Raw genomic sequence first — 55,422 nt, forward strand, 5'->3', positions numbered from 1 at the left:
GGGCGGGGGGGCCCCCCCCCCCCCCCCCCCCCCGCCCGGTCAGTCGGTGCCGCTTCTGGTGTCCCCCAGATCCGGCAGCAGTTCCGGGACGATGGGCGGAATGGTGATCTCCGGTTTGGGGAGCTCGGTGGCCTCGCTCCGGGAGGCGGAGGGTGTGCCGCTCCCGTCACGCCGTGAGCCCGGCCGCTCCCCGTCCCCGGAAGGGCTCCCTTCCCGGGCCTCCCCGGCGCCCCCGGTCTCCCGGGAGCCGGAGGGGGTGGCGGGTTGCCCGGTCGTCTCCCGCGGTCCGCCCCGTGCGCCGTCCGGCGCGGACGGTGTCGGGCCGGACGTGCGGCCGTCGTCCGTACGGCTGTCGCCGGTGCCGCCGCCGGTGGACTCCGCGTCCTGCGGGGTGTCGCTCAGCAGCGACCGCAGCGGGGTGATCTCGTCCTCTATGGCGTCGAGGACGGAGCTGACCTCGTCGCCCACCTCCGTGAGCGGCAGGGGGAGGCGGTCGCGCACCTGGCCCCACACATCGCGGTGGGACCGGGAGAAGGACGACAGCTCGCGCATCGGGCCGAGCGCCCCCTCCCGCTCGTAGGCCCTGCTGAGCAGGCGGTGCCCCTCGGAGGCGTCGTGCCGCATGCGGGAGAGCACCCTGCGGATGTCGGTGAGCGACTCCTCGTCCAGCGGGCCCGACCGGGTGCGCTCCAGCAACCGCCTGGTCTCGTGCAGCCGGGTCGCGGCGTGGTTCAGATGGACCTTGCCGCGGTCGGCGTCGTCGTCCGCCAGGTCGAGTTTGAGGTCCTCCATGCCGAGCTTGAGCCCGTAGAGGGTGTCGCCGGGGAGGGCGTCGGTACTGGCCGCCGCGGCGCCGGTGAAGGCGCCCGCCGCGACGCCGAAGCCCAGGCCGCCCACCGCGAGGCCTCTGCCGAGCCGGCTTCTGGGGCGGAGTCTGCCCAGCGGGCCGACGGGAAGGGCGCGGCGCGCCCCGCCGTGGCCCGTGCGGGCGCCGGCGGCCCGGGAGCCCTCGCCGTCCTCGGCGAAAGCGCTCTCCGCGGCGGCGACGAGGCGCGCCCGCTGCGCGGCCCTGACATCGGCGGCCAGTTCCGGCTTCGGCAGGGACGCCAGCCTGCCGGCCAGTGCCAGCAGGATCTCCTCCCCGCCCGGCTCCTTCGCCGTCCCGGCCGGCCGCGGGGCGTCGGGGTCGGCCGGGACGGCCGGGACGGTGCTCGCGGACCGGTCGGCCGCCGCGGTGTCCCCGGGCTCACGCTCGTCCAGGGCCTGGGCGAAGGCGTTTGCCCGCCGGCTCGGCGATACGGCTCCCATCACGGGCGGCCCTCCTCTCATCAGCACGGTCGACTCCCTGCCCCACCGGAGGGTCGCACGGCCCGCCGGGGGAGCGTCCGCTCGGGTGCTCCCGCCCCGGTGCGGGGCCGTGGGAAGTCTGCAAACCGCACAACGACCGCCGAGCGCGGCGGGTTACGCCCTACGGATGATTCGACGACCCGCGTCACCCCGGGGAAGGGGGCGGTCGCCGTCGGTTACCGGCTGTCCTCCGGGAGGAGCCGGGCCAGGGTCCGCACGGCCCGGTACTGGAGGGTCTTGATCGCTCCCTCGTTCTTCCCCATGACCCGTGCCGTCTCCGCGACCGACAGGCCATGGAGGAACCGGAGGGTCACGCACTCCTGCTGCTGGGGGTTGAGTTTCCGCACCGCCTCGAGCAGGGCGGCGCTGGACAGCGACTCCAGGACCGAGTCCTCGGGGCTGCGCTCCACCTCGTTGGCGTCGAGCATCTCGCCGGTGGTGACCTCCAGGCGGAAACGGCTCGACTTGAAGTGGTCGGCGACGAGGTTGCGCGCGATGGTCACCAGCCATGCGCCGAAGTCCCGGCCCTGCCAGGTGAAGGTGCCGATCCGGCGCAGGGCGCGCAGGAACGTCTCGCTGGTGAGGTCCTCGGCGACGGCCCGGCCGCCGACGCGGTAGTAGATGTAGCGGTAGACGGTGTCGGAGTACCGGTCGTAGAGGCAGCCGAAGGCCTCGGCCTCACCGCCCTGGGCCCGTTCGACGAGCTCCATCATGCGGCGGCTGTCGCCGTCCGCCACCGGGCGGCGTACGGCCCTCGACGTGGCGGACGGCGCGGCGGACGACGAGGACGACGAGGACGACGAGGACGACGAGGACGACGAGGAGGCGCGGGTCCGCCGGCCGAGCGGTGTGGCGCCCGCGGCGGCTCCCTCGGCCAGTGCGTAGGCGGGGGTGGCGGGGACGGGTACGGCGAAGGCGGGGGCGGCGTGCGCGGTGGGGACGAGGGCGCGCAGTCGGTCTGCGACCGTCGTGCGCAGCGCAGCCAGGCCCGAGGCGTCAACCCCGACGTGTGGGTACACGGGACTCCCAGAGGCAGAGCTTCCATCACGTGCAGTGCGGGACCGTCCGCCCGTCACAGGGGCGTGTGGACACCGGATTGCGTCTGAGGAGAATAACGCTTCGTACAGGCTGTGCTACACCTAGTTGCCGAAATCGCCGGTTAGGTTTGCGCTGTTACACGTTTACGGCAGGTCATCAGGCGAAACCGGTATGTGTTCCGACCGGTTCGTGTGCGAAGTTGACCGGGTCGCCGCTCGCTTGTGCTCGGTGACGGGCCGTCCCGCGGTCAATGGGCCGTGATGTCCGCACTGTCCGGCGACCGGGCGCGCCGGACCGGGGGGCCGCCTCACCCGTACGGGCCGTCCGGCGCACGGGAGTGCGAAGCGCTGCCGGCGGCGCGTCCGGCCCGCCCCGCCGCCTACCGCCGCCGGCGCTGGATCGCCAAGGCCGCCGCCGCGCCGCCGGCCACCGCGCCGACCCCGGCCGCGGCCGGGATGCCGACCTTCGCCGCCTTCCGGCCGGTCCGGTAGTCGCGCAGCCGCCAGCCCCGCTCGCGCGCGTGCGCGCGCAGCCTGCTGTCCGGGTTGACGGCGTACGGATGCCCGACGAGGGAGAGCATCGGGATGTCGTTGGCCGAGTCGCTGTAGGCGGCGCACCGCGAGAGGTCCAGGTCCTCGGCGGCGGCCAGCGCGCGCACCGCCTCCGCCTTGGCCGGGCCGTGCAGCGGCTCGCCGACCAGGCGTCCGGTGTAGACGCCGTCGACGGACTCGGCGACGGTGCCCAGCGCGCCGGTCAGCCCGAGCCGGCGGGCGATGATCGTGGCGGTCTCCACCGGCGCGGCGGTGACCAGCCACACCTTCTGGCCCGCGTCCAGGTGCGCCTGGGCCAGGGCGCGGGTGCCCGGCCAGATCCGGCCGGCCATGTACTCGTCGTAGATCTCCTCGCCGATCTCCATGAGCTCGGAGACCCGGTGACCCCGGACGATGGACAGCGCGCTGTCGCGGGCGTCCTCCATGTGCCCGGCGTTCTCCGCGCCGGCCAGCCGGAAGTACGCCTGCTGCCAGGCGAAGCGGAACAGCTCGCGCTTGTGGAAGAACTTCCGTTTGTACAGACCGCGGCCGAAGTGGAACAGGGCCGCGCCCTGCATGATCGTGTTGTCGAGGTCGAAGAAGGCGGCGGCCCGTACGTCACCGCGGACCGGGAACTCCGGTTCCGCCGGTTTCCCGGGCTCTCCCGGGGGGAGCTCGTCGACCGCCCGGGAGGTCTTGCGCGCCGCCTCGGCGGCGGCCTCGCCTGCGAGCACGCTGCGAGCCGTCGCCGAACGCCTGCGGGTGAGGAGTTTCGCGAGAGCGGCCATGCCGCGAGCATAGCCACTGGGACCGGCGGTTCCGTGACGAGCCGGTGACGGCGGGGCGGGTAGCGCGCCAACAGGGGAGCGCGGGGCGCGCGGGGAGTACCGCGCGGGGGCGCGGGGGGTCCCGGGGAGGGGCGCGGCGGCGGCACAATGACGGACATGAGGACCGTCACGCTCATCGGCAAACCCGGATGTCATCTGTGCGACGACGCGCGCGCGGTGGTCAGCGAGGTCTGCGCGCGGCTGGGCGCGCGCTGGGAGGAGAAGGACATCACACAGGACGAGGAGCTGTACCGCAGGTACTGGGAGCAGATTCCGGTGGTGCTGGTGGACGGCGCGCAGCACGACTTCTGGCGGGTGGACCCGCGGCGGCTGAGCGCGGCGCTGGAGGCCTGACCGGAGCCGGTCCGCCGGCCGGCCGGGCCGCGGGCCGCGGCGCGCATCCGAGAGGCGCAACAGGTGGAAGACGCGCCGGGGGTGCTCCGCGCTCCGGCCGCACATGTGGCGCCTGTCACTTTGGCCGGACAAAGCGGACACCATCTTTGTGCACACGTTCACAAAGACATAGCCTGGTCGGGACGGAGCGGTCCGGACATGTGTCCAGCAGATGTCCAGCAGGGCCGCTCACCGTTTCGCGCAGACGGCAGGAGCACCGTGGCAACTGGCCGAACCCACCGACCGGCGACCCGCAGCCGAGGAATCCCCGAGGCCACCGTCGCCCGTCTTCCGCTGTACCTGCGGGCGCTCACCGCGCTCTCCGAGCGCTCGGTGCCCACGGTCTCCTCGGAGGAACTCGCCGCCGCCGCCGGGGTGAACTCCGCCAAGCTGCGCAAGGACTTCTCCTACCTCGGCTCGTACGGCACCCGCGGGGTGGGCTACGACGTGGAGTACCTCGTCTACCAGATCTCCCGCGAGCTCGGGCTGACCCAGGACTGGCCGGTCGTGATCGTCGGCATAGGAAACCTGGGCGCCGCGCTCGCCAACTACGGCGGCTTCGCCTCGCGCGGCTTCCGGGTCGCCGCGCTGATCGACGCGGACCCGTCGATGGCCGGGAAGCCGGTCGCCGGCATCCCGGTGCAGCACACCGACGAACTGGAGGAGATCATCCGGGAGAACGGGGTGTCCATCGGCGTCATCGCCACCCCCGCCGGAGCGGCGCAGCAGGTCTGCGACCGGCTGGTGGCCGCCGGGGTGTCCTCCATCCTCAACTTCGCGCCGACCGTGCTGTCCGTCCCCGAGGGCGTGGACGTGCGGAAGGTGGACCTCTCCATAGAACTGCAGATCCTCGCCTTCCACGAGCAGCGCAAGGCGGGTGAGGAGGCGGCCGGCGAGGGGGCGGACACCACCCCGCCCGCGGCGCCGCCCGCCGCCGCCGTGCGCCGCCGGGCAGGCGAGGGAACCGAGCAGGGACCTGACGGGGACGTGCCCGCCGTGATGCCCGCATGAACGAGTGGACCGTACGGGGCGCGGCGGAGCGCGTCCCGGCCGGGGACCGTCCCGGTCGGAGCGGGGGAGGAGCATGAGTCTGCTGGTCGTCGGGCTCAGTCACCGCAGTGCGCCGGTGAGCGTGCTGGAGCGTGCCTCCCTGGCCCCCGGGACACGGGACAAGCTGCTGCAGGACGCGGTGAGCGTCGAGCCCACCGCGGAGGCCGCGGTGCTCGCCACCTGCAACCGCATCGAGCTGTACGCCGACGTGGACAAGTTCCACGCCGGTGTCGCCGAGCTGTCCGGCCTGCTGGCCCGGCACAGCGGCGTCGGTCTGGAGGAGCTGACCCCGTACCTGTACGTCCACTACGAGGACCGCGCCGTCCACCACCTGTTCTCGGTGGCCTGCGGGCTGGACTCGATGGTCGTCGGCGAGGGGCAGATCCTCGGCCAGATCAAGGACGCGCTGGCCGTCGCGCAGCGCCGGCACACCGCCGGGCGGCTGCTGAACGACCTGTTCCAGAAGGCCCTGCGGGTCGGCAAGCGGGCGCACAGCGAGACCGGCATCGACCGGGCCGGGCAGTCCCTGGTCAGCTTCGGGCTCCAGCAGCTGGCGGGCGGGAGCCCGGCGGCGGAGTGGGTGCGCGGCAGGCGGGCCCTGGTGATCGGGGCCGGTTCGATGTCCTCCCTCGCCGCCACGGTCCTCGCCCGGGCCGGTGCGGCCGAACTGGTGATCGTCAACAGGACGCTGGAGCGTGCCCGGCGGCTGGCGGCCGGACTCGACGGCGACGGTGTCGCCGCGCGCGCGGTGCCCCCCGGGAAGCTGGCCGCCGAGCTTCCGCACGCCGATGTCGTCGTCTCCTGCACCGGTGCCGCCGGACTGGTGCTGACGGCCGCCGAGGTGGCGGCCGCGCTCACCTCGCGCACCGCCGCCCGCGGCCCGGAGCAGGCGCCCGGCGAGCCGCTCGCCCTGCTCGACCTCGCCATGCCGCGCGACATCGACGCCGCCGCGCACCGCCTGGAGGGCGTACGGTTGGTGGACATCGAGTCGCTCGCCGAGGCCGCCGCCGACGCTCCCATGGCCGCGGACGTCGACCGGGTGCGCGGTATCGTCGCCGACGAGGTGGCCGCCTTCGGCGCGGCCCAGCGGGCCGCGACCATCACGCCCACCGTGGTCGCGCTGCGCGCCATGGCCGCCGACGTCGTCGCGGCCGAGCTGGCCCGCCTCGACGGGCGGCTCCCCGAGCTCGACGCGCGTCAGCGGGCCGAGATCAACCAGACCGTACGCCGGGTCGTCGACAAGCTGCTGCACGCCCCGACCGTGCGCGTCAAGCAGCTCGCGGGCGAACCCGGCGGGGCCGGATACGCCGACGCGCTGCGTGAGCTGTTCGACCTGGACCCCCAGACAGTCGCCGCCGTCAGCAACCCCGAACAGGAGCGGCAATGAGCACCGACCCGTCCCGGCCCCTGAGGCTCGGGACCCGCCGCAGCCGACTCGCCATGGCCCAGTCCGGGCAGGTGGCCGAGCGGGTCAGGCAGGTCACCGGGCGACCCGTGGAACTGGTGGAGATCACCACCTACGGTGATGTCTCCCGCGAGCACCTGGCCCGGATCGGCGGTACCGGCGTCTTCGTCTCCGCGCTGCGCGACGCGCTGCTCGCCGGGGAGATCGACTTCGCCGTCCACTCCCTGAAGGACCTCCCCACCGCCCAGCCGGAGCGGCTGGCGCTGGCCGCCGTGCCGGTGCGGGAGGACCCCCGCGACGCGCTGGTCGCCCGGGACGGACTGACCTTCGAGCGGCTGCCCGACGGCGCGCGGGTCGGCACCGGCTCACCGCGCCGCATGGCCCAGCTCAACGCCTGGGCCCGGTCGCTGGGCCGGGACATCGAGACCGTGCCGATCCGCGGGAACGTCGAGACCCGTATCGGGTACGTGCACTCCGGCGAGCTGGACGCGGTCGTCCTCGCCGCCGCCGGCCTGCGGCGCGTCGGCCTGATCGGCGAGGCCACCGAGCTCCTCGACCCCGGCACGGTCCTGCCCGCCCCCGGACAGGGGGCGCTGGCCGTCGAGTGCGCGGCGACGCGCACGGACCTCGCAGCACGGCTCGCCGAGCTCGACGACCCGCGAACCCGGGCCGCCGTGACCGCCGAGCGAACCCTGCTCGCCGCCCTGGAGGCCGGCTGCAGTGCTCCTGTCGGAGCACTGGCCGATCTGCCGGACGACAGGCAGGATGTCACCGAACTGCGCCTGCGCGGTGTCGTCGGCACCACCGACGGCACCACACTGGTGCAGCTGTCCACCACCGGTCACGTACCGGCGTCCGCCGACGGGGCGCTCGCCACGGCTCAGGCCATGGGGCGCGAACTCGCCGACGAGATGCTCGCCAAGGGCGCGGCCGGTCTGATGGGGGAGCGAGCACATTGAGCCCCACCACCAATCACTCGTACGGCGCCCACGGGCACGTCACCTTCCTCGGTGCCGGGCCCGGGGATCCGGGACTGCTGACGCTGCGCGCCGTCGAGGCGCTGGCGCAGGCCGACGTGCTGATCGCCGATCCGCAGGTGCACGACGTCGTGCGGGCGCACGCCCGGCCGGGCGTCGACACCCCGCTCCGGGCAGCAGCGGGTGGCGACACGTCAACCGCCCTCGCGGAGGCCGTCGCCGACGTCGCCGACACGATAAATCTTGTCATGCGGGCCGCGCGCGGCGGCAGGCGGGTGGTCCGTGCGGTGCAGGGCGATCCCGGCCTCGACGCCAACGCGGCCGACGAGATGCTGGCCTGCGCGGCCGAGGGCATCACCTTCGAGGTGGTGCCCGGTATCGCCAACGCCGTCGGCATCCCCGCCTACGCCGGGGTGCCGCTGCGCAACGGCCACGGCGCGGACGTCCGCTTCCTGGACTCGGGGACGGCCGACGCCCGGGCGTGGAACGAGGCCGGGGCCAGCGACGCCACCCTGGTGGTCGCCACCACCCTGGAGTCGGTCGCCGCCACCGCCGCCGAACTGGTCACGGCGGGCCGCAAGCCCGACACCCCGCTGACCGTCACGGTCGACGGCACCACCACCCGGCAGCGCACCTGGACGGCCACGCTCGGCTCCATCGGCCAGCAGCTCAAGGCCGCCAAGGTGCTGCCCTCACCCGGCGGCGCCCGGCCCGCGATAGCCGTGGTCGGGGAGCGCGGTGCCGCAGCGCAGCGCGACCGGCTGGCCTGGTTCGAGTCCAAGCCGCTGTTCGGCTGGCAGGTGCTCGTGCCCCGCACCAAGGAGCAGGCCGCCTCCCTGTCGGACCAGCTCCGCAGCTACGGCGCGGTGCCCAGCGAGGTGCCGACCATCGCCGTGGAGCCGCCGCGCACCCCGCAGCAGATGGAGCGCGCGGTCAAGGGCCTGGTCACCGGCCGCTACGAGTGGATCGCCTTCACCTCGGTCAACGCGGTCCGGGCGGTGCGCGAGAAGTTCGAGGAGTACGGCCTGGACGCCCGCGCCTTCGCCGGGATCAAGGTCGCCGCCGTCGGGGAGCAGACCGCCCGGGCGCTGGTGGACTTCGGCGTCAAGCCGGACCTGGTGCCCAGCGGCGAGCAGTCCGCGGCCGGGCTGCTGGAGGACTGGCCGCCCTACGACCCGGTCTTCGACCCGATCGACCGCGTCTTCCTGCCGCGCGCCGACATCGCCACCGAGACCCTGGTGGCCGGGCTGATCGAGCTGGGCTGGGAGGTCGACGACGTCACCGCCTACCGGACGGTGCGCGCCTCGCCGCCGCCGGCCGCGACCCGGGAGGCGATCAAGGGCGGCGGCTTCGACGCCGTGCTGTTCACCTCCTCCTCCACCGTGCGGAACCTGGTGGGCATCGCCGGCAAGCCGCACAACGTGACGGTGATCGCCTGCATCGGCCCGGCGACCGCCAAGACCGCGGAGGAGCACGGGCTGCGGGTGGACGTCATGGCCCCGGAGCCGTCGGTGCACAGGTTGGCAGAGGCGCTCGCGGAGTTCGGCGCGAAGCGCCGGGCCGCCGCCATCGAGGCGGGCGAGGCGGTGCAGCGGCCGAGTGAGAAGCGCCCGGCGCGCAGGAGGGCGAGGACTTCGTGAAGACCGGCGGTGACGCGTACGGCGGTACGTACGGCGGCGACGGCGGATACGGCGCGGGCCGTCCGGGCGGCGGCTACGGGGACTTCCCCGTGGTCCGTCCCCGGCGGCTGCGCACCACGCCGGCCATGCGCCGGATGGTCGCCGAGCACCGGCTCCACCCGGCCGAGCTGATCCTGCCCGCCTTCGTGCGGGAGGATCTGCGCGAGCCGGTGGAGATCTCCTCCATGCCGGGCGTGTACCAGCACACCCTGGACACCCTGCGCAAGGCGGCGGCCGAGGCCGTGGCGGCGGGCGTCGGCGGCATCATGCTCTTCGGGGTGCCCGAGGAGGCGAAGAAGGACGCCGTCGGCTCCCAGGGCACCGACCCGGACGGCATCCTCCAGCGCGCCCTGCGCGAGGTGCGCGCCGAGGTCGGCGACGACCTGGTGGTGATGTCCGACCTGTGCCTGGACGAGTTCACCGACCACGGGCACTGCGGCGTGCTGGACGAGCGTGGCCGGGTGGACAACGACGCCACCCTGGAGCGGTACGCCGAGATGGCCTGTGTGCAGGCGGAGGCCGGCTCGCACGTGCTGGGGCCCAGCGGGATGATGGACGGCCAGGTCGGCTTCGTCCGCCGCGCGCTGGACGAGGCCGGGCACCAGGACGTGTCGCTGCTGGCGTACACCGCCAAGTACGCCTCCGCGTTCTACGGGCCCTTCCGGGAGGCGGTGAACTCCTCCCTGACCGGCGACCGCCGCAGCTACCAGCAGGACCCGGCCAACGCCCGGGAGTCGCTGCGGGAGCTGGCGCTCGACCTGGCCGAGGGCGCGGACATGGTGATGGTCAAGCCCGCGCTGCCGTATCTGGACGTGCTGCGCCGGGTCGCGGACGCGGTGGACGTGCCCGTCGCCGCGTACCAGATCTCCGGCGAGTACGCGATGGTCGAGGCGGCGGCGCAGCGCGGCTGGATCGACCGGGACGCGGCGATCATGGAGACGCTCACGGGTGTGAAGCGCGCGGGCGCGAACCTGATCCTGACCTACTGGGCGACCGAGGTGGCCCGGCGGCTGTCCTGAGCCGCCGGGAGCGGGCGCGGGCCGGGGTGGTGATCCGTCCGGGCCCGGCCGGTCAGTCCCGGGGGAAGCCGTCCGTGGCCAGGGTGAGCTCGACGGAGATGTCGGTGATCTTCACCCGGCTCGCCGAAGTCCGTGGTCAGCTCGCTGCGGTAGCCGCCGTCCTTGGGGTGGGTGAAGAGCCGGCAGCGGGCGGTGTACGGGTCGACGACGAGGTACGCCGGGACACCGGCGGTGGCGTACGCCGCAGGCTTGGGGCCGTAGTCGTTGGCGGCGGTGGACCGGGAGACGACCTCCACGACCAGCTCGACGTCCTCGGCGGAGAAGCGTCCGTGGGCGCCGGGCTCCGCACCGTCGACGATCTTCGCCAGATCGGGGGCGAAGCCGTTGAGACGGCCGGGGGAGTCGATGCGGACATCGGAGATGATCTCCGTGTCCGGGCCGAACCGGTCCTCCAGCTGTCGCAGGACCTTCCTGATGATGTCCCAGTGCGTCCAGCACTGTGGCGTCATGAAGACGGACCCCTCGACGATCTCGACCTTGTACCCCTCGGGGACGGGCATCCGCTCCAGACGCTCGAAGAGTCCGTCCAAGGTGGTCTCGCCGGACCCGGTCATCTCGATCCTGCCGGCCGGCTCGACGGTCACGGTGACGCTCCTCCCCGCCGCGCCGGGACGCGCGGCCGCGCGGTACAACGACATGCCCGCTGCGGGGGGTCACGCCGGGGCGCAGGAGAGTGCCGGCCGGGGTGAACCCGGCGGCCGCGCCGGGGGTCTTCCCCGAGGGTGCCGGACTCCGGCACCGGGCCGAGCGGATCGAGACGCGGCAGGGAGGCGGACGGGTGATGACGACCGATACCGGGGGAGAGGGCCGGCCGCCGGTGACGCCCGAGGAGTGGCGGGCCTATCTGACCGAGTACAACGACTGGTACCTGAGCGGTCTGAGCGAGGAGGAGCACGAGGAGTTCGTCGAGTACCACCTGGACGAGCGGCAGGCGGAGCAGCGGTGGCTCGGGTACGAGCCCGCCGGTGAGCAGGAGCTGGCCGAGGCCGAGGAACGGCTCGGTGTCCGGCTGCCGCCGAGCCTGCGGGGCTTCCTGAGGGTCAGCAACGGCTGGGGACCCGTCTCCGAGTGGACCGACGGGCTGCTCCCCTGCCAGGAGATCGACTGGTTCCACAAGATGGACGACACGTTCGTCAACGCGGCCGAGGAGCATGAACCGGAGACCGAGGAGGAGCGTGCCGAACACCGCGAGTTCACCGCCTTCCTGCGGCGGTGCCTGACCGTCGCGTACGGCGAGGACGACTTCCTGCTGGACACCGGGAGGGTGTCTGCCGACGGGGAGTACGAGGGGTATCTGCTCGCGGTGAAGTACGGAGAGTTCGAGGGGCCGTACCCGAGCTTCGGCGCGCTCGTCGTGGCGGGCCGCGAGGAGATCGCCGGTCTGCGGTGACGCCGGGTCCGTGCCGCGGACGGCACGGACCCGGCCGGCGCGCCGTCAGCCCTTGACGCAGACCACCTGCCGCAGCTTCGCCACCACCTCGACCAGGTCGCGCTGCTGCTCGACGACCTGCTCGATCGGCTTGTAGGCGCCGGGGATCTCGTCCACCACACCGGAGTCCTTGCGGCACTCCACGCCCCGCGTCTGGTCGGCCAGGTCCCGCGCGGTGAACCGCTTCCGCGCCGCGTTGCGGCTCATCCGCCGGCCCGCGCCGTGGGAGGCGGAGTTGAAGGACGCGGGGTTGCCCAGGCCGCGGACGATGTACGAGCCCGTCCCCATCGAGCCGGGGATGATGCCGTACTCGCCGCCACCCGCGCGGATCGCGCCCTTCCGGGTGACCAGCAGGTCCATGCCGTCGTAGCGCTCCTCGGCCACGTAGTTGTGGTGGCAGGAGATGACGGGCTCGAAGGCGGGCCGCGCCTTCCTGAACTCCTTGCGGACCACGTCCTTCAGCAGGCCCATCATGACCGCCCGGTTGTACCGGGCGTACTCCTGCGCCCAGAACAGGTCGTTGCGGTAGGCGGCCATCTCGGGGGTGCCGGTGGTGAAGACGGCCAGGTCGCGGTCGACCAGGCCCTGGTTGTGCGGCAGTTCCCGGGCCACGCCGATGTGGTGGTCGGCCAGCTCCTTGCCGATGTTGCGGGAGCCGGAGTGCAGCATCAGCCAGACGGCGCCGTCCTGGTCCAGGCAGACCTCGATGAAGTGGTTGCCGCCACCCAGGGTCCCCAGCTGCCGCGCCGCCCGCTCCCGGCGGAAGCGGACCGCCTCGGCGATGCCGTCGAAGCGGGACCAGAAGTCGTCCCAGCCGGCGGCGGGGGAGTCGGGCAGGCGGTCCGGGTCCACCGGCTCGTCGTGCAGGCCGAAGCCGACCGGAATGGCCTGCTCGATGCGCGAGCGCAGCCGGGACAGGTCGCCGGGCAGGTCGTTCGCGGTGAGCGAGGTCCGCACCGCGGACATGCCGCAGCCGATGTCCACGCCGACGGCCGCCGGGCAGACCGCGTCCCGCATGGCGATGACCGAGCCGACCGTGGCGCCCTTGCCGTAGTGGACGTCGGGCATGACGGCCAGCCCCTTGATCCACGGCAGCGTCGAGACGTTGTGGAGCTGCCGCATCGCGGACTCCTCGACGCCGGCCGGGTCGGTCCACATCCGGATCGGCACCCGGGCGCCGGGAACCTCGGTGAACGGCATGCTCGTTCCTTTCCCTGGAAGTGCGTGCGGGCACGCTCCGCCATCCGCGGCGGGTCACATACGGATCACATACGTCCGGGCGTACGGGCACACAAGGCGGACGTACTACTGCATATGCCCCGGCGAACGGAGGTTCCGGGGCGCGTGCGGTGGAGATCGTGCGGTAGACATTGTGTTCTGCCGCCACCGCGTGGCGGCAACGTGTTTTCGAGTGTTCCCGCGGACGAGGGGGTTGGGCAGTGCTGCGGAAGGGGTACGCCGCCGGTGCCGCGCTCGTCGCGCTGCTGGCCGCCGGCTGCACGGGCGGTTCCGGGGCGGGCGGCCCGGCCGCCGACAGCAAGCCCGGTGCCGTCAGCGCCGAGGCCGCCACGGCTCCGCCCGGCACCCACCGCGACCTGCCCGAGCCGTGCGGCACGGTCGGCGTCGGGCTCCTGCGGGAGCTGCTGCCGGGCGCGGAGGGCGACGGGGAGGACGGGGAGGACGGGGAGGACGGCGGCGCGACCCCGGCGGCGTACGAGGGGGAACAGACCGTCACCTACGACAACGACCGCCGCGTCGGCTGCCGCTGGAAGAGCTCCAGCGGGACGGACGGCCGCCGTCTGCTGGTCGACTTCGAGCGGATCGTCTCCTACGACCCGGCCGTCAGCGACGACGCACGGGCGGAGCGCCGCTACGCGGAGATGGTGGCGGAGGCCGGGGCGGCCTCCGCGCCGCCGTCGGGGGGACGGACCACGTCCCCGGTGGAGACGGGTTCGGCGGAGCCGGGCCGGGAGACCGCGGACGGTGGGAACGCCGACGGTGAGACCCCGGAGACGCGGCCCACGCCGGGCGCGGAAACGGCCCCGCGCGCACTGGAGGAGATCGGCGACGCGGCGTACCTCGACGACGAACTGGTCGCCGCGGACTCGGGCGTCCGCCGTGACATCACCCTGGTCTTCCGCACCGGGAACGTCATCGTCACCGTCGAGTACGAGCAGTGGACGACGGACGGGGACCAGCCGTCCGACGGCACCGAACCGCAGGAGAGGGCGAAGAAGCTCGCCGAGCGGCTCGCCGGGCAGTTCGACGACGACTGATCCGGGCCGACCGGCCGGCCGGGCCGGCGGGCCGGTCGGAGGCGACTGAGACGACGGCCACACCCGGCCGCGACGGGGCCCGGGGGCGCCGCGGCCGTCCTAGGCTTCCCCAGGTGTCACCCCTGTGGCGTACCGTGCCCTCCGACAGGGCGGCCCGGGCGCCCCGCACCTCCGGAAGCGAAGGAACCATGCACCGTAACGCCAAGCGCATCGTCGTCCGTACGCTTGCCTGCGCCGCCGTGCCCGTGCTGCTGGTCGCGGGCTGCTCCTCCGGCTCCGGTGGGGAGGACTCCGCCAAGTCCGCCAAGTCCTCGGCCGCCCCCTCCACCAGCGCGCCGCCCAGCCCGGCGCCGGTGAAGTTCACCACGCTGCCCAACCCGTGCGAGACGCTCACGAAGAAGACGGTCAAGGCCGTGGTGCCGGGGGCGAAGACGGGGAAGAACCTCGGCTCCAAGGACGCCGACGGCTACGGCACCTGTCTGTGGAGCGGTCTGGACGACTTCCAGTACCGGGCGCTGACCGTCTCCCTCAAGCGCTTCGACTCGGACGTGACGCTCGGCAGCGGCGGTCAGCGGGCCGCGAAGTACGCCGGGCAGCAGGTGGCCGCCGTCTCGCAGGACACCGCGAACAAGAACGTGAAGGACACCCCGCTGGACGGGGTCGGCGACCAGGCGACGTCCATAGCCTTCGAGACGGAGAAGAAGAGCGGCAAGAAGGCCGAGGAGTACCGCGGGCAGCGGGTGGTGGCCATCACCGACAACGTCGTGGTGACCGTGGACTACGAGGGTGCCGGCTTCGAGACCGGCAAGACGCCGAAGGCCGACGCGATCCGCAAGGACGCGGAGAAGGCGGCGAAGGAGGCCGTGGCGGCGGTCAAGTAGGGGACGAGCGGGGTCCGCGGGCTCCCCTTCCCGTTCCCCTCCCGTCCTCTCCTCCGCCTCTTCCCCCGCCGCTTCTCCCGCTCTTTCCTGCGCCTTTCGCTCTCCTGTGCGGTTCTTCCGTAGTATCGCGACCCACACCCGCCCCACGCGCCGTCCCGGCCGGGAGGCGGGCGGCCGCCGACGACTTCGCGAGGAACCCGCAGTGCAACTGACCCGGACTCACCGCATACTCATCGGCGTGGTCGTGGCCGGCGCGGTGGTGATCGCCGCCATCGGGTTCGCCGGCTCGTACGCCGCCGTCCGCGACCTCGCCGAGAAGAAGGGCTTCGGGGACTTCGCACCGTTCTTCCCCATCGGCATCGATGCCGGGATCGTGGTGCTGCTCGCCCTGGACCTGCTGCTGACCTGGATCCGCATCCCCTTCCCGCTGCTGCGCCAGACCGCCTGGCTGCTGACGGCCGCCACCATCGCCTTCAACGGCGCCGCCGCCTGGCCGGACCCGCTGGGCGTGGGGATGCACGCGGTGATCCCGGTGCTGTTCGTCGTCTCCGTGGAGGCGGCGCGGCACGCGGTGGGCCGGATCGCGGACATCACCGCGGACAAGCACATGGAGGGGGTGCGGATCTCGCGCTGGCTGCTGGCCTTCCCCTCCACCTTCCGGCTGTGGCGCCGGATGAAGCTGTGGGAGCTGCGCTCCTACGACCAGGTCATCCGCATGGAGCAGGACCGGCTGGTGTACGAGGCGCGGCTGCGGGCCCGCTACGGGCGCTCCTGGAAGCGCCGGGCGCCGGTGGAGGCGCTGATGCCGCTGCGGCTGGCGCGGTACGGGGTGCCGCTGGCGGAGACCGGTCCGGCGGGGCTGGCCGCCGCCGGCATCGAACCGCAGCTGCTCCCGGGGAGGAGCACGGGCGAGGGCACGGGTGAGGACACGGGACAGGGCGCGGGCGGCGGTGCGGCCGCCGCGGTGCGGGCGGCCGGGGAGCCCGCCGGAGAGGTGGCCGCCCCGGAGAAGGCCGTACCCGAACTGGCGCCGCCCGCCCGGAACGGGACCCGGGACCGGGCCGGGGACGAGACCCCGGCGGAGCACGGGGTCGTGCCCCGCGAGTGGGAGGCGCCCGTGGAACCGGATCCCGGGCCGGAACAGGAGCCCTCCGAAGCCGCGGTACCGGCCGCACCGGCCCCCGCGTACGCCGCCGAGGCCGCGCCCGCCAGGGCGGAGGTGACCGTGCCGGTCTCCCAGGGCCGCCGCCGTCCGATGGGGCAGCCGGCCCCCGGCGGGACCCGGGCCGCGTACGCGTACTCCGTACTCGCCTCGGACGAGCCGGTGCCACCGCCGCCGGAGCCGGAGGACGCCGGGCCGCTCGGCATCCCGGACGGCGCGCTCTACACGGACGTCTACTACCGGGCCTACCGGGACTTCGTGGCCGAACACGGCGGCCGTCCCAACGCCCGGCAGCTGGCCAGGGTCCTCCACGACGAGCACGGCGTGACCAACGCCGAGGGCGGTCTGCTGAGCGAGAGCCACCTGCGCATGTACCTGCGGGACTTCAAGGACCGCTACAACGACGAGATGGGCCTGGGGGGCTGACCGCCCACCAGACCCGTCGCGTCATCCCGTCACGTACCCGCCGCCGGGGGCCGGCTGTGAGACCCGCCGCCGGGGCCGACTGTGAGACCCGCCGCCGGGGCCGGCGGCGTCAGGCGCCCAGCAGCTTGCGCACCCGGTCCGCGCCCACCGCCAGCAGCAGGGTGGGCAGCCGCGGGCCGGTGTCGCGGCCGACCAGCAGCCGGTAGAGCAGGGCGAAGAACGCGCGCTGGGCGGTCTTCAGCTCCGGGGTCGGCTTCGCCTCCGGCGACAGGCCCGCCCGGACCTTGGGCACGCCGTAGACCAGCGTGGTCAGCCCGTCGAGAGACCAGTGCTCGTCCAGCCCGTCCAGCAGCAGCCGCAGCGCCTCGCGCTCACCCTCGTCCAGCGAGGCCAGCAGCTCGGTGTCCGGCTCCTCGCGCACCCGGGTGCGCTGTTCGGCCGGGACGTGGGTGGTGACCCAGCGCTGTGCGCAGTCCAGCCGCGGGCGCGTCTCGTCCAGGGAGCGGACCGGGTTGTCCGGGTCCAGCTCGCTCAGGATCCGCAGGGTCTGCTCCTCGTCGCCGGTGGTGACGTCCACCACCGAGGCGAGCGTGCGGTACGGCAGCGGGCGCGGCGTCCGGGGCAGTTCGCCGGCCGCCGTGGACGTGGCCCGGCGGTACGCCGCGGCGTCCGCGGGCTGCGCGGTGCCGTCGGCGACCTTGCGCTCCAGGGCGTCCCACTCGTCGTAGAGCCGCTGGATCTCCTGGTCGAAGGCGATCTTGAAGGACTGGTTCGGCCGGCGGCGCGCGTACAGCCAGCGCAGCAGCGGCGCCTCCATGATCTCCAGGGCGTCGAGCGGGACGGGCACCCCGCCCCGGGAGCTGGACATCTTCGCCATGCCACTGATGCCGACGAAGGCGTACATCGGGCCGATCGGCTGCTGCCCGCCGAAGATCTTCACCAGCTGGCCGCCGACGACGAAGGACGAGCCCGGCGACTGGTGGTCCACGCCGGAGGGCTCGAACACCACGCCCTCGTACGTCCAGCGCATCGGCCAGTCGACCTTCCAGACCAGCTTGCCGCGCCGGTGCTCGGACAGCAGGACCGTCTCCTCGTGGCCGCACCGGCACACGCACGTCATGCGCGTGGTGTCGTCGTCGTACGAGGTGATCGTCGTCAGGTCGCGGTCGCAGGCGGAGCAGTACGGCTTGTACGGGAAGTACCCGGCGCCGCCCGAGCCGCCGTCGTCCTCGCCGGCCGCGCCGGAGCCCTCGGCGGCCTCGATCTCGGCGGCCGCCAGCTCGGCGTCCTTGGGCTTCTGCTGCTTCTTCGCGGCGCTCTCCGGCGCGGCCTTGGTGCGGTAGCGGTCCAGGACGGCGTCGATGCGCCCTCGCTCGCGCATGGCGAACAGGATCTGCTCGGTGTACGCGCCGGAGGTGTACATCTCCGTCTGGCTGATGCCGCGCACCTCGATGCCCAGCTGGTCGAGCGCCTCGGCCATGGCGGACCTGAAGTGCCCGGCCCAGCTGGTGTGCTCGCTGCCGGGCGGCGCGGGTACGGAGGTGAGCGGCTTGCCGATGTGCTCGGACCAGGAGGCGTCGACCCCGGCGACTCCGGCCGGGACCTTGCGGAAGCGGTCGTAGTCGTCCCAGGACAGGATGTGCTCGCAGGCCACGCCACGCCGCCTGATCTCGTCGGCGACCAGGTGCGGGACCATCACCTCGCGCAGATTGCCCAGGTGGATGGGGCCGGAGGGGCTCAGACCGGAGGCGCAGACGACCGGTTTGCCCGGGGCACGGCGCTCCGCCTCGGCGATGACCTCGTCGGCGATGCGGGAGACCCAGTCGGCGGTCTCGGTGCTCTGAGCCACGGTCGGCACGTCCCTTTCAGGTCTTTCGGGTCTTTCGTGTGTCGGGATGACGGAACCATTGTTTCAGACGGGCCGGGACACCGGCGCCCGATTGTGGGGCGAGCCCCGGGGACCGCCCGCGTGGGATACTGGACCGGTCCGGAAACCCCACTCAGAGGAACGGCACTCCTACATGGCCTCGGTCCCCTCCCTCGCCGCCACCGTCCACCAGCGCGTCGCGGACGCCCTCTCGGCTGCTCTGCCGGAGGCCGCCTCCGCGGACCCGCTGCTGCGACGCAGCGACCGGGCGGACTTCCAGGCCAACGGGATGCTGGCGCTGGCCAAGAAGCTCAAGGGGAACCCGCGGGAGCTGGCCGCGAAGGTCGTCGGGGCGATGTCCGGGACTGCTGGGAACACCGAGGCCGCCGGGGAGACCGGGGAGGCCGTGATCGCCGGGGTCGAGGTCTCCGGGCCGGGCTTCCTCAACATCACCGTCTCCGACGCGGCGATCACCGCCACCCTGGCGGCGCGGGCCGCCGACGAGCGGCTGGGCGTGCCGTACGCGGAGACCCCGGGCACCACGGTCATCGACTACTCCCAGCCCAACGTGGCCAAGGAGATGCACGTCGGGCACCTGCGGTCCACGGTGATCGGCGACGCGATCGTGAAGATCCTGGAGCACCGCGGCGAGAAGGTGGTCCGGCGGCACCACATCGGCGACTGGGGCACCCAGTTCGGCATGCTCATCCAGTACCTGGAGGAGCACCCGCACGAGCTGGACCACTCCGGCGGCGACGGGTCCGGCGAGTCCGGGGAGGCGGCCATGTCCCGGCTGAACCGGCTCTACAAGGACTCGCGGGCGCTGTTCGACTCCGACGAGGAGTTCAAGGCGCGGGCCCGGGACAGGGTGGTGAAGCTCCAGAGCGGGGACGAGCGCACCCTGGAGACGTGGCGGCGGATCGTCGGCGAGTCGATGATCTACTTCCACGCCGTCTACGACCAGCTCGACGTGGAGATCCACGACGCGGACGTCGTCGGCGAGAGCGCCTACAACGACGACCTCCAGCAGGTCGTGAAGGACCTGGAGGCCGACGGGGTCGCGGTCCGCTCCGAGGGCGCGCTGTGCGTGTTCTTCGACGACGTCAAGGGCCCGGACGGCAAGCCCGTCCCGCTGATCGTGCAGAAGTCCAACGGCGGCTTCGGCTACGCCGCCACCGATCTGGCCGCCATCCGCGACCGGGTCGGGAGGCTGGGCGCCGACACCCTGCTGTACGTGGTGGACGCCAGGCAGGCGCTGCACTTCAAGATGGTCTTCGAGACCGCGCGGCGGGCCGGCTGGCTGCCCGAGGGCGCCGCCCGGCAGCTGGCGTTCGGCACCGTGCTGGGCAAGGACGGCAAGCCGTTCAAGACCCGGGAGGGCGAGACGGTCCGGCTGGTGGACCTGCTGAACGAGGCCGTCGAGCGGGCCACGGCCGTGGTGCGGGAGAAGGCCGAGCAGGGCGGGCTGGAGCTGACGGAGGAGGAGATCGCCGAGCGCGGCGCCCAGGTGGGCATCGGCGCGGTGAAGTACGCGGACCTGTCGACGTCGATGTCCCGCGACTACGTCTTCGACCTGGACCGGATGGTCTCGCTCAACGGCGACACCAGCGTCTACCTGCAGTACGCCTACGCCCGGATCCAGTCGATCCTGCGCAAGGCGGGCGAGGCGCGCCCGGCGGCGCACCCGGAGCTGGCCCTCGCCTCGGCGGAGCGGGCCCTGGGGCTTCATCTGGACGAGTTCGCCGAGACGCTGGCGGGCGTGGCCGAGACGTACGAGCCGCACAGGCTGGCCGCGTACCTGTACCAGCTCGCCTCGCACTACACGACGTTCTACGACCAGTGCCCGGTGCTGAAGGCCGGGGACGAGGCGACGGTGGAGAACCGCCTCTTCCTGTGCGAGCTGACCGCCCGCACCCTGCACCAGGGGATGGCGCTGCTGGGCATCCGCACGCCCGAGCGGCTCTGAACCGGCTCCGAGCCGTACGGCGCGGACGAGGTGGGGCGGGCCCGGCGGCCCGCCCCACCGGCGTTCCCGGCGCGCTCAGCCCTCGCGGTGCACCTTGGTGTTGGACGCCTGGGCGCGGGGGCGGACGATCAGCAGGTCGACGTTGACGTGCGGCGGGCGGGTCACGGCCCAGACGACGGTGTCGGCCACGTCCTCGGCGGTCAGCGGCTCGGCGACGCCCTCGTAGACCTTGGCGGCCTTCTCCTCGTCCCCGCGGAAGCGGGTGAGGGAGAACTCCTCCGTGCGCACCATGCCGGGCGCGATCTCGATGACCCGCACGGGCTGCCCGCACACCTCCAGACGCAGCGTCTCGGCCAGGACATGGGCGCCGTGCTTGGCCGCGACGTAGCCCGCGCCGCCCTCGTAGGTGCCGTGGCCCGCGGTGGAGGACAGCACGAGGACCGTGCCGTCGCCGGAGGCGGTCAGGGCCGGGAGCAGTGCCTGGGTCATGTTCAGCACGCCGAGCACGTTGACCTCGTACATCGACCGCCAGTCGGCCGGGTCGCCGGTGGCGACCGGGTCCAGGCCCAGGGCGCCGCCCGCGTTGTTGACCAGCACGCTGCCGGGGGCGAGGGGGCCGAGCCGCCCGGCGAAGGCGTCCACGGCGGCGCGGTCGGTGACGTCCAGGACGTACGCCTCGGCCCGGTGGCCGGCGCCGGTCAGCTCGGCGGCCAGGGCCTCGACGCGCTCGGCGCGGCGGGCGGTGAGTACCGTCCGGTAGCCCTCGGCGGCCAGCCGCCGCGCGGTCGCGGCTCCGATGCCGCTGCTCGCGCCGGTGACGACGGCGGTGGGCGCGGCGGGCCGTGCTGCGGCGGGTCGCTCGGCGGACTGGGTCATGGGCGGGCCCTCCCGGTGGTGGATGTCGCGGTGCCGCTCGCAGGATAGGTCCGGGGAGTCCGGAGGGCCGGAGCGGGCCGCCTCACCCGCCCCGCGGCGCGTACATGCTGCGGTCTTCCGGGGGACGACCCCCGGACCCCCGGCCGCCTCACCCGCCCCGCGGCGCGTACATGATCAGGGCGACCCCCGCCAGGCAGACGAGCGCCCCCGTCACGTCCCAGCGGTCCGGCCGGAAACCGTCCACCGCCATGCCCCAGAGCAGCGAGCCGGCGACGAAGACCCCGCCGTACGCCGCCAGGATGCGGCCGAAGTGGGCGTCGGGCTGGAAGGTGGCGACGAAGCCGTACGCGCCCAGCGCGAGCACCCCGGCGCCGATCCACACCCAGCCGCGGTGCTCGCGCACCCCCTGCCAGACGAGCCAGGCGCCGCCGATCTCCAGCAGGGCGGCGAGGGCGAAGAGGACGGCCGAGCGGGCGACGAGCATGCCAGGAGGCTACGGGCTGCCGTACGGGCCCTGCCCGCGAGGGGTTCCCGGGGCCGCCGGGGACCGGTTCCCTTCCCGGTGGGGGTCAGGGCCACACCAGGCAGTACGCCTGGTGGCCCGCCTCGTGGAGGCGGTGCGAGAAGTCCTGCCACTCGTGGAGGAGCTGGTAGACGTCGAAGGCGTCGCGCGGACCGCCGCGGTCGGGGACGGTGGACCAGATGAAGGCCGCCGCGCCCACCGACTCCTCGCCGACGCCCCGCAGCGGGTCGGTGACCGTCATGGGCAGCTTGACCACGGCGTAGTCGGAGTGGAGGACCACCAGCTCCAGCGGGGGCACCTTGTGCAGCGGTATGCCCTCGATGCCGGTGAGGACCATCGCGGCCACCGTCTCCGGCTTGATCCGGGTGAACATGCCGTGGCCCAGTTCGTCCCCGCCCAGTTCCTCCGGGCGCATCGAGATGGGCACCCGGGCGGCTGTGGCGCCGTCCGGTGCGCCGAAGTACTTGTAGGTCACCCCCACCCGGCCACCCTTGCCGATCCTCGTCTCCGCCGTCTCCGCCGTGTCGGCGGTCTCCGCCGCCTCGGAAGCCCTGCGCCGGTGCCGGCCCCGTGCGCGCCTGGGACCGATGTCCCCCGTGCCCTCGCCCAGTCCGCCACCGCGCTGCATGTCACCACCCAACCGACCACCCGCGGCTCCGCCGCGCGACCCGATCATCGTCTCAGAGACCTCCCCTTCTGGCGGGCCGTGAAACGCCCGGCCGCACATGTGCGCGAGGCTCTGAGACCATGGCTTGCGTGAACTATCCGTACGATGCACCAGTATCGCAGTCGCTGTACGACCGTGCCGCCGTTGTGACACCTGGAGGAGTGAACTCTCCGGTGCGCGCCTTCGGCGCCGTGGGCGGTACGCCCCGCTTCATGGTGTCCGGTACCGGTCCGTACCTCACCGACGCGGACGGCCGCGAGTATGTCGACCTCGTGTGCTCGTGGGGACCGATGATCCTCGGGCACGCCCACCCCGCGGTGACCGAGGCGGTCCGCGCGGCGGTCTCGCGCGGCACCTCCTTCGGCACCCCGGGACAGGGCGAGGTCGAGCTGGCCGAGGAGATCGTCGCCCGGGTCGCCCCCGTTGACCAGGTACGACTGGTCTCCTCCGGCACCGAGGCCACGATGTCCGCGATCCGGCTGGCGCGCGGTTTCACCGGCCGGAGCAAGGTGGTCAAGTTCGCCGGCTGCTACCACGGCCATGTGGACGCGCTGCTGGCCGCCGCCGGTTCGGGGGTCGCCACCTTCGGTCTGCCGGACACCCCGGGGGTGACCGGCGCACAGGCCGGGGAGACCCTGGTGCTGCCGTACAACGATCTGGACTCGGTCGCCGCCGCCTTCGCCGCGCACCCCGGCGAGATCGCCTGTGTGATCACCGAGGCCTCGCCCGGCAACATGGGCGTGGTGCCGCCGCGCGAGGGCTTCAACGCCGGGCTGAAGCGGCTGTGCGAGGCCGACGGCGCGCTGTACGTCTCCGACGAGGTGATGACCGGCTTCCGGGTCTCGAAGGCCGGCTGGTACGGCCTGGACGGCGTCGTGCCGGACCTGATGACCTTCGGCAAGGTGATGGGCGGCGGCTTCCCGGCCGCGGCCTTCGGCGGCCGGGCCGACGTGATGGCCCGCCTCGCCCCCGCCGGGCCCGTCTACCAGGCGGGCACCCTCTCCGGGAACCCGGTCGCGACGGCGGCCGGACTGGCCCAGCTGCGGCTGCTGGACGACGCGGCGTACGAGCGGCTGGACGCGGTCTCGGCCGAGCTCCGGTCGCTGGTCACCGAGGCGCTGGCCAAGGAGGGCGTGACGCACCGGCTGCAGCGGGCGGGCAGCATGTTCTCGGTCTTCTTCACCGGCGATGACGACGAGGACGTCGTGGACTACGCCGCGGCCGGGCGGCAGGAGACGTTCCGCTACACCGCCTTCTTCCACGAGATGCTCTCCCGGGGCGTCTATCTGCCGCCCTCGGCCTTCGAGGCGTGGTTCGTCTCCACCGCGCTCGACGAGCGGGCCGTGGAGCGGATCGCGGACGCGCTGCCCCACGCCGCCCGCGCCGCGGCGCGGGCCGGCGGGGACGGCTGGGCCGACGAGAAGGGGGAGGCGAGGGCGTGACGGCCACGGCGAGCGGCCCCGGGAACGAACCGGCCGACGGTCCGCTGGACGCCGCCCGGGACCCGGCGGGAGCGACGGACCCGGCGGACGTGACCGTCACCCCCGAGACCGCGGGGGAGCGGGAGCAGCACGCCGGCGGGCAGCGGACCGTGGTGCACCTGATGCGGCACGGCGAGGTGGAGAACCCCAAGGGGATCCTCTACGGCCGCCTCCCCGGCTACCACCTCTCCGAGCTGGGCCGCCGGATGGCCGAGCGGGTCGCCGAGCACCTCGCCCACCGCGACATCGCGTACGTGGTGGCCTCCCCGCTGGAGCGGGCCCAGGAGACCGCCGAGCCGGTCGCCAAGCTCCACGGCCTGGAGGTCGCCTCCGACAAGCGGCTGATCGAGGCGGACAACATCTTCCAGGGGAAGACCTTCGGCGTCGGCGACGGGGCGCTGCGGCGGATCGCGAACTGGCCGCATCTGCGCAACCCGTTCCGGCCGTCCTGGGGCGAGCCGTACAACGACCAGGTGGTGCGGATGATGGCCGCGCTGGAGGCCGCCCGGGACGCCGCCCGCGGCCACGAGGCGCTGTGCGTCAGCCACCAGCTCCCCATCTGGACGGTGCGCAGCTTCGTCGAGCGCCGCCGGCTCTGGCACGACCCGCGCAGACGGCAGTGCACCCTGGCCTCGCTGACGACCTTCACCTTCGTCGGCGACCGGATCGTCTCGGTCGGTTACACCGAGCCGGCCCACGACCTGGTGCCGCCCCATCTGCGGGCGGGGGCGAAGCCGGTGAAGGGGAAGAGCAAGGGGTTCGGGGCCTGACCGGGGAGGGGCGGCGGACGGGTCCGGGAGGCCGCGAAGCGGACAAGGGGGGCGCGGAAGATCGCCCTCGGGCGCATGCGAAACTTTTCACATGAGTCAGAGCCGCGCCTTCCGACGCCGCCCTCCGCGCCCCGGCCGCCGCCTCGCAGCGGTCCTGGCCGGGACCGTCGCCGGTGTTCTCGCGCTGTCCGGATGTGGCGGCGGTGAGAACGCCGGGGCCTCCTCCGGCAACGCGCAGTTCGTCCAGGGCACCGGGCAGATCACGAGAGTCCCCGAGAAGGACCGCGAACCCGCCCCCGACATCTCCGGCGAGACCGTGGACGGCGGCCGGCTGTCCCTGTCGGACCACCGGGGCGAGGTCGTCGTCCTCAACGTCTGGGGATCGTGGTGCGCGCCCTGCCGCGCCGAGGCGCCCAACCTCGCCAAGGTCGCCAAGGACACCGCGGACGAGGGCGTGCGGTTCGTCGGGATCAACACCCGCGACCTGGACAAGGCCAACGCCGAGGCCTTCGACCGCACCTACGGCATCGAGTACCCGAGCCTGTACGACCCCAGCGGCAGGCTGATCCTGAAGTTCAAGGACAACCTCCCGCCGCAGGCCATCCCCTCCACGCTGATCATCGACCGGGAGGGGCGGATCGCCGTACGCGCCCTGAAGGCGCTCAGCGAGAAGGACCTGCGCGCCGCGCTCGAACCGGTGATGGCGGAGAAGTGACGCCGGATGCCTTCTGACCCCGGGCTTCCCGGACTGTCCGAGCTGTCCGGCCTGACGAGCCTCGCCGCCGTCACGGACGGCAACGAGACCGTCGTCTCCGGCGCCCTGCTGCTGGCCGTGCCGATCGCGGTGCTGGGCGGTCTGGTCTCCTTCTTCTCGCCCTGTGTGCTGCCGCTGGTGCCCGGCTACCTCAGCTATGTCACCGGCGTCGGCGGCACCGACCTGGCCGAGGCGCGGCGCGGCCGGATGTTCCTGGGCGCCGTCCTGTTCGTACTGGGCTTCACCGCCGTGTTCGTCTCCGGCGGGGCGCTGTTCGGCGGGTTCGGGGCCACGCTCCAGAACCACCGGGAGACCATCTCGCGGGTGATGGGCGTGCTGATCATCCTGCTGGGGCTCGCCTTCGCGGGAGTGATGTCCCGGTTCGTCCAGCGCGACATCCGCTTCCACACCAGACCGGGCGTCGGCCTGGCGAGCGCTCCGCTGCTGGGGGCGCTGTTCGGCATCGGCTGGACGCCGTGTGTGGGGCCGACGCTGTCGGCCGTGCAGTTCCTGGCGTTCAACGAGGCCAGCGCGGGGCGCGGCGCCCTGCTGACCGTGGCGTACTGTCTGGGGCTCGGGCTGCCGTTCGTGCTGGCCGCGCTCGCCTTCCGGCGGGCGCTGGGCGCCTTCGGCTGGGTCAAGCGGCACTACGTGTGGGTGACGAGGGCCGGCGGTGGCATGCTCGTGGCGGTCGGGCTGCTGCTCGTCACGGGGGGCTGGGACCGGATCGTCTACGAGCTACAGGTGTGGTCCTCCGGCTTCACCGTTTGGATCTGAGCTATGACCGACTCCACCACCACCGACTCCACCACCGCCGGGACCGGCGGGACGGCCACCGACGAGCGGGACGCCGCCGCGCGGCTGTCCACCGCGCCGGTGGACGCCGACCGTCCCTCGGACGGCGGTACCGGGGCGCCGGGGCAGCCCGTGCCCGGCTCGTTCGGCGGGACGCGCCGCCCCGGCGCGGCGGGCGCCGCGGCGTGGTACGCCCGGGAGACCGCCGGCTGGCTGCGCTGGTTCTGGCGGCAGCTCACCTCGATGCGGGTGGCGCTGCTCCTGCTCTTCCTGCTCTCGCTGGCGGCGGTCCCCGGCTCGGTGATCCCGCAGAAGGACGTGGACTCCTTCGCCGTCGAGGAGTTCCGGCAGCGGCACGAGACGCTGGGACCGCTCTACGAGCGGCTCCAGCTCTTCGACGTCTACAGCTCGGTGTGGTTCTCCGCCGTCTACATCCTGCTGTTCGTCTCGCTCATCGGCTGCATCGTGCCGCGCACCTGGCAGTTCGCCGGCCAGCTCCGCGGCCGGCCGCCGCGCGCCCCGCGCCGGCTGACCCGGATGCCCGCCCACACCACCTGGCGCACCGCCGCCGAGCCGGACGAGGTGCTGACGGCGGCCCGGTCGCTGCTGAGCGGCAGGCGCTTCCGCACCGAGCTGTCCCCGGCGTCCGGCGCGTCCGCGTCCGGCGGCTCGGTCGCCGCCGAGAAGGGCTATCTGCGCGAGGCCGGCAACCTGGTCTTCCACATCTCGCTGATCGTGATGCTGTTGGCCTTCGCGGCCGGGCAGCTGTGGAACTCCGAGGGCGGCAAGCTGATCGTGGAGGGCGACGGCTTCTCCAACACCCTCACCCAGTACGACGACTTCACCTCCGGCTCGCTGTACGACACCGCCGACCTGGACGCCTTCGGCTTCCGGCTGGACGAGTTCCACGCCACCTTCGAGCGCACCGGACCGCAGCGCGGCACCGCGCGCACCTTCCGTGCCGACGTGACGTACTGGGAGGGCGCGGACGGCGCCGAGAAGCAGACGTCCATCGAGGTCAACCACCCGCTGAAGGTGGGCGAGTCGAAGGTCTTCCTGGTCGGCCACGGCTACGCGCCGGTCGTCACCGTCACCGACGGGCAGGGCGACGTGGCCTTCCGGGGCCCGGTGCCCTTCCTGCCGCAGGAGAGCCTCGGGCTCACCTCCACGGGCGTGGTCAAGGTCACCGACTACCGGAACAAGGACGGCGAGCGCGAGCAGCTCGGTTTCCAGGGCATCTTCACGCCCACCTACGGGATCGACGCGCAGCGCGGGCCGCACTCGACCTTCCCCGAACTGGACTACCCGGTGCTGTCCATGAACGCCTTCCACGGCGACCTGGGGATCGACTCCGGCATCCCGCAGAACATCTACCAGCTCGACACCGACAAGATGGAGCAGTTCAAGGCCGAGGACGGGGACCTGTTCCGCATCGACCTGCGCCCCGGCGAGTCGGTCGAGCTGCCTGACGGCGCGGGCACGCTGAAGTTCGAGAGCGTCGAGCAGTGGGCCAGCTTCCAGGTCTCCCAGGAGCCGGGTGAGGGCTGGGCGCTGGCCGGGGCGAGCGCCGCCGTGCTGGGCCTGGCCGGTTCGCTGTTCATCCAGCGCCGCCGGGTGTGGGTGCGCGCCGAGCGGGGCGCGGACGGGACCACCGTCGTGGAGATGGCCGCGCTCGGCCGCAGCGAGTCCGCGCGGGTCCCCGAGGAGCTGGGCGAGCTGGCGGCGGCACTGCACGGTGCCGCGCCCTCGGCGCCCGGACGGGCCGGCCCGGAGGAGACCGCCGGGGAGTCCGTACCGCAAGAGACCGCCGCGGCGGAGCCCGCGGACACACCGGACGCCGCCGAGGGCGGCGCCGAACCCTCGTCACGAGGAGAGACCGAGTGAACGCCGCAGTGAACGCCGTGCACCTCGCCGTCGCGGCGAACGAGAACCTGGCCGAGTTCAGCAATCTGCTGATCAGGTCGGCGATGGCCGTCTACGCCCTGGCCTTCGTCGCGCACATCGTCGAGTGGGTGTTCGGCAGCCGCAGCCGGGTGGCCCGGACGGCCGCCGCGCTGCGCGCCGAGGGCGCCCGGAGCGCCGAGCGCACCGGAGCCGCCGAGGGGGTCTCCGTCACCGTGCGGACCTCCGGCGGCACGAGCGTGCTGGACAGGCCGAAGGTCGTCACCCGCTCCGCCGCCGGCCGCCGCGCCGACCTGCCGGACGGGCCCGGCGCGGCCGGCGGGGACGAACGGGGCGACCTGTACGGCCGGATCGCCGTCTCGCTGACCGTCCTGGCCTTCCTGCTGCACTTCGCCGCGGTGCTCACCCGCGCCCTGTCGGTGCAGCGCGCCCCCTGGGGCAACATGTACGAGTTCTCGACGGCCTTCTCGATGGTCGCCGTCGGCGCGTACCTGGGCTTCCTGGTGGCGCGGAAGAACGTCCGCTGGATCGGGCTGCCGCTGGTCACCACGGTGCTGCTCGACCTGGGCCTGGCCATCGTGGTCTTCTACACCGAGAGCGACCAGCTCGTCCCGGCGCTCGACTCGTACTGGCTGTGGATCCACGTCTCACTGGCCATCGTCTGCGGCGCGCTGTTCTACCTGGGCGCGGTCGCCACGCTGCTGTACCTGTTCCGGGACCGCTACGAGGCGAAGCTGGAGGCGGGCGGGAAGCCGGGCGCCTTCGCCTCCTCCGTGCTGGAGCGGCTGCCCAGCGCCGCCTCCCTGGACGGCTTCGCGTACCGGATCAACGCGGCGGTCTTCCCGTTCTGGACCTTCACCATCATCGCGGGCGCGATCTGGGCGGAGAACGCCTGGGGCCGCTACTGGGGCTGGGACCCCAAGGAGGTCTGGTCCTTCATCACCTGGGTCGGCTACGCCTGCTACCTGCACGCCCGCGCCACGGCCGGCTGGAAGGGGCGCCGGGCGGCCTACCTGGCGCTGATCGCCTTCCTGTGCTTCCTGTTCAACTACTACGGCGTCAACGTCTTCTTCGACGGACTGCACTCCTACGCCGGCGTGTAGGCCGGGCGGTACGCGCCGAACACACAGTCGGCCGCGGGCCGGACCGGGAGGTCCGGCCCGCGGCCGGTTCAGGAGGCGGCGGGCGGAGCCTCGTCCGCCCCGCCGCCGTTCTCCGTGTTGTTGTTGTGCTCTTTGTCACGCTTGGCGTCGTGCCTGGCGTCGCGCTTCCTGCCGAGTTCCCCGTCACGCTCCCGGTCGCGGCGGGGCTTCTTGTCCCCGGCCTCCGGCCCCGGCTCCGGCCGGGACTCGGGCTTGGGCTCCGGCCGCCGGTTGCGTTCGGTGATCGACCGCAGGAACTCCGGGTTGTCGTCCGGAGCGACCCAGCGGCGCTCGGCCGGCCGGGTGGCGCCGTAGGGGGTGTTGCGTCGGGGCCGGCCCACCATGAACCAGGCCACGGAGCCCAGCAGCACCATGCCGAAGAACAGGACGATCAGGACCCACGCCCCCTTCGGCAGCTTCCGCACCTCTCTGTCGGGGGTGTTGAGGCAGTCGATGAAGGCGTAGATCCACACCGCCAGGATCAGAACGGTCGGAAGAAGCCTGAGCATTGGGCAACGCCCCCTGAATGCGATAGAGCGGCATGTGGTGGGCCAGCGGGCCCATGGGCCGGAGATGCCGGACGGAGCCGGAACGGGCCCCGTGACACGCCCAGGGTAATGGGTGTCGGATACTTACCCCTATGACGTACGACGATCTCCGCTCGCTGCTGCGGGCCCTGGAGCGCGACGGCGACCTCGTCCGGATCAAGGCCGAGGTCGATCCCCATCTGGAGGTCGGGGAGATCGTCGACCGGGTCCAGAAGGCCGGCGGCCCGGCCCTGCTCTTCGAGAACGTCAGGGGCTCCGGCGTGCCGCTGGCCATGAACGTCTTCGGCACCGACCGCCGGATGCTGAAGTCCCTGGGCCTGACCTCGTACGACGAGATCGGCGAGAAGATCGGCGGACTGCTGCGGCCGGAGCTGCCGCAGGGATTCGTCGGTTTCCGGGAGGCGTTCGGCAAACTCGGCACGATGGCGCACGTCCCGCCGAAGAAGGTCAAGGAGGCGCCCGTCCAGGACGTCGTGCTCACCGGCGACGACGTCGACCTGGAAAGCCTGCCCGCGCTGTTCACCTGGCCCGGGGACGGCGGCTCCTTCTTCAACCTGGGCCTGACCCACACCAAGGACCCCGAGACCGGCATCCGCAACCTGGGGCTCTACCGGCTCCAGCGGCACGACCGGCGCACCATCGGGATGCACTGGCAGATCCACAAGGACAGCCGCAACCACTACCAGGTCGCCGCCCGGCGGGGCGAGCGGCTGCCGGTCGCCATCGCCTTCGGCTGCCCGCCCGCTGTGACATATGCCTCAACCGCGCCGCTGCCCGGCGACATCGACGAGTACCTCCTCGCGGGCTTCCTCCAGGGCAGGCGGGTGGAGATGGTGGACTGCAAGACGGTGCCGCTCCAGGTCCCGGCCCGCGCCGAGGTGGTGCTGGAGGGCTGGCTGGAGCCGGGGAAGACGCTGCCGGAGGGCCCGTTCGGCGACCACACCGGCTTCTACACCCCGCAGGAGGACTTCCCGGCGCTGACGATCGACTGCGTCACCATGCGGAAGCGGCCGGTCTTCCAGTCGATCGTCGTCGGGCGCCCGCCGACGGAGGACGGGCCGCTGGGCCGGGCCACGGAGCGCTTCTTCCTGCCGCTGCTCAAGATCGTCGTTCCGGACATCGTGGACTACCACCTGCCGGAGGCAGGCGGCTTCCACAACTGCGCCATCGTCTCGATCGACAAGAAGTACCCCAAGCACGCGCAGAAGGTGATGTCCGCGATCTGGGGCGCCCACATGATGTCGCTGACCAAGCTGATCGTGGTGGTGGACGCCGACTGCGACGTCCACGACCTGCACGAGGTCGCATGGCGGGCGCTGGGCAACACCGACTACGCCCGCGACCTGCTGCTCACCGAGGGGCCGGTGGACCATCTGGACCACGCCTCCTACCAGCAGTTCTGGGGAGGCAAGGCGGGCATCGACGCCACCGCCAAGTGGCCCGAGGAGGGGTACACGCGGGACGGGGGCTGGCCGGAGATGGTCGTGTCCGATCCGGACACCGCGGCGAAGGTCGACCGCCGCTGGCGGGAGTACGGCCTGTGAGTTCCGTCACCGAGGACACCGGGGACCCCGGAGGGACCGAGGACACCGCCGGGGGCACGGGCACGGGCGGCACCGGGGCGGCGGCGGCCACCCCCGCCGCCGGAACCGTACGGCCGGAGACCGCCCGCCCGGTGGGCCGGATCAGGGCCTTCCTGCGGCTGGTGATGATCGAGCACTCGGTCTTCGCGCTGCCCTTCGCCTATCTGGCCTCGCTCACCGCGATGTTCCTGGCGGACCGGAGCGTCCACTGGTGGGAGCTGTTCCTCGTCACCGTCGCGATGGTGAGCCTGCGCACCTTCGCCATGGCCGCCAACCGGATCATCGACCGGGAGATCGACGCCCGCAATCCGCGCACCGCCACCCGCGAACTGGTCACCGGGGCGGTGTCGGTGCGCACCGCCTGGGCGGGCGCGCTGGTCGCGCTGGCCGTCTTCCTCACCGCCGCGGCGCTGCTCAACCCGCTGTGCCTGGCGCTCGCGCCGGTCGCCGTGGTGCCGATGGTGGTCTATCCGTACGGGAAGCGGTTCACCGACTTCCCGCACGCCATACTCGGGCTCGCCCAGGCCATCGGGCCCGTCGGCGCCTGGCTCGCCGTCACCGGGGCGTGGTCGTGGGAGGCGGTGGTCCTCGGGCTGGCCGTGGGCACCTGGATCGGCTGCTTCGACCTGATCTACGCCTGCCAGGACACCGCCTCGGACCGGGCCAACGGGGTGCGCTCCGTACCGGCGCGCTTCGGCGTGGCCGGCGCGCTGTACGGCGCTCGCGCCGGCCACGCCGTCACGGTGGTGCTGCTGGGCTGGTACGGGGCGCTCACCGGAGCCGGGGTGGCGTACTGGGCGGGACTGTCGATCGTGGCGGTGGCGTTCGTCTACGAGCACGGCATCGTGCGGCCCGGCGACCTGTCCCGGGTGAACCGGGCGTTCTTCACCGTCAACGGCTTCGTCGGGATAGCGCTCTTCCTCTGCGCGCTGATCGATCTGGTGCTGCGCGGCCTGACGGTGTGAACCGCGTCGGCCGGCGGGCGGTGAACCGGTGGCGCCGGCCGGCCCGGCGCCACCGTCAGCGGGGCAGCGAGGCCCGCCGGGACCGGCCCAGCGGAGTGGAGCGGCGGAACCAGAACGCCGCCAGCACTCCGCCGATCAGCCCGAACAGGTGGCCCTGCCAGGAGACGCCCGAGTTGGTGGGCAGCACGCCCCACAGGATCGAGCCGTAGAGCAGGACGACCGTGATGCCGACGGTGATGTCCAGGGCGTCGCGGTCCACGAAACCGCGGACCAGCAGGTAGCCGAAGAGCCCGAACACCACGCCCGAGGCGCCCGCCGTGACCGAGTGCTCCGGCGCGGTCAGCCACACCCCGGCACCGCTGACGACGATGATCGTCAGGCAGACGGCGAGGAAGCGGCCTATGCCCCGGACCGCCGCGAGGAAGCCGAGCACCAGCAGCGGCAGGCTGTTGGCCGCGACATGGTCGAAGCCGAAGTGCAGGAACGCCGCCGGCACGATGTCGATCAGCTCGTCGGTCTCGCGGGGCGAGACGCCGTAGTCGTCGAGCGAGTTGCCGGTGGCGACGTCGATCGCCTCCAGCAGCCACAGCAGGCTCAACCAGGCCAGCATCAGCACACCCGCCGACACCGCCCTGGACATGCGCGACGAGCGGGTCGAGCCGGTCGTCGATCCGTATGCCATCTGGCCTCTCCCCGTTCGGTCCCGTCCTGTCCGTACGCCGCGGCGCGGCCGCGCGGTGCCGGGCCCGAGCCCGCCCCGCCCTGTGGGTCTGCCCGTTTTCGCCGTCGTGTACGACAACGTCATGAACCGGGTCGGGAGTTCCGGGACGGACGGGACTCGACGGACGGGGCTCAGGGGACGGATTCGCCCGGCTCCCTCGTGTCCTGCCGCTCGGCCCGCCGTTCGGCCAGTTCGGTGTAGAACACCGCCCCCACCACGTCCTGCGGTTCCAGCTCTTCCGCGGCCGGCGGCGTGTCCACCCGGATCGCCTGCCCGGGGGCGAAGGTCAGGGTGAGCGGCAGCTTCCCCGCCCCGCGCCCGCCGGGCGCCCCCCGCGCGCCGTCCGGTTCGCCCGCCGCGAACTGCCCCAGGTCCACCGTCAGCTTCGACAGGGCGCCGCGCAGCTCCAGCTCCAGGGTGATCCGGCCCTTCTCCGGCACGCCGTCGAGCAGCCTGCTCCAGGCCCCGATCCCGCCGGAGTCCCCCTCCAGCGGCACCAGCGCGGCCGTCAGGTCCCGGGCGGTCTCGCGGGCGGGGAGGGTGACCGTCACCCGCTCCGCGCCGTCGCGCCGTCCGCCGTCCCGGAAGACCGCGTGCTCGTCCAGGACCTCGCGCACCGAGTCGAACACCCGGTGCTGGGACCTGGCGCCCAGCAGCAGTTCCGCCCCGTCCGCCAGCCGGGTCGCCGCCTCGCCGTACCGGACCCCCGCCACCGTCGCGAACCGCTCGAACTCCCCGGGGTCGATGCGCACCCACTCGCCCCGGAACAGGTTCCGGGCGGCGGCCAGCGAGGACGGCAGCTCGTCCGCGGCGGCCGCCAGCTCGGCGCCCCTGTTCACCGTGTCGTCGCGCCAGTCCAGCTCCGCGGCCAGCCGGTCCCAGTGGACGCGGACGTAGAAGCCGTCACCGATCGCCTTGTAACCGGCCAGGTCCTTGCCGCCGAGGTTGACCATGAGGGCGGAGGCGACGTGTTCGGAGTCTCCGGCGTCCCCGACGTCCTTGAGCGGGCGGTCCGCGCCGATCGTGAGCACCGTCTCCGCCCGGGACAGCAGCAGGGCGTCCACGGGACCGGCGGCCGTCCCGGTCTCCGGGAGGCCCGGCACCGGAAGGCCGCGCCGGGCGAAGGCGCGGATGTCGCCGGCCGAGGCGTCCAGCGCCGTGGTGACCGTCACCGTCTCCCACTCGCCCAGCTTCTCGACCGCCCGGCGGGCCCGGGACTCGGCGTCGGCGGGCGCTGCGGAGCCGCAGGCGGTCGAGGCGGCTATCAGAAGGGCGCAGCCGGCGGCTGCCAGGCTCTTACGGGTGACGGTCATACGACGATCCAACTACTCCGGGGCGAATGCGGCCAGGGTCCAGGGTGCCCCGGACGGCGCGGAAACGCCTCACGGGGGCGGGCGGCACCCGCCCGGGCGCGGTCGCCCGGGCCCGGTTTAGGCTCGGTGCCGTGAGTGACAGTCTGCGACGGCCGTGGGTCGTCGGTGTCTCCGGGGCGTCCGGGACGCCGTACGCCGCGTCGGTGCTGCGCGCGCTGCTGTCGGCCGGCGAGGACGTGGACCTGGTGGTCAGCCGGGCGGCCCGGCTGACGCTGCTGGACGAGACCGGGCACCCCTTCCGGGACGCCCACTGGCGCGAGGACCTGCGGCGCTGGCTGGCCAGGGACGCGGACGGCACCCCGGAGGCCCACCGGGTGCGGATAGCCGAACCCGGCTCCGGGTCCGGGCCCGGCACCGGACCCGGCACCGTGCGGTACTGGCCGGCCGGGGACCTGGCGGCGGGCCCGTCGTCCGGCTCGTACCCCGCCAGGGGCATGCTCGTCGTCCCGGCCTCCACCGAGTCCGTCGCGGGGATCGCGCTGGGGCTCTCCAAGGACCTGCTCCAGCGCACCGCGAGCGTGACGCTCAAGGAACGGCGCCCGCTGGTCGTCGCCGTGCGCGAGACCCCGCTGAGCGGCCAGACGCTGAAGCACCTCGTCACCCTCGACGAGGCCGGGGCCGTGGTGCTGCCCGCCTCCCCGGCCTTCTACGCGGGCGCGGCCCGCGTCCAGGACCTGGTCGACTTCGTGGCGGGCCGGGCGCTGGACGCGGTGGGCGTCCCGCACCGGCTCTACCGCCGATGGGAAGGCGAGCTGGGGGCCGCACAGGGCCAGTCGTAGGGTCCCGTGACCGTATGCCTTAGATTCGAGCAGGAAGCAGTCAGAAGGCCAGGAGACCAGAGGGCCGGGCAGGACCGGCGGAGACCGGCAGGACCGGCGAGGAAGCTGTCGGCGACCAGGCGGCACCGGACAGCACCCCGCACACCCCACAGCGCTGACACGACGGAAGGCACCAGGACGCATGGACGCGGTGGACAGACAGCTCATCCAGGCGCTGCGCGAGAACGGCAGAGCCTCGTACGCCGAACTCGGCCGGCTCGTCGGTCTCTCCGGGCCCAGCGTCACCGACCGCATCAACCGGCTGGAGGCCGCCGGGGTCATCACCGGCTACCGCGCGACCGTGGACGCCTCCTCCCTCGGCCTGGGGGTCACCGCGCTGATCGGCATCCAGCTCTCCGACTCCGTGGACCACGAGGACGTGGCCGGCCGGCTGCGGGAGCTGCCGGAGATCGAGGACTGCTGGTTCATCGCCGGCGACGACTCCTACATGCTCAAGGTGCGGGCCACCGACGTGGACGGCCTGGAGCGGACGATCCGCAGGCTGTCGACCACCAAGGGCGTCTCGCGCACCCGCACCACCGTCGTCCTCTCCACCAAGTGGGAGAACCGGGTCGGCGAGCTGCCCGACGGCGGCTGAGCCCCGCACTCCGCGCGCCCCCGGCACGCGGGCACGCGGTGGGGCAGGCGTAGGCTCGGAGGGCTGCCCGCAACGGACGGCCCCGCAGGACCCCGCAGGTCCCCGTACACAGGAACGAGGAGGCGGCGACGCATGGACGCTGGGCTCAAGCGTGAGCTGGAGGAGAAGGTACGCGCCGGTGAGCGGCTGAGCCGCGAGGACGGCATCGCCCTGTACGAGTCCGACGACCTGGCCTGGCTGGGCGGGCTCGCCCACGAGGTGCGCACCCGGCTCAACGGCGACGTGGTCCACTTCAACGTCAACCGCCACCTGAACATGACCAACGTGTGCACCGCCTCCTGCGCGTACTGCTCCTTCCAGCGCAAGCCGGGCGAGAAGGACGCGTACACCATGCGCATCGAGGAGGCCGTGCGGCTGGCGAAGGCGATGGAGGGCGAGAACCTCACCGAGCTCCACATCGTCAACGGCCTGCACCCCACCCTGCCGTGGCGCTACTACCCGCGCTCGCTGCGGGAGCTGAAGAAGGCCCTGCCGGACGTCTCCCTGAAGGCGTTCACCGCCACCGAGATCCACCACTTCGAGACGATCTCCGGCCTGTCGGCCTCCGAGATCCTCGACGAGCTGATCGACGCCGGACTGGAGTCGCTGACCGGCGGCGGCGCGGAGATCTTCGACTGGGAGGTGCGTCAGCACATCGTCGACCACCGCACCCACTGGGAGGACTGGTCGCGCATCCACCGCCTGGCGCACTCCAAGGGCCTCAAGACGCCGTGCACGATGCTGTACGGCCACATCGAGGAGCCCCGGCACCGCGTCGACCACGTGCTGCGGCTGCGCGAGCTGCAGGACGAGACCGGCGGCTTCCAGGTCTTCATCCCGCTGCGCTACCAGCACGACTTCGTGGACATGAAGGACGGCAAGATCCGCAACCGGCTCCAGGCCCGCACCACGATGGCCACCGGCGCGGAGGCGCTGAAGACGTTCGCCGTCTCCCGGCTGCTGTTCGACAACGTGCCGCACGTGAAGGTGTTCTGGGTGATGCACGGCGTGCAGACCGCCCAGCTCGCGCTCCAGCACGGCGCGGACGACATGGACGGCTCGGTCGTCGAGTACAAGATCACCCACGACGCGGACAACTACGGCACCCCCGACAAGCTCACCCGCGAGGACCTGCTGGAGCTGATCCGGGACGCGGGCTTCCGCCCGGTCGAGCGCAACACGCGCTACGAGATCATCCGCGAGTACGACGGTCCGGACCCGGCGCGGCGCGAGTCCCCGCAGCCGATGCGGGTCTGAGCAGGGGCAGGCAGGGCAGAGGCAGCAGAGGGACGGCAGGGGGAGGAGACACATGGCACTGAGACACGTCCTGGACCCGCCCACCGACGCACGGCTCACCCAGGGCATCTGCGAGCTGTGGGCGGCGGTGACCAACGCGGGCGGCGCCGTCGGCTACGTACCGCCCGTCACCGCCGACGACGTGCGGCCCGAGCTGTTCCGGCACCTGAACGCGATGGCCGAGGGCCGGATGCGGCTGCTGGTGGCGTACGACGAGGAGGACCGGCCGGCGGGCACCGCCTTCGTCACCTTCAACACCCACCGGCTGATGCGACACTGGGTGTGGCTGTACACCGTGATGCTGCGCCCGGACCGCCAGGGCCGCGGCGAGGGACGCGCACTGATGGACGCGGTGGCCGACGCCGTCCGCGGCATGGACGGCATGCGGGGCATCCGGCTCACCTGCCGGGGCGGACTCGGGCTGGAGGACTTCTACGGCTCGTGCGGCTACAAGGAGGTCGGCCGCGTCCCCGACGCGATCAAGGTCGCGGACGACGACTTCCGGGACGACATCACCATGTGGCTCCAGCTCCGCTGAGCCGGGCCGCGCCGAAAGGACCACAACCGTGACCAGCACACCGGAGAAGCCGGAGAGCACACCGAAGGACACCCCGGCCGCCACCGGAGCCGCGACCGGGGGCCGCATGTCGCGCGCGGTGCTCCGCTACACGGCCATGCGGCTGGGCATCTTCGCCGCCTGCTTCGTGGTCCTCGCGGCGCTCGCCTACGCCGGGATCATCCCCGAGGCCGTCGGCAGGGCCAACCCGCTGTGGCTCGTCATGCTCGCCCTGATCGTCTCCGCGCCGCTCAGCCTGGTGCTGCTGCGCAGGCAGCGCGACGAGATGTCCGAGGGGATCGCGCCGCGCGTGGAGCGGACCAGGCGGAGCGTCCGGCAGAAGCTCGCCGCCAGCCAGAGCCAGGAGGACGAGGCCGCGTAGGCGGCCCCGCCCGCCCCCGCCGACCCGCCGTCCGTCCGCACCGCACCCCGCCGGGAATACCCGTTCCCGGCGGGGTGTTGCGCCTCGTGGCCCGCCCGTTCCCGGGCGGGCCACGACCACGTGGAACCGGCACCGGACGAGAGGGGAGCCATGACGACCGCGGACCGCGTCCCGCCGCCGGCGGCGCCTCCCGGCCCCCCGCCCCTGGGAGAGAGCGCGCTGCTCGTGGCGCGGCTGTACGTCGACCTCTGCCGCCTGTCGGCGGCGGCCTGTCGCGCCGGCCGCTGAGCGACCGCGGCCGCGCGGCCCGTCCGGGCCCGGTACGGCCCGCCTGCGCCGTGCGCCCTTCCCCTCCGTCCGCTTTTCCGGGACCGTCGAGTTCTCCGCCGGCCTGTTCCCCCGCGGTACAGCCGTCTCCGGCTGCCGAGAGCTCCGTCGTTCCCGTCCCCGACGCATCACCGGAGTGTGCCCGTGTCCTCCCACGCATCCCCCCACGAATCCGCCGGAACATCCCCCGAACCGGCTCCCGAACCGTCCTCCGGACCGCCCGTCCGCCGCCCGCGGCTGCCCCGGGTGCCCTTCTGGGCCCAGGTCCTCCTCGGCCTCGTCCTCGGCGTGCTGCTGGGCTGGGCCGCCCGCGCCACCGGCGCCGAGTGGCTCGGCGCGACCCTGGACCGGATCGGCGACACCTTCGTCCAGCTGCTGAAGCTGGCCGTCGGCCCGCTGGTCTTCTTCGCGATCGCCGTCTCGGTCACCAACCTGCGCAACGTCTCCAACGCCGCCCGGCTGGCCGCCCGCACCCTGCTGTGGTTCGCGGCCACCTCGCTGATCGCCGTCTCCATCGGCCTGGCCATCGGCCTGCTCACCAACCCCGGCGCGGGCACCGGCCTGACCCCCGAGGACGGCTCACGGCCCGAGAACACCGGCTCCTGGCTGGACTTCCTGACCGGGATCGTCCCGACCGACGTCGTCACCCCGTTCACCGAGCTGAACGTCCTGCAGATCGTCTTCCTGGCCGCCGTCACCGGCATCGCCGCCCTGCGCCTGGGCGCGCGGGCCGAGGCGCTGCTCTCCTTCGGCGAGGCCGCCCTCGCGCTGCTGCAGAAGGCGCTGTGGTGGGTGATCCGGCTGGCCCCGCTGGGCACCCTCGGTCTGATCGGCAACGCCATCAACGAGTACGGCTGGGGCCTGCTCGGCCAGTACGCCACCTTCACCGCCGACGTCTACATCGGCTGCCTGCTGGTCCTGTTCGGCGTCTACCCGCTGCTGCTGGCGACGGTCGCCCGGGTCAGCCCGCTGCGGTTCTTCCGCGGTGCCTGGCCCGCCATCCAGCTGGGCTTCGTCTCGCGCTCCTCGGTCGGCACCATGCCGCTGACCCAGAAGGTCACCGAGCGCCTGGGCGTGCCGCGGGAGTACGCGTCCTTCGCGGTGCCGCTGGGCGCGACGACGAAGATGGACGGCTGCGCCGCGGTCTACCCGGCACTCGCCGCGATCTTCGTCGCGGAGATCTTCGGCATCTCCCTCGGCGTCGGCGACTACCTGCTGATCGCCTTCGTCTCGGTGGTCGGCTCGGCCGCCACCGCCGGTCTCACCGGCGCCGTCGTGATGACCACGCTGACCCTCTCCACCCTCGGCCTGCCGCTGGAGGGCGTGGGTCTGCTGCTGGCGATCGACCCGATCCTGGACATGATGCGGACCGCCACCAACGTCGCCGGCCAGGCGGTGGTCCCGGTGCTGGTCGCCGCCCGGGAACGGATCCTGGACCGTGAGAGGTTCGACAGCGCCCGCAGCTTCGACATCGCCGACCTCGACGAGGACACCGGCGCCGGCACCGAAGCCGATGACACCGCGGGGGACCCCGGCGCCCGCCGTCCGGGCGACCCGGCCCCCGTACCGGCCTGACGCCGCGCGCCGCGTACGGCAACCGCGTACGGCAAAGGCAGGAGCCCCCGCCTCGGGCGGGGGCTCCTTGGTACTGCTTTCCGGTCGTCTGCCGGCGCCTCAGCCACGTGGGAGTGGGCTGACCACGCCGACACGGCCAGGGTCCTGGCCGAGCCGGGGCAACTCAGGCCGCGGTGACGTTCTCCGCCTGCGGGCCCTTCGGGCCCTGTGTCACGTCGAAGGTGACCGCCTGGTTCTCCTCCAGGGAGCGGAACCCATTGGCGTTGATCGCGGAGTAGTGAACGAACACATCGGGACCGCCGCCGTCCTGGGCGATGAAGCCAAAGCCCTTTTCAGCGTTGAACCACTTGACGGTTCCGGTAGCCATAAGCCCTCCTTGGGCCTATAAGGGTTGCCCTGCTCCAGAACCCCATGAAAGAAGTCTGAAAACGACGAGAGCCTGCGGTTACATGCTCCGCAGGCTCTGTACTGCAAGGAAACCAAACTGCAACTTGCTGCGAGCCTAGCACGGTGCCCCGGGGAGGGAAAGAGCGATCTTTCCCGGGCGCGTCGTGCCGCGTGTCACACCCTCCCGGGCCCACCCCCGCCCGCCCGGCAGGCGACCCGGCGGTAGTCTCACCAGGTGGAAAGTTCTGCCCCCGGCCAGCCCGCCGCCGAGCCCCTCCGGAGGCGGCCCCGCGTCGGGCACATCCAGTTCCTCAACTGTCTCCCCCTCTACTGGGGCCTGGTCCACACCGGCACCCTGCTGGACCTGGAACTGACGAAGGACACCCCGGAAAAGCTGAGCGAACAGCTGGTGGAGGGGAATCTCGACATCGGTCCCGTCACCCTCGTGGAATTCCTCCGGCACACCGACCGGCTGGTCGCCCTGCCCGATATAGCGGTGGGCTGCGACGGGCCCGTCATGTCCTGTGTGATCGTCTCCAAGGTGCCGCTGGAGCACCTCGACGGCGAGCGCGTCGCCCTCGGCTCCACCTCCCGCACCTCGGTGCGGCTGGCGCAGCTGCTGCTCGCCGAGCGGTACGGCCTGACCCCCGCCTACTACACCTGCCCGCCCGACCTGGGCCTGATGATGCAGGAGGCGCAGGCCGCCGTGCTGATCGGCGACGCCGCGCTGCGCGCCTCCCTGCACGACGCGCCCCGGCTCGGCCTGCACGTCCACGACCTGGGGTCGATGTGGAAGGAGTGGACCGGGCTGCCCTTCGTCTTCGCCCTCTGGGCGGCCCGCCGCGACTACCTGGCCCGCGAGCCGGAGAACGTACACGAGGTCCACCGGGCCTTCCTCGCCTCCCGGGACCTGTCCCTGGCGGAGGTCGGCAAGGTGGCCGAGCAGGCGGCCCGCTGGGAGGCGTTCGACGCCGAACTGCTGGAGCGGTACTTCACCACGCTGGACTTCCGGCTGGGCGCCGGGCAGCTCGCGGGCATCGCCGAGTTCGCCCGCCGTACCGGGCCCATCACCGGCTTCCCCGCCGACGTACGCGTCGAACTCCTGGCCCGACTCCCGGCCTGACTCCTGGCCCGAGCCCGCGCCCCGACCGGCCGGAACGCGCCCGGAGCGCTGTCGTAGGCTGGATCGGATCCCGCGCCAGGACGCCCCGGACAGCGCAGCACGACCCGAAAGGACCGCCCGGTGACCGAGAACGCCGACCTGATGTCCGTACTCGACCGTGCCGCGGAGGGTGGGCGGATCAGCGCCGAGGAGGCGCTGGAGCTCTACCGGCACGCCCCGCTGCACGCGCTGGGGCAGGCCGCCGACGCGGCGCGCCGCCGCCGGTACGCGGGCACCGAGCACATCGCGACGTACATCATCGAGCGGAACATCAACTACACCAACGTCTGCGTCACCGCCTGCAAGTTCTGCGCCTTCTACGCCGCCCCCAAGGACACGGCGAAGGGCTGGACGCGGGACCTGGACGACATCCTGCGCCGCTGCGCGGAGACGGTGGCGCTGGGCGGCACCCAGATCATGTTCCAGGGCGGCCACCACCCCGAGTTCGGCGTCGAGTACTACGAGAAGCACTTCTCCGCGATCAAGGAGCGCTTCCCCGAGCTGGTGATCCACTCGCTGGGCGCCTCCGAGGTCGAGCACATGGCGAAGGTCTCGGGCGTGTCGGTGGAGGAGGCGATCACCCGCATCCGGGACGCCGGCCTCGACTCCTTCGCGGGCGCCGGCGCCGAACTGCTGCCGGAGCGCCCGCGCAAGGCCATCGCGCCGCTGAAGGAGTCCGGCGAGCGCTGGCTGGAGATCATGGAGATCGCGCACCGGCTGGGCGTGGAGTCCACCTCCACGATGCTGATGGGCACCGGCGAGACCAACGCCGAACGCATCGAGCACCTGCGGATGATCCGCGACGTGCAGGACCGCACCGGCGGCTTCCGTGCCTTCATCCCGTACACCTACCAGCCGGAGAACAACCACCTGAAGGGCCGCACCCAGGCCACGATCTTCGAGTACCTGCGCATCCTGGCCGTCGCCCGGCTCTTCCTGGACAACGTCGCGCACATCCAGGGCTCCTGGCTGACGACGGGCAAGGAGATCGGCCAGCTCTCCCTGCACTACGGCGCGGACGACCTGGGCTCGGTGATGCTGGAGGAGAACGTGGTCTCCTCGGCCGGGGCGAAGCACCGCTCCAACCGCATGGAGCTGATCGACCTGATCCGCAAGGCCGGCCGCGTACCGGCGCAGCGCGCCACGACGTACGAGCACCTGGTGGTCCACGAGGACCCGGCGAACGACCCGGTGGACGACCGGGTCGTCTCCCACCTGTCCTCCACGGCGATCGACGGCGGCACGGCCCACCCCGAACTCAAGCTGATCGACGCGTCCTGACCCGCCCTCACCCCCTTGATCCCTTGCTGACGATCCACGCCCCGCTCGCCGTCCGCGCCACCGAGGACGGCGAGCCGCTGCCCGGGTACGCGGTGGCGGTCGGGGGCGACCGGATCGCCGCACTCGGCCCGTTGCCGGAGCTGGACGCCGAGTACCCGGCCGCCCGCGTCCGCCGCTGGCTCGGCGTCCTCGGCCCCGGCCGCTGCGCGGCCGACGCGGCGGCCTGGCTGGAGGCCGCCTACCACCCGGACCCGCGCGAGGTGGGCCTGCCCGGCATCCCCGGCACCGAACCGCTCACGGGCCCCGCCCTGGCCGCCCTCGCGATGGACGAGGTGCGCTGGGGCAACAGCGCCCGCCGCGGCCTGCAGCGCCTGCTGCGCGAGGGCGTCACCTCACTGGTCGGCCCGTTCACCCGCCCCGCGGTCCGCACGGCGGTCCGGCGCTCGGGCCTGCCCGTGCTCCCCGCGCCCCGGCCCGCCACCCTCACCCCGGGCGCCCGCGCCGACCTCGCCGTCCACGACGAGACCGACGGCTCCTGCCTGGCCACGATCCTCGCCGGCCGCCTCCTCCACCGCCGCGCCTGACTCCTACCAGGGCTCATCCCGCTCGGGGATGTCCCCGTGGTTCTCACACCCCAGCTCCCCGGCGACATTGCGCGCCACATGCTGAAGTATGTCCATGTTCCTCCGAAGGGTACTCATCCCAGCTTTACTGGATATCTCATACTCGAGTTCTGCGTGTATCACGGCAGAGCCATCTTTGTTTTTTGCCCACGATGTGCGACAGTTAAAATATATATCAGCGCCCTTGGTGTCGCTTACGGCTTGCAGGGCGACAGGAAAATACTTTTCCCCGATTACTTCTTCTTTTGCAGGGGGTGGCACCTCGGATCTGTCGGACAGAGTGAAGCGCACCACCGGGCTAGACGATTCCTCGCCCTTCTGGTAAGACGCCCTGCAGAAAGTCAGAGAATCTTTGTTGCCTTCTTCTGCGGATTTGGGGACGGTTTCAGAGAAATCTTCGACGTCGGCCTGAGAGGAAGAGTAGAAGCGATCCGCTCCTGTAATATCGGTCAGTGCGGCGGCCGCAGCGTTAGAAAGACCGCCGCAAGTTGACTCCGCACTTACTTTGTCCTCCCCACTCTCTCCCGTGCATCCCGGGAGCGTGACAAGAACTATCGCGGTGAACAAGGCCGCTGCTGCCGTCGAACCGGAAGGAAAATTTCTTTTTCTCATCGACCTTCCAACCTTTTGCCTGCTTCTTTATTTCCCGTAGTAGAGTTCGATGAATCTTCTGCGCTCCGAGAACCAGGGGTCGTCGCTGGGCATGTTGTGAGCCTCTGCGTATGCGGAGAGAGGGGCGGCGGCGCGCGATTTTCCGATTTCCTCGAACTTTTCCTTCTCGATTTCTGTTTTGCTCTCGAGTTCTTTCTCCTTTTCCCTTAGTGCCTGGTCGATGTCGATCCCAAGCTTGGTTTCCACTGCGTCACCGGCTCCTTCTATGATCGTTGGAACCAAAAAGGAAACCGCTGCAGAAGTAGTGGGACCCCCGAAGGGCAGGGTGGCGAGTCCTACGCCCAGGCCGACTCCATGGCTCACCGCAAAACTTTTCCACTCCGCCGCTTCGGCGTACTCCTGACTCTTGTTCTCTGCGTTGCTGTCGATGTGCTCGGCTCTTGCGTTGTCAAGAATGGAATGAAACTTTGCGCTTGTGTCGATGATGCGGTTCAGTTCTTCGTTGGGCTCGGGGTAGTTCTTCAGCGCGCTGACTGCATAAGTCTCCTGTGCCGCAGACAGAATCTCGTAACCTCCTGGATGCTTTCCCACGTTTTCCAGAAAGTCTTTGGTCAGGTTCTCTCCGAGTCTGATATGGCCGTCTTTTCCGTCGTTCCGAAAAGCCCTGTCTCTTACCTCGGAATCGTGGTCTATGTCGGCGTAATTTGAAGTGGCCCAGCTCAAGTCGTCCATGTAGCCAGCGCCTGCTTTAGCCAAGCTATCACCGACCCCAGGGCGATTTGTGACGTAGTCGGAATCAAAGCCGACGACTGATACTACTTGGCTCATGACGTTCGCTGTTGTGGCGTCACGGTGCAGGCCCAGATCGGGGCGGTCATAGGGAACTCCAAGGGTGGCAGCTTCCAAGGCGTGCCCCAGTTCGTCGTACCCGTAGCCGAGGTGTTCCTTTTCGCTGGAAGCAGAATCCTTCAACCATTCGCGTTCGCGCATTAGGTAATTCAAATCAGGATCCAGATTATCCACCTCCTCTGGATTATTCGCCCACTTGGCAGACTGGAACATCTCCTTGGCGGCTTCTGGGTTGTGCCCCAGTGCCTCCAGGTAGCCGGCCATGGGGTCGTTGCCGGAGTCGGAACCGAAGCTGAGTCGGGCCTTGTGGTCGTCCACGTACCAGAGATCTTCGGGGCTTCCCTCGTAGTCCTTCTCGAACTTGATGAGTTTCTCCCCGTACTCCTTCAGGAAACCGGTGTCGTATTCGCCGTGGCGCATCAGGCTGCTCATGATGGAGAAGCCGTAGGATCCCTGGCTCGGGAGGTTCGCTGCCGCGCCCGAGTGGGTGAAGTAGACGCGCTCGTCCCCGAGCCTGATCATCTCCTTCTTCCACTCCCGCATCGCGTCGCTCTCGGAATGCGAGGCGGTGGCGAGGGTGTAGGACAAGGACTTCTGGACGTCCGCCAGAGTCTTCAGGGCGTCCTTGTCGGAGTGACGCCGCTGGTCGGCGATGCCCTGCCAGAACCGCAGGGTTCCCTCGGGACCGACCTTGGTCGCGTAACGCTCGGCGAAGTAGGGGTCGCCCTCGTGCTTCCTGGCCAGGCGGTTGAACTGCGCGAGCTGCTCGTCGGTCATGTCTCTGCCGAGCGCGGTGAGCTTGACGAGGGTGTCGGCGTCCTTGCGGGCTTCGCGGCGCCCCCGCTGAGCGTCCTTGATGCTGTGGAACATGTCCGGGTGGAAGCCGGAGGAGCGCCCGTTGGGGTCCTGGGAGAGGGCCCAGTGCAGTGCGGTGTCGGCCTCGGTGGCGTCGGCGAGGGCTGTGCTGATCCGGTTGTTGTAGCCACGGACCACGTCCTCGTATGCCTGCTTGAGGACGGCGAGCCGACTGGGCTCCTTCTTGTCGTCAGGGTCCAGATACACCAGCCCGGCGGGGGAGAGCTTCAGATTCCTGTCCTCGGCCACCTCGGAGGCGACGTCCCGAAGGCGCTTCTGGGCGGAGCGGAAGCTCTCCAGCGCGTTGTCGAGCAGCCGATGAACGTCCTTGGCCTCCTCGGAGGCGTTCTTCAGCTGTTTCTCCACCCCGTCGAACTTCTTGAAGGCCGCCTCCGCGGCCTCCCCCTCCCAGTCGGAGGTGCGCAGGGCCTTGGACACCTCGTTCTGGAAAGAGGTGGCGATGGTGTCGAACTGGCCGGGCAGGTTCCGCCACTTGGTGACCGCCTCGGACAGTGGAGCGAGATCGGCGTCCTTGACGGTGCTGTAGCCCAGCGTCACTTCTTCTCCGCCTTCTCGTCCTCTTCGATCCTCAGCCCGTCGATCACCTTGGCCCGGTCGCCGTCCTCGCGCTGAAGCTCGCCTGCCGCCGAGCGCAACGGCTTCGCGACGCCGTCGCTCAGCAGGCCCTGCAGATACTTCATCTGCTCCTCCCAGCGTTCCTGGAAGACCGCGAACGCTCCGGCGGACTTGAAGCCCTTCAAGCCGGCCGCGACCTGCTTCGTCTCTCTCATCGCGGCGTCGTCGGCCTTGCCGAGGTCACCGCGGATGGCGTCGGTCCTGCCCGCACGCTTGGTGAGCTCGTCTGGAGTGACCTGGAGCTTCTTCCCGCCACCGCCTTTGCTCCCGCCGCTGTCCCCGTTGAGCCGCATGCGAGTCTCCCGCTCCCGTGTGGCCTTGGCCACGAGCTGGGCCCACTCCTCATCGAACGACATGATGCTTCCTCTGGTCACAGCGCGGACACCTGTAAGTGCCCTGTGTACCGGGCTTGCTGACGGTGAGGCAAAGGATTCGGACACAGCCCGTGTCGAGGAGGGGCCGGAGAGCATGTTTGTCGCGTGGTGCGCCCCCCCCGCGCGCCCTGACGGGGCGCTGTCGGCACTATCGGGACTGGGACAGGAAGAGCCGGGGTTTCAGGGAGTCATCTGTCGGCCCCGGCATCGCGTCATGATCGCGCTGTCCCGGTCCCGATCATGGGTTCATCGACTGCGTCTCCCCAGCGAACCTCGGTGCCTCGTCCCTGGGGCAGCGCTTGCGATGGCTGGAGCAGACCTGAGAGCCGGAGAACAGCAGCCGCAACAGCGGCCGTCCCCGTGCCGACCACCTGGCTGACAGGCGGTCGGCACGGGGACGCCTCGAACTCTCCTGGGTTACTTCCGCTTCTGTTCGGCGGCCCTTATGGCCGCTTCTCGCCGCTCAAGGGCGGTGTGGCACGGGAACGTGCAGATCAGGTGGATCAGGCCTTCGACAGGGCGGGCCGGTGGTCTGTCCTCGTCGCAGCTTTCGCAGCCGCCGAAGCGGCAGTACGCGGAGTAGTAGTTCTCCGCCGTCCGGGGCCTCATCCTCGCCTCTCCGGGTCCGTGCCCGGGGTGGTGCGGGCACGTCGCTTGCGGTCCGCGTGGCGGTTCAGTACCGGCGTGGCGCACTCCCGGCATGCGACGACGGAGACGCCGGGGCCGGAGTTCTGGGCGATGAAGGCGATCTCGACTCTCGCCGGGCGAGGGTCGCGGTGTCGGCAGAAGGCCGCCCGGACGGTGTTCACGCGGCCACTCGCATGCCGTGGATGATCTGCGGGCCGACGTCGATGCCGTCCAGTGCGAGTTCCAGGGCCCGGCGCCGCTGCTCCTGCACCTGGTGCGGGTGGAGGTGCCGCCGGGGCGGGTGCGGGGTGTGGCCGCCGGGCACGGTCAGTACGGCGCGGGTGGTGCGGATGAGCGTGCGGCGCGGGATGTCGGGCCGGCGGCACGGCGGGCACAGGTGCCAGTGCACGGCGCCGTAGTGGCCGGGCTTCTTGCACCGGACGCGGGGCTCGGGCTCGGTGGTACGGCGGTGCCGTCCGGACGGTGGAAACAGCCGGAGGAGGAGGGCGGTGAGTACCCTTGCCATGTCGTTCACTCCTAAGCAGTGATCGGCCATTGCCCCCGGACGGTTGCCGCCGTCGCGGGGGTTCTCTTTTGTCAAGCGTACTAGGGGGTTCTACTCTATTCTATAGATCGCGGTGAGTACTACACCGATCTACGGTCGGGCGTATGACGGAGCTTGACGAGACGCGAGCCAAGTGGATCCAGGTCCGGGACATCCTCGCTGCCCGGATCGAAGACGGGACCTATCCTCCCAACAGCCGTGTCCCGTCCGTCGTGGCCCTCACGGAGGAGTTCGGAGTGGCGGTGGCCACTGCGCAGAAAGCCCTGCGCGGGTTGAGGGAAGCCGGGCTCACGCGTACCGAACCGGGGCTGGGCTCGTTTGTCGTAGGTCCCCGAGGAGGGTGAAGCCGGCGGGTGCCGACGCTGTGTTCCGGCAGGCGCAGCACCGGGGTGATTGGCCGGTGGCAGTGATGACGCATGCGGTGGACGGTGGCCTTGAAGCCTGCTGTGTCGATGTGCCCGTCCGGCATAGTCGCGCGCCGTGGACGGTGACGACCTCGTGCTCCGGCGGGCCGGGGAACGCGATGCGGGCGGGATGGCCGAGGTGTGGCTGCGGTCCTTCGCCGCCGCGCTGCCGACCGTGCGCCGCGCGCACGGTGACGACGAGGTGCGGGACTGGTTCTCGCATGCTGTGGTGCCGCGGTGCGAGAGCTGGGTGGCGGTCGCCGGGGACCGTGTGGCCGGTCTCCTGGTGCTCGACGGCGCGGAGCTGGAACAGCTCTACCTCGATCCGCCGTGGCGCGGCCGGGGGTTGGGGGACCGGTTCGCGGAACTGGCCAAGCGGCGGCGGCCGCAGGGTCTCGGCCTGTGGACGTTCCAGGTCAACGGGCCGGCTCGGCGGTTCTACGAGCGGCACGGCTTCGTCGCGGCCGAGTACACCGACGGACTGCGCAACGAGGAACGCGAACCGGACGTCCGCTACGTCTGGCGGCCGCAGGGATGACGACGGCCGGGGGATCGGCCGGGCGCCGTAGGCAGAAGGCCACGGCACCTGTGGACATACGGCGAAGGCCCGGGTCGCCCGAGGCCGCTTTCCTCTTGGACGGATGGTGAAGGGCAGGTTTCGCAGGCGGAGCGGAACCGTGGCTTCGCCGCGCCCCTTCATGCCGCCGTCGGAACTCTCCGGTGAACCGCGTGCCGTTGTTGCACGTTGAACCGTTCGGCTGGACCGGTATCCGCAAGTGCACGTGTCGGTGTCCACGGACACAGAGGCGGTTGTATGACGAGCAGGCTGTTCCGGACGACGGGGAATGTCCCGCGTTCGGTCTCCGGGTGGCACAGGACGCAGATGGTCACCGTGCGCGGTGACGGGCGGCCTCCCGTCCGGGCGGACGGTCACGGCTGCGGCCGGGTGCGGGCCGGTACCTGTTCGACCCCGTCCCGGGCCACGACGGGCCTGCTCGGCCCTGCTCCGTATGGAACGACCCGTCGCAGGGGGTCAGCCGAAACACCGGAACACTGGCTCTCCCCATCGCTTCGGTGCCGATTTCCCAGTCGTTTCCTCATGACGCACTACACCAAAGGAGAAGAACCATGTCGCAGACTCGTCGCCTTGGAGTGGCGCTCGGCACGCTCGTGTCCCTCGGTGGCCTGCTGACCCTGGGAGCTCCCGCCGCGTCGGCGGCCACGCCCGCGGAGACCTGCCCCTGGCCGCATCCCACCGTGGCGCCGGTGTGCGTCTACGACGGTGCGGACTTCACGGGGCTGCTCGAGAACCGCCCGGTCTGGTCGCCGGGCCTCAGCGGCAAGGACGACAGGATCTCCTCGATCATCAACGACTCCGACTACCGCATCCGGGTCTTCTCGGACAGGAACTACGGGGGTGACTGGCTGGAGATCGGGCCCCACCAGAAGTGGGTGGCTCCGGCGGAGTGGGACAACCGCATCTCCTCGTACTTCCTCTACTGAGGAACGCCCCGTCCCCTGTCGGAACGGCCCGGTCCGCCCGCTTCGGACGGGCGGACCGGGCCGTCCCCCGGCACGCGGGCGACTCGGTGCCCGGTTGTCTCACCGACCGGAGCGCGTGTGCCGACGGCGGAGAACGGGGCGGGGCGGGCCGGAGGGGTGGGGGCGGGGCTGCGAGGATGAGCGCATGACGCGCGCATCCCTGGACAAGCAGCCCCGCGAAGTCGCCGCGATGTTCGACAAGGTGGCGGCCCGGTACGACCTCACCAACGACGTGCTGTCCCTCGGGCAGGACCGGGTGTGGCGGAAGGCGGTCGCCCGCGCCGTGGACGCGCGGCCGGGGGAGCGGGTGCTCGACCTGGCGGCCGGTACGGGGACGTCGTCGCTGCCCTTCGCGTCCGCCGGGGCGTTCACCGTGCCGTGCGACTTCTCGCTGGGGATGCTGCGCGAGGGCAAGCGGCGCGAGCCGTGGCTGCCGTTCACGGCCGGGGACGCGACGAAGCTGCCGTTCGCTGACGGTGTCTTCGACGCCGTCACCATCTCCTTCGGGCTGCGCAACGTCCAGGACACCGACGCCGCCCTGCGTGAGCTGCTGCGGGTGACCAAGCCGGGCGGCCGGGTCGTCATCTGCGAGTTCAGCCACCCCACCTGGGAGCCCTTCCGCAAGGTCTACACCGAGTACCTGATGCGGGCCCTGCCGTCGGTGGCGGAGGCGGTCTCCAGCAACCCTGAGGCGTACGTCTACCTCGCCGAGTCCATCCGAGCCTGGCCGGACCAGCCCGCCCTGGCCCGCCGCCTCCAGGACGCGGGCTGGACGAAGGTCGCCTGGCGCGACCTGAGCGGCGGGATCGTCGCCCTGCACCGGGGCTTCGCCGCGTAGGACGCGGGGCCGCGGGGCTCACAGGGCTCACAGGTCCAGGCGGTGGCAGACCGCCGTCGCGCCCGAGACCGTCGAGACGTAACTCTCGGCCGGACGCATCCCCAGCCGGCGGGTGACGGCCACGGAGCGCTCGTTGCCCTCCTTGACCACGGCGACGACGTGCCGCACCCCGGCCGCCCGCAGGCGCTCCAGCGTCTCGCGGGCCGCCGCCGTGGCGTAGCCCTTCCCCCAGTGGGCGCTGCCCAGCCGCCAGCCGATCTCGATCTCGCCGACCGGCCCCCACTCCTTCCGCCAGGGCTGGGCGCCGGCGAAGCCGACCGGCTCCCCGGCGCCGTCCAGCACCGTCCACAGGCAGAAGCCCAGTTCGGCGGCGTACCGGCGCTGCCGCGCGGCGAGTTCCCCGTATCCGGTCAGGTCCGGGTGCGGGTCCGCGAAGAACTTCATCACCGCCGGGTCGTCGAAGAGGCGGTGCCAGGCGGCGGCGTCCCGGGCGGTCGGTACGCGCAGCGAGAACGGCGGCGCCGGTGGTGCGGACGGCATGGGGCATCCCTTCTCTCCGGGGTGTCGGGGCGCCCCCATAGACTGCAGCCTGTCCAGTGCCCGGCGCGACCGGCACGTTGAACACCGAGTTCTGTGGGAGTCCGTCGTGGCCGAGTCCCCCGAGTCCCCCTCGAAGGCAAGCTCCGAGCACAGTGCCGATGTGATCGTGGTCGGGGCCGGGCCCGCCGGGTCCACCACCGCGTACCACCTGGCGCGCTCCGGGCTCGACGTCCTGCTGCTGGAGAAGACGGCCTTCCCCCGGGAGAAGGTCTGCGGCGACGGACTGACCCCGCGGGCGGTCAAGCAGCTCGTCGCGATGGGGATAGACGTCTCCGAGGAGGCGGGCTGGCTGCGCAACAAGGGGCTGCGGATCATCGCCGGCGGCGTCCGGCTCCAGCTCGACTGGCCCGAGCTGGCCAGCTACCCGGACTACGGACTGGTCCGCAGGCGCGACGACTTCGACGAGCAGCTCGCCCGGCAGGCCGAGAAGGCCGGGGCGCGGCTGTACGAGCGGTGCAACGTCGGGGCGCCGGTCCGCGACGGGCGCACCGGCCGGATCACCGGTGTGGAGGCGAAGCTCGGCGAGGAGAAGACGCCGGTGGTCTTCCGCGCGCCGCTGGTGGTCGCCGCGGACGGCAACTCCTCCCGGCTGTCGCTGGCGATGGGCCTGCACCGGCGCGAGGACCGGCCGATGGGCGTGGCCGTGCGCACGTACTTCAACTCCCCGCGCCACGAGGACGACTACCTGGAGTCCTGGCTGGAGCTGTGGGACCGCCGGGGCGCGGAGGACCGGCTGCTGCCCGGCTACGGCTGGGTCTTCGGCATGGGCGACGGCACCTCCAACGTGGGGCTGGGCGTGCTCAACACCTCGTCCTCCTTCCAGGAGCTGGACTGGCGGGAGGTGCTCAAGGCGTGGTGCGCCTCGATGCCCGAGGAGTGGGGCTACACGCCGGAGAACATGACGGGCCCGATCCGCGGCGCGGCCCTGCCGATGGCGTTCAACCGGCAGCCGCACTACACCCGGGGGCTGCTGCTGGTCGGTGACGCGGGCGGCATGGTCAACCCGTTCAACGGCGAGGGCATCGCGTACGCCATGGAGTCGGGGCAGATCGCGGCCGACGTCATCGTCCAGGCCCACGCCCGGCAGACCCCGGCCCAGCGGGAGCTGGTGCTGCGCCGCTACCCGAGGATCCTGAAGGACACCTACGGCGGCTACTACACGCTGGGCCGCGCGTTCGTGAAGCTGATCGGGAACCCGAAGATCATGCGGCTGGCGGCGGAGCGCGGGCTGACGCACCCGATGCTGATGCGCTTCACGCTGAAGCTGCTGGCGAACCTGACCGATCCGACGGGCGGGGACGCGATGGACCGGATCATCAACGGGCTGACGAAGGTGGCGCCGCGCGCGTAGCGCGGGTACGCGGGGTGCCCCGTACGGCCCGGGCCCGTCGGCCCGGACGGTGCGGGGCGCTTCGCGTCTGCCGGCCGGGCGTGCCCGGGTGGGCGGCGCCTTCCGGCTCCGCCGGGCGCGCTGCCGCGGGCGGGGCGGTGGCGGACCGGGCCCGGCGGCCGATGGTGGGGGCGGACGCGTGTGGGGCCCGGCCGGAGATCCGGCCGGGCCCCACACGGTTGTCACGGGGACGCCGGAGGCGTCACAGCACGCGCACCGCGCCCGACGGCGGGTCGTAGCTCAGGTCGCGCTCCACGATGCCGGTGGAGGAGTTCTGCGCGCCGATGAAGCGGCCGCCGCCGATGTAGACGCCGACGTGGTACGCGCTGCCGGCGGCGCCCCAGTAGAGGATGTCGCCCGGCTGGAGGTTGTCCAGGGAGACCTGGGCGCCCGCGGTGGACTGGCTCTGCGAGGTGCGCGGCAGGCTGATGCCGAGCTGGCGGAAGGCGGCCTGGGTCAGTCCGGAGCAGTCGTAGGCGCTGGGGCCGGTGGCGCCGAGCACGTAGGACTTGCCGACCTGGGCGCGCAGGAAGCCGATGAGGGCGGCCACGTTGCCGCTGCCCGCCGGGGCCTGGGTGGCGGTGGTGCCGCTGTCGGTGTTCTCGGCGGTCTCGGCGGTCTCGGCGGTCTTGGTGGTGGCCAGGGCGGCGCGCTCGGCGTCGCGGGCGGCGCGGGCCCGGGCCTCGGCCTCGCGTTCGGCCCGTTCCCGGGCGGCCTCGGCGGCGGCCTTCTTCCGCTCGGCCTCGGCCTCGGCCCTGGCCTCGGCCTTCTTCATGGCCGTCTCGGCGGCCAGGACGCGGGCCGCCTCGGCCTCGTACCGGACCGCGACCGCCTGCGTCGCGTCACCGGCCTGCTGGGCGTCGGCCGCGAGACCGGCGGTGAGCGTGGGCATCTCGATGGTGCCGGTGACCTGGTCCTTCTCCTCTGCGGAGGAGGGGGCGGCCGCGGCGGTCACCGCGATGGTGCTGAGGACGCCACCGGCAACACCCGGGCGCAGCAGGGGGTGCCCGGTGCTGCGGCGGGGTTTCCGGTGGCTGGGTTTGTGCGCGGTCTGGGACATGACACCACGGCTATCAGCCATGGGGCTCCGGTTCAACAGGAGTGTCCTGCGTCACACCCGGCACAGACGCCTCCGCTTGGGTGCCTTTCACATGCCGCCGGAGGTCATTCCGGTAATCGATCATTGTCCCGCTGTGGGGTCGTGACCACGCAGTTGTCCGATTGATCCGGTTCCTTTCGGAGGGGTGGCACACAGGGCCGCGCCGGTGCAAGGCCCGGATTCCGTATGGGGGTCGGACGTGTTGGAGGTCACAGATTGAGCACGGATTCACGATCTTGTAACGTCCGTGACTCGTTTCGTGCTCCTCCGGTGCTCGCCCGGGAGGGCCCCGGGAGGGCCGGGCGGCGGGTGTGCGACGGGGTCGGCCGACCCTTTAACAGGGATCGGCCGTCCAGCGCAAACTTGCGCACGACGGATGCTCCTTGATACGGCACACCCCCTTTCACCAGCATGGATGCGGTGTGCAATGACGCTTTGTGATCGATCCGGAGCTTCGGGTGTGAAGGTCTTCACCCGAGTTCGATCATGATCCTTCGTCAGGTGGTGGAGATCACAAACTCCTTGCCGTACCCCGTGTCGCAGATCACAGAGGGGCGGGCATAGGATGCACTCGACTCGGGCTTGTGAACTGCCTCACATACACACGATCTTCGTGAACGGCACACCGGCCCGAAAACGGCCCGCAGCGGCCGCCCGCCGGCAGCGATCGTCGACTGGAAGGAGCGAGGAGCGGTGAACGTCTACACGCCCATCCTCGTACTGGGAGCGCTCGGGGCAGCCTTCGCGGTCTTCTCCGTGGTGATGGCATCGATCATCGGCCCCAAGCGCTACAACCGAGCCAAGCTCGAGGCGTACGAGTGCGGTATCGAGCCCACCCCGCAGGCCGCGGGCGGCGGGCGATTCCCGATCAAGTACTACCTGACGGCGATGCTCTTCATCGTCTTCGACATCGAGATCGTCTTCCTCTACCCCTGGGCCGTCACCTTCGACGCCCTGGGGCTGTTCGGGCTCGTGGAGATGCTGCTCTTCGTGCTGACCGTCTTCGTCGCCTACGCCTACGTCTGGCGGCGCGGCGGACTGGAATGGGACTAGGGGCGTACACATGGGTATCGAAGAGAAACTGCCGAGCGGCTTCCTGCTGACCACCGTCGAGCAGGCCGCGGGCTGGGTCCGCAAGTCGTCCGTCTTCCCGGCGACCTTCGGACTGGCCTGCTGCGCCATCGAGATGATGACCACCGGCGCCGGCCGCTACGACCTGGCGCGCTTCGGCATGGAGGTCTTCCGCGGCTCGCCGCGCCAGGCCGACCTGATGATCGTGGCCGGCCGGGTCAGCCAGAAGATGGCACCGGTGCTGCGGCAGGTCTACGACCAGATGCCGAACCCGAAGTGGGTCATCTCCATGGGCGTGTGCGCCTCCTCGGGCGGCATGTTCAACAACTACGCGATCGTGCAGGGCGTCGACCACATCGTGCCGGTCGACATCTACCTGCCCGGCTGCCCGCCGCGCCCCGAGATGCTGCTGGACGCGATCCTCAAGCTCCACGAGAAGATCCGCGAGGAGAAGCTCGGGGTCAACCGGGAGCGGGCCGCCCGC

Annotated in this window: 55 protein-coding genes (1 of these 55 only partly in view); 36 read left to right on the forward strand and 19 right to left on the reverse strand. The window is 71.9% G+C overall.

Annotated features, from left to right (window positions below):
- Nucleotides 1-39 precede the first annotated feature (39 nt).
- From V1L54_RS13390 to V1L54_RS13400, 3 genes are all read right to left on the reverse strand, one after another.
- The gene (locus tag V1L54_RS13390; RefSeq protein ID WP_330118209.1) at nt 40-1,308 is read right to left on the reverse strand and encodes a DUF5667 domain-containing protein; all 1,269 of its coding nucleotides are present in this window, start codon (nt 1,306-1,308) and stop codon (nt 40-42) included.
- Nucleotides 1,309-1,523: 215 nt separating this feature from the next.
- Nucleotides 1,524-2,366: an ECF subfamily RNA polymerase sigma factor, BldN family gene (locus V1L54_RS13395; RefSeq protein ID WP_330118210.1), complete on the reverse strand. Its 843-nt coding sequence runs from the start codon at nt 2,364-2,366 to the stop codon at nt 1,524-1,526.
- 398 nt (nt 2,367-2,764) lie between these two features.
- Entirely contained in the window at nt 2,765-3,703 is a 939-nt protein-coding gene (locus V1L54_RS13400) for an HAD family hydrolase (RefSeq protein WP_330118211.1), read from the reverse strand.
- A 156-nt stretch (nt 3,704-3,859) separates the two neighbouring features.
- On the opposite strand from V1L54_RS13400, the gene V1L54_RS13405 reads away from it, so the two are divergent.
- The 6 genes from V1L54_RS13405 (at nt 3,860) to hemB (ending at nt 10,265) form a co-directional block, all read left to right on the forward strand.
- Entirely contained in the window at nt 3,860-4,096 is a 237-nt protein-coding gene (locus V1L54_RS13405) for a glutaredoxin family protein (protein ID WP_233221578.1), read from the forward strand.
- Between the two features lie 258 nt (nt 4,097-4,354).
- Entirely contained in the window at nt 4,355-5,146 is a 792-nt protein-coding gene (locus tag V1L54_RS13410; protein WP_330118212.1) for a redox-sensing transcriptional repressor Rex, read from the forward strand.
- A gap of 73 nt (nt 5,147-5,219) precedes the next feature.
- Complete coding sequence (locus tag V1L54_RS13415) at nt 5,220-6,572, forward strand: glutamyl-tRNA reductase (RefSeq protein WP_330118213.1); 1,353 nt, start codon at nt 5,220-5,222, stop codon at nt 6,570-6,572.
- The gene (hemC, locus tag V1L54_RS13420) at nt 6,569-7,549 is read left to right on the forward strand and encodes a hydroxymethylbilane synthase (RefSeq protein WP_330118214.1); all 981 of its coding nucleotides are present in this window, start codon (nt 6,569-6,571) and stop codon (nt 7,547-7,549) included. Before V1L54_RS13415 ends, hemC begins: the two co-directional genes overlap by 4 nt.
- Entirely contained in the window at nt 7,546-9,207 is a 1,662-nt protein-coding gene (locus tag V1L54_RS13425) for a bifunctional uroporphyrinogen-III C-methyltransferase/uroporphyrinogen-III synthase (protein WP_330118215.1), read from the forward strand. Before hemC ends, V1L54_RS13425 begins: the two co-directional genes overlap by 4 nt.
- A 125-nt stretch (nt 9,208-9,332) precedes the next feature.
- Complete coding sequence (gene hemB / locus V1L54_RS13430) at nt 9,333-10,265, forward strand: porphobilinogen synthase (RefSeq protein ID WP_330118419.1); 933 nt, start codon at nt 9,333-9,335, stop codon at nt 10,263-10,265.
- Here hemB and V1L54_RS13435 read toward each other — a convergent pair.
- The gene (locus V1L54_RS13435) at nt 10,229-10,909 is read right to left on the reverse strand and encodes a Uma2 family endonuclease (protein WP_330118216.1); all 681 of its coding nucleotides are present in this window, start codon (nt 10,907-10,909) and stop codon (nt 10,229-10,231) included. The genes hemB and V1L54_RS13435 overlap by 37 nt on opposite strands.
- A gap of 197 nt (nt 10,910-11,106) precedes the next feature.
- Between V1L54_RS13435 and V1L54_RS13440 the strand changes: the two genes are divergently transcribed.
- A complete protein-coding gene (locus tag V1L54_RS13440; RefSeq protein WP_330118217.1) occupies nt 11,107-11,715 on the forward strand; it encodes an SMI1/KNR4 family protein in 609 nt (202 codons plus the stop codon).
- A gap of 45 nt (nt 11,716-11,760) precedes the next feature.
- Here V1L54_RS13440 and V1L54_RS13445 read toward each other — a convergent pair whose 3' ends face one another.
- Nucleotides 11,761-12,954, reverse strand: coding sequence for an RtcB family protein (locus V1L54_RS13445; RefSeq protein WP_330118218.1), 1,194 nt, complete (start codon nt 12,952-12,954; stop codon nt 11,761-11,763).
- Between the two features lie 239 nt (nt 12,955-13,193).
- Between V1L54_RS13445 and V1L54_RS13450 the strand changes: the two genes are divergently transcribed.
- From V1L54_RS13450 to V1L54_RS13460, 3 genes are all read left to right on the forward strand, one after another.
- Nucleotides 13,194-14,030 (forward strand): hypothetical protein, encoded by an 837-nt coding sequence (locus tag V1L54_RS13450; protein WP_330118219.1) that lies wholly within the window; start codon nt 13,194-13,196, stop codon nt 14,028-14,030.
- A gap of 188 nt (nt 14,031-14,218) precedes the next feature.
- Entirely contained in the window at nt 14,219-14,911 is a 693-nt protein-coding gene (locus V1L54_RS13455) for a DUF3558 family protein (protein WP_330118220.1), read from the forward strand.
- 208 nt (nt 14,912-15,119) lie between these two features.
- Nucleotides 15,120-16,499 (forward strand): DUF2637 domain-containing protein, encoded by a 1,380-nt coding sequence (locus V1L54_RS13460; RefSeq protein ID WP_330118420.1) that lies wholly within the window; start codon nt 15,120-15,122, stop codon nt 16,497-16,499.
- Between the two features lie 109 nt (nt 16,500-16,608).
- Here the strand turns inward: V1L54_RS13460 and lysS are convergent, their stop codons facing one another.
- Nucleotides 16,609-18,348 carry a lysine--tRNA ligase gene (gene lysS / locus V1L54_RS13465; RefSeq protein WP_330118221.1) on the reverse strand — a complete coding sequence of 580 codons (1,740 nt, stop codon included), beginning with the start codon at nt 18,346-18,348 and terminating at the stop codon, nt 16,609-16,611.
- A 172-nt stretch (nt 18,349-18,520) separates the two neighbouring features.
- Here lysS and argS point away from each other — a divergent pair, with 172 nt between their 5' ends.
- A complete protein-coding gene (gene argS, locus V1L54_RS13470) occupies nt 18,521-20,332 on the forward strand; it encodes an arginine--tRNA ligase (protein ID WP_330118222.1) in 1,812 nt (603 codons plus the stop codon).
- Between the two features lie 75 nt (nt 20,333-20,407).
- On the opposite strand, the gene V1L54_RS13475 is transcribed toward argS, so the two are convergent.
- The 3 genes from V1L54_RS13475 to V1L54_RS13485 form a co-directional block, all read right to left on the reverse strand.
- On the reverse strand, nt 20,408-21,208 hold the full coding sequence (locus V1L54_RS13475) for an SDR family NAD(P)-dependent oxidoreductase (protein ID WP_330118223.1): 801 nt from the start codon (nt 21,206-21,208) through the stop codon (nt 20,408-20,410).
- 148 nt (nt 21,209-21,356) lie between these two features.
- Entirely contained in the window at nt 21,357-21,692 is a 336-nt protein-coding gene (locus V1L54_RS13480; RefSeq protein WP_330118224.1) for a YnfA family protein, read from the reverse strand.
- Between the two features lie 85 nt (nt 21,693-21,777).
- Complete coding sequence (locus tag V1L54_RS13485; RefSeq protein ID WP_330118225.1) at nt 21,778-22,359, reverse strand: hypothetical protein; 582 nt, start codon at nt 22,357-22,359, stop codon at nt 21,778-21,780.
- A gap of 119 nt (nt 22,360-22,478) precedes the next feature.
- Here V1L54_RS13485 and hemL point away from each other — a divergent pair, with 119 nt between their 5' ends.
- The 6 genes from hemL (at nt 22,479) to ccsB (ending at nt 29,203) form a co-directional block, all read left to right on the forward strand.
- A complete protein-coding gene (gene hemL / locus V1L54_RS13490) occupies nt 22,479-23,840 on the forward strand; it encodes a glutamate-1-semialdehyde 2,1-aminomutase (protein ID WP_330118226.1) in 1,362 nt (453 codons plus the stop codon).
- A 161-nt stretch (nt 23,841-24,001) separates the two neighbouring features.
- Entirely contained in the window at nt 24,002-24,649 is a 648-nt protein-coding gene (locus tag V1L54_RS13495) for a histidine phosphatase family protein (RefSeq protein ID WP_330118421.1), read from the forward strand.
- Nucleotides 24,650-24,740: 91 nt separating this feature from the next.
- On the forward strand, nt 24,741-25,364 hold the full coding sequence (locus V1L54_RS13500) for a TlpA family protein disulfide reductase (RefSeq protein WP_330118227.1): 624 nt from the start codon (nt 24,741-24,743) through the stop codon (nt 25,362-25,364).
- A 6-nt stretch (nt 25,365-25,370) separates the two neighbouring features.
- Nucleotides 25,371-26,180, forward strand: coding sequence for a cytochrome c biogenesis CcdA family protein (locus V1L54_RS13505; RefSeq protein ID WP_330118228.1), 810 nt, complete (start codon nt 25,371-25,373; stop codon nt 26,178-26,180).
- Nucleotides 26,181-26,183: 3 nt separating this feature from the next.
- The gene (resB, locus tag V1L54_RS13510; RefSeq protein ID WP_330118229.1) at nt 26,184-28,082 is read left to right on the forward strand and encodes a cytochrome c biogenesis protein ResB; all 1,899 of its coding nucleotides are present in this window, start codon (nt 26,184-26,186) and stop codon (nt 28,080-28,082) included.
- 17 nt (nt 28,083-28,099) lie between these two features.
- Nucleotides 28,100-29,203, forward strand: coding sequence for a c-type cytochrome biogenesis protein CcsB (gene ccsB / locus V1L54_RS13515; protein WP_330118422.1), 1,104 nt, complete (start codon nt 28,100-28,102; stop codon nt 29,201-29,203).
- A 68-nt stretch (nt 29,204-29,271) separates the two neighbouring features.
- Here ccsB and V1L54_RS13520 read toward each other — a convergent pair whose 3' ends face one another.
- Entirely contained in the window at nt 29,272-29,751 is a 480-nt protein-coding gene (locus tag V1L54_RS13520) for a PLD nuclease N-terminal domain-containing protein (RefSeq protein ID WP_330118230.1), read from the reverse strand.
- Nucleotides 29,752-29,882: 131 nt separating this feature from the next.
- Between V1L54_RS13520 and V1L54_RS13525 the strand changes: the two genes are divergently transcribed.
- Nucleotides 29,883-31,334 carry a menaquinone biosynthesis decarboxylase gene (locus V1L54_RS13525; protein WP_330118231.1) on the forward strand — a complete coding sequence of 484 codons (1,452 nt, stop codon included), beginning with the start codon at nt 29,883-29,885 and terminating at the stop codon, nt 31,332-31,334.
- Complete coding sequence (gene mqnP, locus V1L54_RS13530; protein WP_330118232.1) at nt 31,331-32,338, forward strand: menaquinone biosynthesis prenyltransferase MqnP; 1,008 nt, start codon at nt 31,331-31,333, stop codon at nt 32,336-32,338. Before V1L54_RS13525 ends, mqnP begins: the two co-directional genes overlap by 4 nt.
- A 55-nt stretch (nt 32,339-32,393) precedes the next feature.
- Here mqnP and V1L54_RS13535 read toward each other — a convergent pair whose 3' ends face one another.
- Both V1L54_RS13535 and V1L54_RS13540 read right to left on the reverse strand, forming a co-directional pair.
- The gene (locus tag V1L54_RS13535; protein ID WP_330118233.1) at nt 32,394-33,020 is read right to left on the reverse strand and encodes a rhomboid family intramembrane serine protease; all 627 of its coding nucleotides are present in this window, start codon (nt 33,018-33,020) and stop codon (nt 32,394-32,396) included.
- Nucleotides 33,021-33,190: 170 nt separating this feature from the next.
- Complete coding sequence (locus V1L54_RS13540; RefSeq protein ID WP_330118234.1) at nt 33,191-34,372, reverse strand: hypothetical protein; 1,182 nt, start codon at nt 34,370-34,372, stop codon at nt 33,191-33,193.
- 131 nt (nt 34,373-34,503) lie between these two features.
- On the opposite strand from V1L54_RS13540, the gene V1L54_RS13545 reads away from it, so the two are divergent.
- The 7 genes from V1L54_RS13545 to V1L54_RS13575 all read left to right on the forward strand — a co-directional run bounded on the left by V1L54_RS13545 (nt 34,504) and on the right by V1L54_RS13575 (nt 40,023).
- Complete coding sequence (locus tag V1L54_RS13545) at nt 34,504-35,211, forward strand: UbiX family flavin prenyltransferase (RefSeq protein WP_330118235.1); 708 nt, start codon at nt 34,504-34,506, stop codon at nt 35,209-35,211.
- Nucleotides 35,212-35,392: 181 nt separating this feature from the next.
- Nucleotides 35,393-35,848: an Lrp/AsnC family transcriptional regulator gene (locus V1L54_RS13550; RefSeq protein ID WP_330118236.1), complete on the forward strand. Its 456-nt coding sequence runs from the start codon at nt 35,393-35,395 to the stop codon at nt 35,846-35,848.
- Between the two features lie 132 nt (nt 35,849-35,980).
- A complete protein-coding gene (mqnE, locus tag V1L54_RS13555) occupies nt 35,981-37,144 on the forward strand; it encodes an aminofutalosine synthase MqnE (protein WP_330118237.1) in 1,164 nt (387 codons plus the stop codon).
- A 52-nt stretch (nt 37,145-37,196) separates the two neighbouring features.
- A complete protein-coding gene (locus V1L54_RS13560; RefSeq protein WP_330118238.1) occupies nt 37,197-37,721 on the forward strand; it encodes a GNAT family N-acetyltransferase in 525 nt (174 codons plus the stop codon).
- 28 nt (nt 37,722-37,749) lie between these two features.
- The gene (locus tag V1L54_RS13565) at nt 37,750-38,121 is read left to right on the forward strand and encodes a DUF4229 domain-containing protein (protein WP_330118239.1); all 372 of its coding nucleotides are present in this window, start codon (nt 37,750-37,752) and stop codon (nt 38,119-38,121) included.
- 150 nt (nt 38,122-38,271) lie between these two features.
- On the forward strand, nt 38,272-38,409 hold the full coding sequence (locus V1L54_RS13570) for a hypothetical protein (RefSeq protein ID WP_330118240.1): 138 nt from the start codon (nt 38,272-38,274) through the stop codon (nt 38,407-38,409).
- A 276-nt stretch (nt 38,410-38,685) separates the two neighbouring features.
- The gene (locus V1L54_RS13575) at nt 38,686-40,023 is read left to right on the forward strand and encodes a dicarboxylate/amino acid:cation symporter (protein ID WP_330118423.1); all 1,338 of its coding nucleotides are present in this window, start codon (nt 38,686-38,688) and stop codon (nt 40,021-40,023) included.
- A gap of 163 nt (nt 40,024-40,186) precedes the next feature.
- Here the strand turns inward: V1L54_RS13575 and V1L54_RS13580 are convergent, their stop codons facing one another.
- Nucleotides 40,187-40,390, reverse strand: coding sequence for a cold-shock protein (locus V1L54_RS13580; RefSeq protein WP_093660436.1), 204 nt, complete (start codon nt 40,388-40,390; stop codon nt 40,187-40,189).
- Between the two features lie 255 nt (nt 40,391-40,645).
- Here V1L54_RS13580 and V1L54_RS13585 point away from each other — a divergent pair, with 255 nt between their 5' ends.
- The 3 genes from V1L54_RS13585 (at nt 40,646) to V1L54_RS13595 (ending at nt 43,437) form a co-directional block, all read left to right on the forward strand.
- Nucleotides 40,646-41,533, forward strand: coding sequence for a menaquinone biosynthetic enzyme MqnA/MqnD family protein (locus V1L54_RS13585; RefSeq protein ID WP_330118241.1), 888 nt, complete (start codon nt 40,646-40,648; stop codon nt 41,531-41,533).
- Between the two features lie 120 nt (nt 41,534-41,653).
- Nucleotides 41,654-42,853 carry a cyclic dehypoxanthinyl futalosine synthase gene (gene mqnC, locus V1L54_RS13590; RefSeq protein ID WP_330118242.1) on the forward strand — a complete coding sequence of 400 codons (1,200 nt, stop codon included), beginning with the start codon at nt 41,654-41,656 and terminating at the stop codon, nt 42,851-42,853.
- A 23-nt stretch (nt 42,854-42,876) separates the two neighbouring features.
- Entirely contained in the window at nt 42,877-43,437 is a 561-nt protein-coding gene (locus tag V1L54_RS13595; RefSeq protein WP_330118243.1) for a hypothetical protein, read from the forward strand.
- Nucleotides 43,438-43,440: 3 nt separating this feature from the next.
- Here V1L54_RS13595 and V1L54_RS13600 read toward each other — a convergent pair whose 3' ends face one another.
- From V1L54_RS13600 to V1L54_RS13615, 4 genes are all read right to left on the reverse strand, one after another.
- Complete coding sequence (locus tag V1L54_RS13600) at nt 43,441-44,088, reverse strand: hypothetical protein (RefSeq protein ID WP_330118244.1); 648 nt, start codon at nt 44,086-44,088, stop codon at nt 43,441-43,443.
- A gap of 27 nt (nt 44,089-44,115) precedes the next feature.
- The gene (locus tag V1L54_RS13605) at nt 44,116-46,350 is read right to left on the reverse strand and encodes a PPE domain-containing protein (protein WP_330118245.1); all 2,235 of its coding nucleotides are present in this window, start codon (nt 46,348-46,350) and stop codon (nt 44,116-44,118) included.
- Nucleotides 46,347-46,784 carry a type VII secretion target gene (locus tag V1L54_RS13610; protein ID WP_330118246.1) on the reverse strand — a complete coding sequence of 146 codons (438 nt, stop codon included), beginning with the start codon at nt 46,782-46,784 and terminating at the stop codon, nt 46,347-46,349. Before V1L54_RS13610 ends, V1L54_RS13605 begins: the two co-directional genes overlap by 4 nt.
- 823 nt (nt 46,785-47,607) lie before the next feature.
- Nucleotides 47,608-47,955, reverse strand: a complete 348-nt coding sequence (locus V1L54_RS13615; RefSeq protein ID WP_330118247.1) for a hypothetical protein — start codon at nt 47,953-47,955, stop codon at nt 47,608-47,610.
- A gap of 143 nt (nt 47,956-48,098) precedes the next feature.
- Here V1L54_RS13615 and V1L54_RS13620 point away from each other — a divergent pair, with 143 nt between their 5' ends.
- The 4 genes from V1L54_RS13620 (at nt 48,099) to V1L54_RS13635 (ending at nt 50,778) form a co-directional block, all read left to right on the forward strand.
- Entirely contained in the window at nt 48,099-48,338 is a 240-nt protein-coding gene (locus V1L54_RS13620) for a GntR family transcriptional regulator (protein WP_330118248.1), read from the forward strand.
- Between the two features lie 136 nt (nt 48,339-48,474).
- Nucleotides 48,475-48,936 carry a GNAT family N-acetyltransferase gene (locus tag V1L54_RS13625; protein WP_330118249.1) on the forward strand — a complete coding sequence of 154 codons (462 nt, stop codon included), beginning with the start codon at nt 48,475-48,477 and terminating at the stop codon, nt 48,934-48,936.
- A gap of 590 nt (nt 48,937-49,526) precedes the next feature.
- Entirely contained in the window at nt 49,527-49,901 is a 375-nt protein-coding gene (locus V1L54_RS13630; RefSeq protein ID WP_330118250.1) for a peptidase inhibitor family I36 protein, read from the forward strand.
- Between the two features lie 184 nt (nt 49,902-50,085).
- The gene (locus tag V1L54_RS13635; protein ID WP_330118251.1) at nt 50,086-50,778 is read left to right on the forward strand and encodes a demethylmenaquinone methyltransferase; all 693 of its coding nucleotides are present in this window, start codon (nt 50,086-50,088) and stop codon (nt 50,776-50,778) included.
- A gap of 27 nt (nt 50,779-50,805) precedes the next feature.
- Here the strand turns inward: V1L54_RS13635 and V1L54_RS13640 are convergent, their stop codons facing one another.
- Complete coding sequence (locus V1L54_RS13640) at nt 50,806-51,318, reverse strand: GNAT family N-acetyltransferase (protein ID WP_330118252.1); 513 nt, start codon at nt 51,316-51,318, stop codon at nt 50,806-50,808.
- A gap of 106 nt (nt 51,319-51,424) precedes the next feature.
- Here V1L54_RS13640 and V1L54_RS13645 point away from each other — a divergent pair, with 106 nt between their 5' ends.
- Nucleotides 51,425-52,729 carry a geranylgeranyl reductase family protein gene (locus V1L54_RS13645; protein WP_330118253.1) on the forward strand — a complete coding sequence of 435 codons (1,305 nt, stop codon included), beginning with the start codon at nt 51,425-51,427 and terminating at the stop codon, nt 52,727-52,729.
- 241 nt (nt 52,730-52,970) lie between these two features.
- Here V1L54_RS13645 and V1L54_RS13650 read toward each other — a convergent pair whose 3' ends face one another.
- A complete protein-coding gene (locus V1L54_RS13650) occupies nt 52,971-53,828 on the reverse strand; it encodes a C40 family peptidase (RefSeq protein ID WP_330118254.1) in 858 nt (285 codons plus the stop codon).
- Between the two features lie 732 nt (nt 53,829-54,560).
- Between V1L54_RS13650 and V1L54_RS13655 the strand changes: the two genes are divergently transcribed.
- Both V1L54_RS13655 and V1L54_RS13660 read left to right on the forward strand, forming a co-directional pair.
- On the forward strand, nt 54,561-54,920 hold the full coding sequence (locus V1L54_RS13655; RefSeq protein WP_330118255.1) for an NADH-quinone oxidoreductase subunit A: 360 nt from the start codon (nt 54,561-54,563) through the stop codon (nt 54,918-54,920).
- Between the two features lie 10 nt (nt 54,921-54,930).
- Nucleotides 54,931-55,422 carry the 5' portion of a NuoB/complex I 20 kDa subunit family protein gene (locus V1L54_RS13660; protein WP_330118256.1) on the forward strand. The gene runs 63 nt beyond the window's last position, so only the first 492 of its 555 coding nucleotides appear in the window; the start codon lies at nt 54,931-54,933; its stop codon lies beyond the right edge, outside the window.

The sequence above is a fragment of the Streptomyces rubellus genome, from assembly GCF_036323805.1.
Classification (GTDB): Bacteria; Actinomycetota; Actinomycetes; order Streptomycetales; family Streptomycetaceae; genus Streptomyces.

Excerpts from the sequence above, each read along its gene's own strand:
- V1L54_RS13635 (WP_330118251.1), top strand. The coding sequence starts at position 50,086 with ATGACGCGCGCATCCCTGGACAAGCAGCCCCGCGAAGTCGCCGCGATG.
- V1L54_RS13455 (WP_330118220.1), top strand. The coding sequence starts at position 14,219 with ATGCACCGTAACGCCAAGCGCATCGTCGTCCGTACGCTTGCCTGCGCC.
- V1L54_RS13580 (WP_093660436.1), bottom strand. The coding sequence starts at position 40,390 with ATGGCTACCGGAACCGTCAAGTGGTTCAACGCTGAAAAGGGCTTTGGC.
- argS (WP_330118222.1), top strand. The coding sequence starts at position 18,521 with ATGGCCTCGGTCCCCTCCCTCGCCGCCACCGTCCACCAGCGCGTCGCG.
- V1L54_RS13535 (WP_330118233.1), bottom strand. The coding sequence starts at position 33,020 with ATGGCATACGGATCGACGACCGGCTCGACCCGCTCGTCGCGCATGTCC.
- V1L54_RS13620 (WP_330118248.1), top strand. The coding sequence starts at position 48,099 with ATGACGGAGCTTGACGAGACGCGAGCCAAGTGGATCCAGGTCCGGGAC.
- V1L54_RS13415 (WP_330118213.1), top strand. The coding sequence starts at position 5,220 with ATGAGTCTGCTGGTCGTCGGGCTCAGTCACCGCAGTGCGCCGGTGAGC.
- V1L54_RS13480 (WP_330118224.1), bottom strand. The coding sequence starts at position 21,692 with ATGCTCGTCGCCCGCTCGGCCGTCCTCTTCGCCCTCGCCGCCCTGCTG.
- resB (WP_330118229.1), top strand. The coding sequence starts at position 26,184 with ATGACCGACTCCACCACCACCGACTCCACCACCGCCGGGACCGGCGGG.
- V1L54_RS13525 (WP_330118231.1), top strand. The coding sequence starts at position 29,883 with ATGACGTACGACGATCTCCGCTCGCTGCTGCGGGCCCTGGAGCGCGAC.
- mqnE (WP_330118237.1), top strand. The coding sequence starts at position 35,981 with ATGGACGCTGGGCTCAAGCGTGAGCTGGAGGAGAAGGTACGCGCCGGT.
- V1L54_RS13615 (WP_330118247.1), bottom strand. The coding sequence starts at position 47,955 with ATGGCAAGGGTACTCACCGCCCTCCTCCTCCGGCTGTTTCCACCGTCC.
- V1L54_RS13560 (WP_330118238.1), top strand. The coding sequence starts at position 37,197 with ATGGCACTGAGACACGTCCTGGACCCGCCCACCGACGCACGGCTCACC.
- hemC (WP_330118214.1), top strand. The coding sequence starts at position 6,569 with ATGAGCACCGACCCGTCCCGGCCCCTGAGGCTCGGGACCCGCCGCAGC.
- V1L54_RS13550 (WP_330118236.1), top strand. The coding sequence starts at position 35,393 with ATGGACGCGGTGGACAGACAGCTCATCCAGGCGCTGCGCGAGAACGGC.
- V1L54_RS13440 (WP_330118217.1), top strand. The coding sequence starts at position 11,107 with ATGACGACCGATACCGGGGGAGAGGGCCGGCCGCCGGTGACGCCCGAG.
- V1L54_RS13500 (WP_330118227.1), top strand. The coding sequence starts at position 24,741 with ATGAGTCAGAGCCGCGCCTTCCGACGCCGCCCTCCGCGCCCCGGCCGC.
- V1L54_RS13405 (WP_233221578.1), top strand. The coding sequence starts at position 3,860 with ATGAGGACCGTCACGCTCATCGGCAAACCCGGATGTCATCTGTGCGAC.
- V1L54_RS13505 (WP_330118228.1), top strand. The coding sequence starts at position 25,371 with ATGCCTTCTGACCCCGGGCTTCCCGGACTGTCCGAGCTGTCCGGCCTG.
- V1L54_RS13445 (WP_330118218.1), bottom strand. The coding sequence starts at position 12,954 with ATGCCGTTCACCGAGGTTCCCGGCGCCCGGGTGCCGATCCGGATGTGG.
- V1L54_RS13390 (WP_330118209.1), bottom strand. The coding sequence starts at position 1,308 with ATGGGAGCCGTATCGCCGAGCCGGCGGGCAAACGCCTTCGCCCAGGCC.
- V1L54_RS13640 (WP_330118252.1), bottom strand. The coding sequence starts at position 51,318 with ATGCCGTCCGCACCACCGGCGCCGCCGTTCTCGCTGCGCGTACCGACC.
- V1L54_RS13400 (WP_330118211.1), bottom strand. The coding sequence starts at position 3,703 with ATGGCCGCTCTCGCGAAACTCCTCACCCGCAGGCGTTCGGCGACGGCT.
- V1L54_RS13630 (WP_330118250.1), top strand. The coding sequence starts at position 49,527 with ATGTCGCAGACTCGTCGCCTTGGAGTGGCGCTCGGCACGCTCGTGTCC.
- V1L54_RS13475 (WP_330118223.1), bottom strand. The coding sequence starts at position 21,208 with ATGACCCAGTCCGCCGAGCGACCCGCCGCAGCACGGCCCGCCGCGCCC.
- V1L54_RS13520 (WP_330118230.1), bottom strand. The coding sequence starts at position 29,751 with ATGCTCAGGCTTCTTCCGACCGTTCTGATCCTGGCGGTGTGGATCTAC.
- hemB (WP_330118419.1), top strand. The coding sequence starts at position 9,333 with ATGCGCCGGATGGTCGCCGAGCACCGGCTCCACCCGGCCGAGCTGATC.
- hemL (WP_330118226.1), top strand. The coding sequence starts at position 22,479 with ATGGCTTGCGTGAACTATCCGTACGATGCACCAGTATCGCAGTCGCTG.
- V1L54_RS13610 (WP_330118246.1), bottom strand. The coding sequence starts at position 46,784 with ATGTCGTTCGATGAGGAGTGGGCCCAGCTCGTGGCCAAGGCCACACGG.
- V1L54_RS13650 (WP_330118254.1), bottom strand. The coding sequence starts at position 53,828 with ATGTCCCAGACCGCGCACAAACCCAGCCACCGGAAACCCCGCCGCAGC.
- V1L54_RS13495 (WP_330118421.1), top strand. The coding sequence starts at position 24,002 with ATGCGGCACGGCGAGGTGGAGAACCCCAAGGGGATCCTCTACGGCCGC.
- V1L54_RS13485 (WP_330118225.1), bottom strand. The coding sequence starts at position 22,359 with ATGCAGCGCGGTGGCGGACTGGGCGAGGGCACGGGGGACATCGGTCCC.
- V1L54_RS13570 (WP_330118240.1), top strand. The coding sequence starts at position 38,272 with ATGACGACCGCGGACCGCGTCCCGCCGCCGGCGGCGCCTCCCGGCCCC.
- V1L54_RS13540 (WP_330118234.1), bottom strand. The coding sequence starts at position 34,372 with ATGACCGTCACCCGTAAGAGCCTGGCAGCCGCCGGCTGCGCCCTTCTG.
- V1L54_RS13600 (WP_330118244.1), bottom strand. The coding sequence starts at position 44,088 with ATGAGAAAAAGAAATTTTCCTTCCGGTTCGACGGCAGCAGCGGCCTTG.